We start from the raw sequence: 54,808 nt of genomic DNA on the forward strand, positions 1-54,808 counted from the left end.
GCCCGTAGTCGGGTGGGTGCGTCGCGGGCGCCTCGTCATGTGCCGCGTGCTTGGCGGGAGCTCCAGAAGGCCGAGTGTGCGGCGCGGATGCGCGCGGTTTGGCGCTGGGGGTCGCGGGCGCGGACGAGTGCGCTGTGCAGGGTCTCAGGATCGGCCACGTGGCCGTTGCCGTCGGGGGCGGTGCGCCAGAGCAGGTTGTGGTGCTGGACGCCGTCGATGGCGTCGGCCGCGGGGGAGGGGACGGCGAGTTCGTCGCCACGGGCGAGCACGATGGCGTCCGTTGCTGGTGGCCAGGTGGTGAGGTGTCCGGTCCGGGTGAGGAAGCAGAACGCCGGCCGGGGCGGGGTGTGGTCTTCGAGGACGGGTATCTTCTCGGCGTCCTGGCCCAGCTCCCACAGCAGTGTCAGGCCGAGTGGCTGCGACACGCGCAGGACATCGAAACGGATACCCACCGGGATCAGTGCGGTGAAGGTGTCCTGCTCCCACTGTTCGTGGACCCGGCCTGGCTTGGGGTGGCAGTGGGCCAGCCATTGAGCTCCGGGACAGACCAGCGAGCCGGTCACACGTCTGATCCTCCATCGTCCGGTGTGGGCGTGCTGTGTGCAGGCAGGTGCATCAACTGCCCTGTCAGGCAAGGCGCAGGCACCGTCGCTGCCGCAAGGGAGCGGCGGCGACCTGCGGCAGGAATTCTGGCATATGCGCCGCGAACTGGCGCCGATCTTGTCGCAATCGGCCACCGCACCAACCGAGTTGCGGGTCGAGTAGCACCAGGTCCGTCCTGCGCCGACCGTGGCCGGAGAACGGGGCCATGGGCAGGGTGTGCGCCGGGGGCTGGTGGCTTGGTGCCCGGGAGACGAATCGGCAGACGCAGCAAGGGGAACCGTCCCGGTGCGGACCCTTCGGCTCGGCCAAATCACGGCACTAGGACGCCGATGCCATTGGAGCCCGTCGCGCCGTCCCATCATGCCCGGCCGCTGTGCATGCCGCGCAGCCGACAGGGCATCCGCGTGCCCAGGAGGTTCACTCATGCAGCAGCCGCGGGAGCACGAAGTTCCGTCCTGGAGCGAGCCAGGCGCCACCTGGGTCCCCAAGGTGTGCTGGCCGATGCTCATCCTCAGCATCGGCCTCCTGGTACTGCGCATCGTCGACGGCGATGGCGCCGTGAAGATCACCTTCTCGGCTTTCATGGTCGTGGTCCTCGCCTGTGTCCTGACCGCGAACCGGGTGAAACGGACGCCGCCGAGGAACGAGGGCCGTCCACCCCGCTAGGGCCTGTCTGGAGTCGTATCGACGTGGCGGGAAAAGGGTTGATGGGTGATCATCGGGCTGGTAGCTTTCAGTCGACCGTGACACCGCCTGAGGAGGTGAGACCCATGAACGCTGTATCAACGTGGGTGCTCCCCCTTCCCATCACGGCCGGCGATTGACGTAGGTGTCGCCGGGAGCGCCTCGACAACAAGGCACTCCTGAAAGGCAACACCTATGCACTCTCTGCAGTTCACCGCCGAGTCGTCGTCGAACGGCGTGGTCGAACGCGACTTCGTCGTGGGCGGCGTCCCCGGCGTTCTCTGGTCGCCGGTTTCCGGCGCAGCTGATCGCGCACCCCTGGTCCTGATGGCCCACGGCGGCGGAAACCACAAGAAGCATCCGGCGATGTCCGGCCGTGCCCGTCTCCTCGTGACCGGCTGTGGCTTGCGCGTCGCTGTCATCGACGCGCCCGGTCACGGCGACCGGCCGCGCACGACGCACGACGAGGCGGAGATCGCCGAGCTGTTCCGGGCGCGGGCGGCGGGCGAGCCGGAAGGCCCGATCGTCGTGCGCTACAACGCCCACCTGGCGGAGCTTGCCGTGCCCGAGTATCAGGCGACCCTGGACGCCCTCCAGGAACTCCCGGAGATCGGCACCGACGGGCCGGTCGGCTTCTGGGGCATCAACATGGGCACCGCGATCGGCATACCGTTCGTGGCGAACGAGCCCAGGATCACCGCCGCGGTCTTCGGCCAGCACTGGCCCGATGTCCTGGCCGAGAAGGCGAAGCAGATCACCATCCCGATCGAGTTCGACCTGCAGTGGGACGACGAGCACATCTCGCGCGAGGAGGGTCTCGCGCTGTTCGACGCCTTCGCTTCAAAGGAGAAGTCGTTGCACGTGAACTCGGGTAAGCACAAGGAGCTGCCCCGGTTCGAGGCCGACAGCGCGGTCCGGTTCTTCGCCCGGCACTTCGGCCGGCCGATCACCTCGCCGGCCTGACGTGCGCGGTTGCGGCGTCCGGCTTGCCAGCCGGGCGCCGCGACCGCGGCCCCGGGGTGAGGCTGCGTATCCAGATGATGGATCCGCGTAGTTGGAGCCCCGCCATGTAGCTCGCGGGCGTCTTGTCGTAGCGCGTGGCCAGGCCCCGCCATGCCCGAATCTTGTTGATGCAGCGTTCCACCGTGTTGCGCTCCTTGTACTGCTCAGCGTCATGTGACACCGGTCGACCGCCGTCCCTGCCTCGCTTCTTACGATTCGCAGCCTGATCGGCCTTCTCCGGGATGACCGCCTTGATCCCGCGTCTGCGCAGGTAGGCGCGGTTCGCCCGCGAGGAGTACGCCTTATCGGCAGCAACCGCGTCCGGTCGGGTGCGCGGACGGCCCACCGGCCCGCGCACCTTGACCTTCTCCAATACCGCGACGAACCGGGGGCTGTCGGCGGCCTGCCCAGGCGTGAGCACGAACGCCAGCGGGCGGCATCGCCGGTCTGCCGCGAGGTGGACCTTGCTGGTCAGCCCACCGCGCGAGCGGCCCAGCGCCGCCGCCTTGAGCCGGGCCCGGCGGCGCCGACGCAGCCGTCGGCGCTCGGCCCGCTCGGACTCACAGGTCGGCGAGTCGACGGTCGCCGGGGCGGTTTGCCCGGTTTCCGTGGCCCCTTTTCCCGCGCCGCGGCCTCTTCCAGGGCCGCCAGGACCTCCGGTTCCACCACCATCCCAGCCGCGTCGTGATGGGCGCGGGCCACCGTGGAGTCCACGCTGACCAGGGACATGTCGGCCTGGCGGCGCCGCGCGGCCTCGGCGATCATCCCCTCCATCAGCGCGGCGAACATGCCGACGTCGCGCCACCGGGTGAAGCGGCCGTAGACCGTCTGCCAGGCCCCGAACTCCTCTGGCACCTCTCGCCATTGGCTGCCAGTGCGGAACCGCCAGATGACGCCCTCGAACTGCTCTCGCAGGCGCTGCGGCTGGTAGGCCGGGCCCAGGCCGAGGGCCTGCAGCTGACCGGCGAGGGCGGGCTGCTGCAGCAACTGACCAAGCGACTGCTGGAGTCCGCCCTGGAAGGCGAGATCACCGACCACCTCGGCTACGACAAGCACGACGCGGCCGGCAAGAACGGCGGCAACTCCCGCAACGGCAAACGCTCCAAGACCGTGCTGACCGACGTCGGCCCGGTGGAGATAACCGTGCCCCGCGACCGCGACGGCTCCTTCGAACCGAAGATCGTCAAGAAGCGGCAGAAGCGCCTGACCGGCGTCGACGAGATGGTCATCTCACTGGCCGCGAAGGGCCTGACCACCGGCGAGGTCCAGGCCCACCTGGCCGAGGTCCATGGCGCCGAGGTCTCCCGCCAGACCATCTCCACCATCACCGACAAGGTCCTCCAGGGCATGGCCGAATGGCAGAGCCGGCCGCTCGACGCCGTCTATCCGGTGCTTTTCATCGACGCCATCCACGTGAAGATCCGCGACGGTGCGGTCGCGAACCGACCCGTCTACGTGGCCCTGGCAGTCACCGCCGAGGGCCGGCGGGAAATCCTGGGGCTGTGGGCCGGCGACGGCGGCGAGGGTGCCAAGCACTGGATGCATCTCCTCACCGAGATCAAGAACCGCGGCGTCGGCGATGTGCTCATGCTGGTCTGCGACGGGCTCAAGGGGCTGCCCGAGGCGGTGGAGACGGTTTGGCCCCGCACGATCGTGCAGACTTGCGTGGTGCACCTGCTGCGGAACTCCTTCCGCTATGCCGCCCGCCAGGACTGGGACAAGATCGCTCGCCTGCTCAAGCCCGTCTACACCGCCGCCACCGAGGAGGCAGCCCTGGACCGGTTCGCGGAGTTCGCCGATGCCTGGGGCCGGAAGTATCCCGCGATCGTGAAGCTGTGGGAGAACGCCTGGGAGGAGTTCACTCCGTTCCTGCGGTTCGACACCGAGATCCGCCGCATCGTCTGCACGACGAACGCGATCGAGTCCGTGAACGCCCGCATCCGTCGGGCGGTCAAGGCCCGCGGACACTTCCCCGACGAGCAAGCCGCCCTGAAATGTGTCTACATGGCAATTATGTCCCTCGATCCCACCGGCAAGGGACAGGCCCGCTGGACCATGCGCTGGAAGACCGCGCTGAACGCCTTCGACATCACCTTCGACGGCCGCCTGACGGCAGCTCGTCAGTAAGTACAACAGCCCCAGTTACACCGCTCGTTTGACAATCCCGTTGTTCGCTGACTGGGCAGGGGGCAGCGGGATCCGACGAAGCGCGAGCGGTCGCTTCCGGAGCCACAACAGCCGCTGTCGGCCGGTCGAGGTGGTAGGTGGCTCCACTGATGGCAACCTTTGAATCTCCCCAGGTGGCGCTCTCTCAGGGGCCAGACCTGCTCAGTTGATCTCCCCAAGGGCGGGGACGTGTTTTCTGCGTCCTGACGCGGACCAGAACATCGCATCCAGGGAGCCGGTCTGACGCTGTCGAGCTTGGTGCGCGTGGCCTACGCTCGGTACTCGATCGCAAGGGGGCTGAGTGGGTTTCTGGGTGGGCTTTGCGCTGATCATCTTCGTCGTTCCGTTGGGCGCGTTCGTTGCCCGCTGGTTGGAGGACGCCGGCAAGAAGTCTCGGGCCAGGACGGCGGTCGTCGTCGGGTACTGGTCGGTGCTGGCGGTCGCGGTGGGGTTGGTCGTCAGAGGCTGGGGCGCATGACACCGCCCCCCGCCGCTTCGAAACAGGCGGCGGTGACGATGGTGCACTGGACAGGGGCAGCCCCGGCTGTCGTTGCCGACAGCAACCGATTGGGGAACGAAGAGCATCACTGGCCGGTTTCACGGATTCTCATCACCACCACCGGACAGTGATCAGCGGGAACCTGTTCCGCGTCCGCACGGCTCGTTGAGAACCGCCCGAACATGGTCTCCCTGTGGGTCGAGCAATGGCGAACCGATCACTTAACGCGGCGATTGTCGTCGCCCAACAACCTTCGCCAGACGGAGCTCTCCCCGTTCCCAACCTACGTGGCCAGCGTCTTGGCTCGACGGCGGGTGTCGTCGGCGTCGTCCCCGTTCACGGGCTTCCGAAGCGCCCAGATCGCGCCCATACCTCCGACCGAGCCCACCGGAATCCTCAACGCCGAGTACGGCCTTGGCCCTTGAGGCTGCGGTTGGAGTGCCGACAGCCTCGGCACTTGACTGCGCAGTGTCGGCGAGTGTCGTTGCAGGCGAGATTCGATGTCGTTCTGGAGTGGGTGACGGACATTTGGAGGCGTGATCGGGTTGTCGTGATCGTCAGGCTCCTGTGATGCTCGCCGCATGTGGCGCGAACAGATCCTCGACGTGATGGCAGAGGCGGAGCTTGCTGGGCCGGCGACCGGTGAGGCGTTGGCTGAGGTCGAGCGTGTGCTGGAGCAGCCGCTCCCCGCGGCTCTCTCGTCCCTGCTACGTGAATGCAATGGAGTGCGCGGGCCTTACGGCACCGACGTGGTGTGGAGTGCCGAGCGGATTGCGAAAGAGAACACGTCGTTCCGCGCGTCCGCGGACTTCGCCACGCTCTACATGCCCTTTGAGCCGCTGATGTTCTTCGGTGACAACAGTGGCGGAGATCAGTTCGCCTTTGTCAGGGTCCCGCTGCGTGACGACGTGTTCGTCTGGGATCACGAGACGGACGGGCGTGCCATGGTGGCGAACGGACTGGACGACTACCTGCGTCGAGCGTTGGAGGACTCCGGCGACTGGTGGAGGGACTGAGCGCTCAGGCTTCGGGGTTTCGTCCATGCGGGCTTGAGCGTGAGCAAGGCGGTAGGACTTGCTTCCGGTCTCGATGATGCTGCCGCCCAAGGTGAGACGGTCGACGGTGGCGCACGGATGCCTACCGCCTCGTCGCCACCCGCGCCCGCGCAGAACAAGAGGTGTGCCATGCGTAGCCACAGGGCTGTTCGGGGCAGGTGAGGCCGGGGTGCCGTTCCGTTGTCAGTGACGGATGGCAGCATGGGGAGCTTGATCAGTTCCCGCTCCCTGGCGGAGTGGGGTGTCCCACGCTTGATTCGGAGTAATGCTATGACTCGTAGTGAATTGGTGGCCGCGCTGGCCGAGCGCGCCGAGGTGACCCAGAAGGATGCCGACGCGATTTTGACGGCTTTCGCCGTGACGGTCGGCGACGTGGTCGCCAAGGGCGATGAGAAGGTCACGATCCCTGGCTTCCTGTCCTTCGAGCGCACGCACCGTGCCGCGCGTGAGGGCCGCAACCCTGCCACGGGTGAGGCGATGACGATCCCCGCCGGCTACAGCGTGAAGGTGTCCGCGGGTTCCAAGCTCAAGGAAGCGGCCAAGGGCAAGTAAGTCCACCGGCTTGCAGGGGCGGTTGCTCGGGTCTCCGAGTAGCCGCCCTTCACCGTGGCGACGAAGAATCTCGCGACTCGTATGACTGAGGTGTGGCGATCGGACGGTTCAGTGCGTGGTCTAGGTGTATTGACCTGTGAGGTTGGGGACGCGGCTGGCGGGTGGTTGGCCTGCGAGCGCGGTGTGTCCGCGGTGGTGATTGTAGGAGTGCAGCCAGTGCGGGAAGGCGTCGCGTCGTTCCTGCTCTGAGCGGTAGGGGCGGGCGTAGGCCCATTCGTCGAGCAGGGTGCGGTTGAGGTGTTCGACCTTGCCGTTGGTCTGGGGCCGGTAGGGCCGGGTTCGCTTGTGGGTGATCCCGGCCGCTGCCAGGGCATCGCGCCAGGTGCGGGAGCGATAGCAGCTGCCGTTGTCCGTCAGGACGCGTTCGATGGTGATGCCCGCGCCGGTGAAGTAGGCGTGGGCCCGCTGCCAGAAGCCGGTCGCGGTGTCCTTCTTCTCGTCCGTGTGGATCTCGCTGTAGGCGAGGCGGGAGTGGTCGTCGACGGCGGTGTGGATGTAGCTGTAGCCGGCGTTGTTGCGGGTCTTGCGGCCCGCCTGGCGGCCCAGGGTCTTGTGTCCGCCGCCGTGGGGGATGTTGCCGAGTTTCTTGATGTCCACATGCACGAGTTCGCCGGGCCGTTCGCGTTCGTAGCGGCGTATGACCCGGCCGGTGGCGCGGTCCAGGTGGGTGAGGCGGGCCAGCCGGTAGCGGGTCAGCACCCGGTGGACGGTGGAGGGCACCAGGCCGAGCAGGTGTGCGATGCGGGCCGGTCCCCATCTGCGCAGGAGCCTGACCTTGATGATCCGGCGTTCGGTGCGGGTCGGTGTCCGGCGCGGGCTTGTGCGCGGGCGGGAGGAACGGTCGGACATCCCGGCTTCGCCGAACTGCCGGTAGCGCTCGGCCCATCGCCGGGCCGTGGTGGGTGAGACCTGGAAGCGTTCGGCGGCCCGCCGCAGCGGCCAGCGGTCCTCGACCACGCAGCGGGCCAGACGCAGCCGTCCGGTCTCGGTCAGGGGCGCATCACGGTGGACCACGAGGGCCTTTCTGTTGGTGTAGATGTCGCAATCCACACCGAACCGGAAGGCCCTCACCCGTTCAAGATCCCTCAGCCGAGACCTGCCTCACCCGTCCACAACCTCCCCGGACAGAACAGCTAGGGCTCCACCGCGCACTGGTTCCCACGAACCGGCCGGCCGCTCTCCTGTCGGTGGGAGGCGAGGATCGCGGCCGACGGGCATGACGGCTGGGGGTCTGCAGCACGAGCGGGGCAGCGGCCTGTCAGCCATGGCTGGGGCGGTGGCAGACACAACGGCCAGGGCCCTGGACCGTGCGGCCTGTGCGCCCGGCCCTGTGCCCAAGCCGTATGTCCTGGTGTACGACCCGCCCTGGGGCGGGATCGCACTGCTGGTGTTGTTTCCGGGCGCTGGGGGCGACGACGTCCGACCCGAAGCGGTGCTGGAGCTTCAGGCCTCAGACTCAGGCTTCGCTCCCGTTCCCGGGAGCGAGCAAGCTCCCGGCCGAACTGCCCGTGGAGTTCGTCGGGAACCTCGAACTCCGTGGCCGAACTGATGGGTCGCCGACTGGCGGCCCATGGATTGATGGGCGGGCTTGCTGGCCGGAGCGCTCCTACGGCCCCGCGGTATCCCAGTGCCGGGTGTCGTCGCTGGCGGTTGTAGAAGATTTCGATGAACTCGGAGGTGCCGTTGGCCAGTTCGACACGGGTCTTGCACCGCTGGCGATTGAGCAGCTCGATCTGCATCGAGGACCAGAACGGTTCCATCACCGCGTTGTCCAGGCGCCCCCGCCCGCGAAGCCCAGGAGCTCCGTCGTCCGGCTTCGGTGCGCCATCTCGCGCCGCGGCGCCTCGCTGTGGCATGCCCAACTGCCCAGTGCTGTCGAAGTGGTGGCGTGCCGACAAGCGTCGGATGTAACCTCACCTCCAATCCAGAGAGAAAGAGTCATCATGGCGACGCGGATTGACTTCACCTTCGGCGACGACGGAAGCCGGGAGCACGTCGTGCTCTCGTCCGACCAGCTCGCCCGAGTGCTGGCCGGCGTACTGCGGGGTGAGGTGCTGCTGTCCGACCAGGTCGGGCCCGGTGAACTGTGGCGGGACATCGCAGCCGTGACCGAGCTGCTGGAGCGCCTGGAGGACTGGCGGGAGAGAGCCGTCGTGGCGGTGGACGAGACCGGCGCCGTGGACCGGGACGCCCTGGGCATCGCCGCGAAGATGGGCGCGGCCAGGCTGTACGAGCTGCTGGAACGGCACGGCCGTCCGCGCAACCAGACGCGGCTGACGCAGGTGGAGGCGTTGGAGAGCCGGGTGACCAGTGAGGACGGAGAGTGGGACCCGGTCCGCGTCGTCGACACCATGAGCAGCTACGGCTGGGACATCGACGACAAGCGGGCCCGCGCGCTGCTGCGCACGCTGAGCGAGCAAGAGGTGCTGGAGAAGATTCCGGGCCGAGGCGGACGCGCCGTCTACCGGATCCCCGGCGCTCGGGACTGGCTGTACTGCCTGGACCCGGAGCTCAACTCGATCGATGGCGGTCCCGCCACTCCGGCGCGAGTGGCGAGGATGGCGCGTGAGAAGTCCGGTCCGACCTGGTGGTGGCTCGGGAGGCCGCTGACCAAGATGAGGGACGGCGACCGGCTGTGGTTCTACTTCGGCGGGGTCGAAGCAAAGGTCGCGGCGATGGCGCACGTGAAGTCGTCGCCGCGCCCGGCGTCGGCCGATACGGGCAAGCCGTACGAGGTCGAGGCAACCCTGGACCCGGAGGCGACCGCGGCTCTGCGCAAGTCGCCAGTACGGCTGGAGGAGATGGAGCAGCAGCACCCGCAGGGATGCGGGCAGATGCGCGCGTCGGACGCGAAGTTGGCCTCCACGCGTGCCGGCCTCTGACCGCTGCTTGCCGGGCGAGCACCGCACCGCGGTGTGCGCGCTCAGCTCTGGAGCGCGTGCTCGATCCGCTCGAAGTCCTCGGGGCTGAAGTTGCCCCGGCTGATCACCGCGTTCCGCGGTGACTTCGGCGTCACCACGTTCGGATACGACGCCAGCTCCGGCACGGCAATCCTCCAGGTGTCCGCGATGCGCCCGAGAACGATCACCGCGTTGCGGGCGATGGCGCGGCGCACCAGGTGGAAGGCGAAGGACTGGGAGGGCAGCGTGTACGGGATCGGCCGCCACGCCCGCGAGTGGTAGCCGTGGAACTGCACGGCGAGGAGCTTCCTGGAGAGCTCGTCGACGCTGTACCCCTGCTTCGTCAGATCGTTCAGGATTCGGGACCACCACAGGCGGCCCGGATGCTCCTTGTCGGCGTCCGTCAGGAAGTGGTTGGGCGTCCCGCCGGCGTTGGCGATGTTCTGCAGGGTCCGCTCGGTCACGCCGGGCCGGGCGTAGGCGGCCGGATCCCCGTCGCGCACACCTGGGTTGGCCAGCAGCATGACCAGGGGCGCGTGGTGGAGGCCGGAGAACGGTTCCGGCGGGAGCGTCAGGTCGAGCCGGTACGTCGCGCGCGAGCCGCCCTCGGTCTCGGCGAGGGCCTGCAAGTGAGGCAGGTCTTCAGGGACGGCGTACGGTGCGCTCCTCGTCGCGCGCGCCCACGGGTTGAGCACCTGATCCACCGCCATCCGCGTCGTTGTGGCATGTAAGCCTACGAGTTTCCCGGGAGTAATCGACCGGTTGACGGGCGCCGCCCGAACGCGGCGGGGTCTCGGGCGCGCCAGGCGTGAGAAGAAGACCGGGAGGGCATCCTCTGGAGTCACTGAGCCCTTTCCAACCTCGCTTTGATGCCGCTGCCGAGGCTGCAGGGGTTTCCGCAACGGGTGCTGGCCAGGGAAGACCTACTCATGGAGGACTGTGCGTCCGGGCCGGCCAAGGCGGAACGAGATCTCGAGTGCCAGATCTACGTGGCGGCTCCCAGCCGTGATCGACTTCCTGGACCGGCACTCACTCCTTGTATGCCAACCGCACCTCGGCACCTCACCAACTGCTGCCGTGTCCGACACGGCAACGGTCCTCAAGGCGATCCGAAGGGCTGGCTACCGGGCCGTCCGCGTCTGCGACTACGAAGAGCTTCTGCTCGAGCCGGGTGTTGATCCGTTCCCAACCTGAGCCTGCCGTCCGCCAGTTGCGCGTCCATACGACACGGTGAAGGTCCTGGTATGAGGTGTTACGGCCAAGATCTACCGCGTCCTGCCAGCAGCCTTGCGTGCTTGTCCACCCGTCGGTGATCAGTCTGCCCATCGCGCACGTGCGTCACCTGAGCCGAAGACTGCAGACCCGACGCCGAGAAGTCGGCACCGGGTGGCGGCGGCTGACTGCAGGACGCCAAGCCCTGCCGGCGCTGGCTCACCTGCGGTGCGGTGACACCTAAGCTCAGCTCGCAGCCGGGTTCGGCAGCGGAATCGCCACGGTCTTCCGCTACGTGCGTGAGGCGATCGAGGTACTTGCCGCGCAGGCTCCGACGCTCAACGAAGAGATGGTGACAGCTCGAACGAAGGCGTACGTGATCCTGGACGGCACCGTGCTCGTTATCGACCGTATCGCCGCCGATCGGCCCTACTGCTCCGGCAAATACATGCCGGATGCCGTACGGCGGCCGGGCGGGCTACGAGACCTCCAAGCCGGTACAAAAGAAGTTGGCGCGCCACGGGAACCTTCGGCCGGGTGCCGGACACGTAGAGAGCATGGAACTGAACGACGCCGGCCACACCGCCCCGGGCGGAGGGGCTTCTGATCGAGAGCTGTGGGCGCGCGCCGTCGACGGCGACCGGGAGGCGTTCGGCCGGATCTTCGACCGCCACGGCAAGGCCGTCTACAACTACCTGTTTCGCCGGACGGCCGACTGGTCCGAGGCCGAGGACCTCACATCGACTGTGTTCCTGCACGCCTGGCGACGCCGGTCGGAAACGGTCCTCGACCGCGATTCCGCGTTGCCGTGGCTGCTGGGCATCGCCGACCGCCTGCTGTCGAACACCAGACGGCGACTGAGACGGGCCGAAGCGTTGCTGCACCGGCTCATCTCGCACGACGAGCCGGTGGCCGACCACGCGGACCGGGTCGTCGGCCGGGTCGACGACGAGCGCCGCATGTCGGAGATCCACCGCGCGATGGCCCGGCTGCCGCGCCACGAACGCGAGGTCGTCGAACTCTGCGTCTGGTCGGGCCTGGACCAGCAGGCCGCCGCGACTGTGCTGAAGGTGGCGGTCGGAACCGTGAAATCCCGACTGCACCGGGCCAGGCAGAGGCTGGGGGCCGACCTCTTGAGCGCGGCCGCGGTTCCGGCGCCGTTCAGTCCAGGACACCCCGTCAACACGAAGGAGGTCGCACGATGAGCGATGAGCAGGGCTTTCCAGCGCCTCCTTCGGATCGTGATCTGCCGGACGCCCGGCGGACCCGAGAGGAGCTGCTGATGAAGATCGGTCCTGAGAACAACGATGTTTCACTACGACGCAAGTGGGGCGTGCCGCTGAGCGTGGCCGCCGGTGTCACGGCGGTGAGCGCTACGGCCGTGGTCGCCTTCGGCGGCCTCGGGGACGCCGGGCCGGGCGGCGCCGACCCCGCTCTCCGCGACGAGGGCCCGGCGAACGCCGCGGCGTCACCTCGTCCGGGCCCCACGCCCGCTTCCACGGGCGGGGCCGGCAGACCGTCCTCAGCTCCCGTGAAGACCGACCCGAACGGCTTCACCTTCATCAACGGGACGACGAAGCCGATCGACACCGGGTCCGTCACCAACATCCTCTCCTCCTGCCTGGGACAGGACGCGTCGCGCTTCCACGCCGTCATCGCGGTCCGTACGCCCATCGCCTCGAAGGCAGCGGACGGAGTGGTCGTCGCCGCGAACTCCGCGGGCAAGTACGTGCAGTGCGAGGCGAAGGGCGACAAGGGCAGCAGCCCGGACTCCCCGCCCACCTTCATCAACGACCGTCTGTGGGGCGCTGGTCATCTGATCGAGTACTTCGACGCCTCTCTCTCGCCCGCAGGCAGGGGGAAGTACGTCATGGTGGGGGCTGGGCACTACACGTCGGACGTCGCCAAGGTCACCGTCAGCTACGGCGACAAGCCGAAGCAGTACCCGACCGTCATGGCCGGCGGCGCGTTCGTCTACACGGCTGCGATCGCCGCCGACGATCCGTCCGACAAGCACTTCCCGGGCCCGACTGCTTACGTCCATGCCTACGACGCGTCGGGCAAGGAGATCTACAACCAGGCCAAGGACCCAGAGTTCAGCGCCGATCAGTGACCTTCCCCGACCGCGGCCCCCGGCCCCGTGAAGTTGCAGCACCTTTCGATGTCCGCTGACGAACGCCCCGAACCTTGGCACGGCCCAGACCGCGGCATGTGAGAGGTCACCGCTCTAATCACATCAGCAACCAAAGGAGATCACTTCTAAGTGCCTCAGCAGCACCATCGTCGGCGACGTGAGCGGGCCGCCTCCGTCGACGCTCGCGTTCTCTGCTTCTTCCACCCGCGGCTGCCTCCGCCACCTTGAAGGCGCAGGTCAATAGGCTGGTGTGACGGTCGTTCGGGGTACTCGTGCTGGTGAGGGGCGGCAGTCCGTGCAGTAGATCATCCGTCACTCCGCACTCCAGCGTGACGGATGATCGGGGGCTGTGGAGCGGCTGCTGCCAAGGGCTGGAGGGCTTGGTACATCAGCCGCGTCGGTATCGGGCTGCCATCGTGTGGAATACCGTCTTAGGTTCCCAGCGCCTCTCGTCGAGCATCCGGACGACGCCGTAGGAGCCAAGGTCGTGCTGCCCGGGTCTGCTGTAGCCGGCGAAGGTGAACCAGAGCGCGGTGTCCACGCCTTCTTCCTCGAAGATGTCCAGCAATTCGGTGAGGTAGCGCGCCTGCTCGTCTTCGTCAGGGACCGCGCCGTGCGGCACCTGCCAGGCCATGCCGCCACGTTCTCCCGCGCCCCGGTACGCACAGGTTCCGTACTCGGTCACCGCGACGGGCTTGCCGTGGGCGAGGTGCCCACGCAGCTCGTCACGGAAGCTGTCGGCGTTGTAGGCGGCCCGGTAGGCATCGATGCCGACGAGGTCGAATGCACCCCAGTCGACGAACTCCCAGGGAGCCGAGGCGTAGGTGACCTGCCCGCCGAAGTGCGTACGGACGGTCGCGACGATCTGGGAGAGGAAGTCGTTGAGGCGTTCTTGCACCGGTTCGAGTGAGGACCACCACTCCATGTCGGCGCCGGCCATGGCCCGCATACGGTCGCCGTAGGTGTCGCCCGGGAGGAAACCGCCGCAGAACGCGCTGATCTCGCAGCCGGCGACGAACACCACATCGGCGCCGGCCTCCCGTGTGGCTTCGGCCCGAGCGGCGCAGTCGGCGAAGAACGGGAGCAGCTGGTCGCGGGGAAGGTCCACGGGAAAGGGGGCGAACCAGACCTCAAGGCCCGCGTCCGCGGCGTGCCTTGCAGCGATGCTCAACCGTTCAGGTTCGCGTCCCGAGATGCGAACGGCGTCACAGTGGAGATCTCCGGAGATCACCGCCATGTCGCGCCGGACCGTCTCAGGCGTGAAGCTCTTGCGGGAGAGTTCTTCCCCTGGGAGGAACCCTGTGTCGTAGTTGATGCCCCGTGCGCGCACGCCCGTGTCCCTTCACTCCCGTTGCCGTGTTCGAGCAAGTCAAAGCCGCGCTCGGGGTTCTTGGCCAGAGGGCGGAACGACTGCCGAAGGTGATGTCGCCGGGAACTGCATGCGTTGTTGTCTGAGCGGTTGACTTCCAGATGCGTCAGAACGAGCAGTGCACGCAGGAGCTGAGCGGCGTGTGCGGGATCGGTACGGAGCTTGGTCAGGATCCGCCAGTTCTTGTGGTGGGCGAAGCTGTGCTCGACCGGTGCACGCCCGACGGCGAGGACACGGTTGGCTTCCTTCTGGCCCGGGGTGAGCTTGTGGGTGCGGGTGGCGGCGAAGCCGGTGACGACCACGGGGGTCATTGTCCAGCCCGCGGAAACCGAGGTCGGCCAGCGCCCTGAGTCCGGCGGCGCGCAGGTGGGCCAGGATGTGGTCGTGGCGGGCGGCGGTGATGTCGTGGGTGGTGCCGGGGCGGGCCGCGGAGATCCGGATCAGGCGGCCGTTCTCGTCGGTGAGGGCGAGGAAGCGCGGGCCGTGACGGCGGTGTTTGCCGGAGTAGTTGGGCCGGTTCGCGGCGCCGGTGCGGCGGACGGTGGGGATGAGGGTGCCGTCGATGAGGACGACCTCGCCGCCCCGTTTCGCGATCCTCTTCAGGGTGCGGCCCAGGCAAAGTGCGCGGGTGGCGCGCAGGGACCGCGAGCCTGCGAACCCGTACGCCTCCGCGACCTGGAAACGAACAGACCGCCGTTGTTCGCCGCCCGCCGATCAACAGCGCAGCCTGCCGCCCACGACCAGCGCGAGCCTCCTCGCCAACGATCACACCACCCTGATGACCTGCGACTTCAAGATGGCGGACTTCTCTGTCCATCGTCATGGTGCGGCTGTGTCGCAGTGGGCAACTCTTGAGCGCCCCGGCAACCATTCCGGCTCGGCGGGAGTCCTCCATGCCGGGCTCCGCTCGGGGCCATCGACGCGAGGGGGAGGAGCGCCGTGGGGGTCCGCAGGACAGCGAGAGGCGTCGGCGACTTCCTGGTCGAGACACTGGGAGAAGCCGTCGCCGAGGTGATCCTCAGCGTGCTCGCCTGCGCCCTGCTCGGCTGTCTGGCTCTGATCGCCTACCTGAGCTGGTCCGTCAGCCCACGCTTCACGATCGTGGTGGCCGGGCTGTTCACCCTCTTCCTCGCCCACGGCGCCTGGCGAACTTTCCGCACTCCCGGGAAGGGGCACCGTCGGGGCCTCGCGGCCTTGACCGCTGTCGGTTTCACCGTGACCGCCACGACGGCCCTCTTCCTGCTGCTCTACACCACAGGATGCGACTGTCTGTGAGGCCGTCTGGTCCAGTCACGACGCCCGAGGCCGGTCATGCGGTGGCTCGTCCGGGGCGCGTGACGTGGCGACGGCGAAGAGGAACATGGAGCGGTTGAGCTGTCGGTTTCCGCCTCGCCGCCGTTACCCAGACCGTCGTCCGTCCGGTCCCTGACCCTCTGGCGTGCGCGGCGGGCGGTGTCGGCGCGGCCAATGGGTACGTATCGCTCACCCTGATGACGCGTCCCTGACCTGCGCCCGGCCGTCCACTCCCGGTTCAGGCGGCGACGGGGCGCTCGTGATTGCCGCAGGCCGCGGACGCGAGAGCGTCGGCGAGGTCGGTCGTGAGCTGACCGTTGCCAGCATGCCGGAACCAGGACGCGGCGCCCCCAGCGCGAACCGGCAGCCCGCTGGAGGTCACCGTTGAGCGGATCATCACGGAAACCGGCCTTGACCAGCTTCCGCCCCTGGACACCTGAGTCGCCGAGGCTGCTGCCCCGCGGAACCGGGGCGGCAGCCGATCTCTGGGCAGGGGGGCAGGAGTGGTAGCGAAGACGACTCCGAATCCCGGCTGACCGAGGGCGTGTGGCGGTCTCAGGTGAGGGTGAGGGTGAGTTGGCCGGTTTGCTGGGTGATGGTGGAGTTGAGGCAGTCGAGGATGCTGAGGCTGGGGTAGACGGCGACGCGTTCGGACAGGGCGCCCAGGGCGTAGCCGGCGGTGACGGTGCCGGTGGAGGTGACGATCTCCTGGTTCGCGGCGTGGACGACGGTGGTGAGCGGGTAGGTGATGGTGCTGGTCTGCCCGCCTTGCCAGTGGTAGGTCACCACGTTCTGGACGAGGGTGTCGCCCAGTCCTTGGGCGAGGCAGCTCACCTGCTGGTCGAAGACGGTCGTGGCGGTGCCTGTGGTGAACGGCCCCGTGCAGCTGCCGCCCCCGTCCGTCCCGAGTTTCTCCGTCACGCTCTGCCGGGTCTGGCGGGGGAGTGGGCCGAGCGGTGGCGAGTAGTCCACGGTGGCTGTGCCGGTGCAAACGGTCAGCGGGGTGTCGCTCTGGGCTGGAGCAGCCGCGATGAGGAGGGCTGCGAGGAGAGTGAGGACGCCTGAGACAGCGGCGGTGGCCTTACGCATGATCTTCTCCTTGACCGGGATGTCGATGGTGCGGTGCTGCGCTTCCAGGGCCAGATCGCCGTACGAGTGACGCCGTCGGTGAGGCGCGGCAGGTGTGTCTGCGCTCGCCGGGGCACTGGTGCTCGGCCTGGTGCAAGGGGCAGAGGCCGATAGAGGCAGAGTGTGGGCCCGGCCAGCCGGTGGCAAGTCGACCGGGCCGAACCGGTACAGCTCGCGGCGCGCGCGGGCGCCGAGGTCATCGGCGTGGTCGGCCGTCCGGCGAAGCTGGAGCACGTGCCCGGCGTCGCCAAGGCGCTGCTCGCCCCCGACCTCTCAGAGGAAGCCGTCGGCGGCAAGGCCGACGTTCTGATCGACACGGTCGGCGGCGGGATCCTGCGCGACGCCCTCACTCTGGTCCGCCCACGCGGCCGGGCCGCACTCCTCGGCTACACGGGCGGCCGCGAACTCACCCTCGACCTCGCGGACTTCTTCCTCGCCGACGTCTCCCTCCTCCCCGTGAACATGATCAGCCGCGGCGAGGAGGTCGCCCCGGAGGTACTCCGCCTCCTCCCCGACCTCGCGTCGGGCGCACTGTCGCTGCCGTACGAGCGGTACGGGATGGACGCGCTCGGCGAGGCGGTGGAGCGGCTGCGTACGGGGGCAGCGGTCGGGAAGATCGTGCTCGACATGGAGAACACCGGCGACTGAACCCTCTCTCGCAAGCCGGTGGGCCCCCTCCAGCTGGAGGGGGCCCACCGGCTTGTCGGGGTCAGGACTGCGAAACGCCTGCCTGCGCGGCGAGTTGATCCGGGTCGACGGGGAGCCAGTCGTAGTCGATCGAGTTCCAGAAGGTGCACTGGTGCTGTGCGGAATACGCCTTGGACGTGAGGGCCTTGCTCTCACCACCCGGCAGTAGGGACATGTACTTCCCGGCCCGGTACGACGGCCAGGCGGCGACCCCCGCCGTCGCGGGGTTCCCGTGCTTCACGAACGAGCCCCAGTAGCGCACCATCTCGTCGGACAGCCGCTGCTGCCCGGGAGACAACAGTCGAGGCTTCCGACGGCATCAGGTACGGCATCTCGGCGCCGTGCGAGGCGCCCGGGTCGAAACCGGCCGGCAGGCCGCCCTTGACGGGCGGGTGCGGGTCGTCGAACTCGTAGAAGTACGTGCGCGGTTGCCGACTCGCCGCCTGACCGGTGAGGTCGTGATACTGGCAGCCTCCGAGCCCGTAGAAGGCGCTGCTGTCGCCCCACAGATCACTGAAGGCGTACGTCCCGGTGTACGAGTCGCCGTACTCGCTGAACGGTAGTGAGCGAGCACTGTGCCGGCCTGCGCCCCGAACTCGATGCGGACGGCCCGCTCGTACTGCGTCTTCGTCGCGCGCGCGAACGGCAGCGACCACGACCGCACTTCGTCGCGGGTGTGGCCGATGAGCAGGGGGACGTTCGCGGCCTTGCCGGTGCGGACTGCCTCGCTCGGCGGGAGCGGCAGCTCGGGGCCGCCGGAGACGGGGAGCGGGCCGCTCAGGACGCCGCCGACGAAGCCGCCGCTGGTGGCCAGCAACTCATTGGCCGGCTTGGCCCGCAGGCAGGACGTGTCGGAACAGCTCGCGGCCGTCGCGTACTTCTTGCCGCGGGCGACCGCCTGCTCGGCCGTGTGGCTGGGGCATCCACCGCTCTGGATGATCGCGCCGGAGAAGAGACCGCGTGCCGGGGGCGAGGCCAGGAGCGCGCAGACGGAGTGACCGCCCGCCGACTGACCGCCGACGGTCACGCGGCTCGCGTCCCCGCCGAACGCGCCGATGTTGCGTTGGGTCCAGCGCAGTGCCGCCTCCAGGTCGAGGAGGCCGTAGTCGCCCGCGCCCTGCTTGCTCAGCCCGGGCAGGTCGAGGAAGCCGAACACGCCGAGGCGGTAGTTGATCGTGACGACCACGACGTCGTTGGCCTCGGCGATCCGCGAGGCGTCCGCCGTCTCGCCCGCGCCGGAGGAGAAGCCGCCGCCGTGGATCCAGAACATCACCGGCAGCGGCCGGTTCGTACGGTGGGACGGGGCGTAGACGTTCAGGTACAGGCAGTCCTCGCTCATCCCCGCGCCGGTGTCGCCGCGGAACTGCAGACAGTGCGGGCTGGGGGATGTCGCCTGGCGGGTGGCGGTCCAGGCGCCGGCGGGCGCCGGAGGCTGCCAGCGCCTGGAGCCGACGGGCGGGGCCGCGTACGGGATGCCGAAGAACCGGTCGACCCCGTCCGCCGAGGCTCCCGTGACGCGCCCCTTGTCGGTGGTGACCGTCAGGGGACTGGGGGCCGCGGACGCGGGAGCGACGGACATGACGGTCAACAGGACGAGCAGGCCGGCCAGGCCTGCAAGTCCCTGTCGGACGAGGGGTCTCACTGAACCTCCAGGAGGTCGGAGCGATGGGGGAGCCATGCTCCGTCTCGTACGACAGCCGCGCGACGATTCCGGTCCGCTCCGCGGACCTCTTGACCGCCTCAACTTCGCCCGCGTGAGGTGCAGTTGAGCGCCAGGTCAGTCTCCCTCACCCCAAGGCTTCATCAGCTCCGCCTGCGCAGCGGCCCACGCCCGTTCGTCACGGCCGTGACCCGGACCTCCGCCTCGCCCCCGCCGTCGAACACCACCTGATCCCCCCCCGTCGCGCAGCGGGGGCGTGCCGGCGCCGGCCACGGGATGACCGGGGTCCGGGCGCTCAGCTCGTGTCCCGTGCCCAGCCCGCCGGGTCGGCGATGACCTCGTCCGCGGTCTCCGGCAACGAGCCACCCGTACCGAAAGCGCGGGCGCGCATGCGGGCCAGCGCCTCCTCGGGCGTGATGTCCAGCTCCACGACGAGAATGCCGACGGCGGCGTGCGTCGCGCCCCCATAGGTGTCGAGGATGTCCTCCGGCTCCCATGGCGGCAGCCCGTTCTCGCGGAGCGAGACCTGGTAGCTGTCCAGGAGGGCGCGGCCCGCGGTCCGGGCCGCGAGGACACCCCGCGCGACGACGTCGGGGGCCGGGGCCAGCGGTTGGTCGCAGAGCAGGTCGATGGCGCCGAGCGTGCGGCCGATCTCGGCCCGCAGCGGGAAGGCGTAGATCGCGCCGACGTCCGGGAGTTGCTCCCGGGGCGCACGAGCCGAACACGGGCCAGCGTGTCAGAGCGTGGTGGACGTCGCCGACGATCACTTCCGCCTCCTTGCGCGCGGCCGTGACACACGGCCCCTCTCCCAGGCCGAACTGCAGCTTCTCCACGCGCAGCGCGGCGTCGTCGGTCGCCCACAGCATCTGGCGGTGTGGGGTGTCGGAGAACAGTGAGAGGGTGCCCCCGCCCATCGACAGGCTGCCCCGCACCGCCTCGCACAGTCGCTGGGGCAGATGCGCCGGATCGCCCTCGGCGGCTGCCCGGACCCTTCGTTCCACTGCGAATCCCTCCACCACGGCTGCTCCTCAGGCTCTCGACGCACTTCCCGGCGCCCGGGTCTCCGCCGGTCCCTCGCGCAAACCGCGCCCGTGACGTCCCCTTGGTGACGAGGTCGGCGAATCTCATGCGATTCAGGTGGACTCGTTCTGTTTGGGGGCGGGTCGCTCGGATAGTCGGGTGGGGTCGCCGGACAGGACGCACGGTGCATCCCTGCACCGCCCGACCGGCAACGACTGGTACGGAGGTACCACCGTGACCGAGAACATGTGGAACTACCCGGCCGACGCGGGACACGTCCCGAACGCCGACCTGACGGGTTACAAGGTCGAGGCGACCGACGGACACATCGGGAAGGTGGACAAGCACTCCAACGACGTCGATGCGCAGTACATCGTGGTCGACACCGGCGTGTGGATCTTCGGCAAGGAGGTACTGCTGCCCGCCGGCACCATCACCGGTATCGACGCCGCAGCGAAGACGATCCGGGTGGCGCGTACGAAGGACGAGATCAAGAGCGCGCCCGAGTTCGACAAGGACAAGCACCTGGGCGACACCGGCTATCACGAGCAACTCGGCTCGTACTACGGCCGCGGTACCCAGGGCACGCAGGGCAAGGGATCGACGCCGCCCGAGCGCCCCCTGATCTGACGGGGCACGGGCACACCCACCGTGAGACGGGAACGCCACCGTGAACGGTGTACGTCGACGGCGCCGCGGATCCCGCGAGGAATCTCCGCGGCGCCTCTCCCGTGCCGGGCTCGCCCGCCGGCGGCAGCGGGGCACGGTGACAGGAGCCGACTGTGGCCCAGAGCCCGATCTTCCGCCACAGCGGCCGGGCCGTCACCGTCGCCGAACTGATCATGACGTTCGTCTTCGCCGAGTTCATCGGCGCCGACGAAGCCATGATCAAGGCGCTCGGCTCCGGACTCGCCGCGCCGGTGCTCCTCGACGCGTTCGTCGTCCGCATGACGCTCGTCCCCGCCGTCCCGCCCTCCTCGGCCGGCGCGCGTGGAACCGGCCGCGGTGGATCGACAAGAACCGTCCGCACGTCGACATCGAAGGCGAGAAACGCGACCGCCGCGCCCGTCCCACGGACGAGCGGGAGACGAAGGATCCCGCCCTCAGCGCTCACCACCGACCCGGCTCCGCGGAGCCCCCGCGGCCGGGTGAAGCAGACGCGGGGGACTCGCTCGGCCGGGGCGGTGACCACGGTGTATCCAGGTGGCAGACATGAGAGGACCGATCCCGGTTAACCGATCACACATGTTGCGTTTCGGGGCCGTGGGCCTGCTCGTCCTGTGTGCCGCCACGGCGGTCACCTCGGCTTTCGCCGTTTCCGCCTGGTGGTGGTTCGCGGCCGCCCCGCTGGGCGTCGCCGCGCTGGTCGCCTGCTACGACCTGGTGCAGCGGCGCCACTCGGTGCTGCGCAACTACCCCCTGCTCGGGCACGCCCGTTTCCTCTTGGAGGCGGTCCGCCCCGAGCTTCAGCAGTACTTCGTGGAGCGGAACTACGACGGGCGCCCCTACGACCGCGACACCCGCAGCATCGTCTACGAGCGGGCCAAGGGCGTCGACGCCGAGGAGCCCTTCGGCAGCGAACGCGACATGTACGGCCGCGGCTACGAGTTCCTGGTGCCGTCGATGCACCCGGTCGACGTGCCGAAGGAGGCACCCCGGGTCCGCGTGGGCGGCCCGGACTGCACCCGCCCGTACGACATGTCCCTCCTCAACGTCTCCGCGATGAGTTTCGGCTCGCTCTCCGCCAACGCCGTCCTCGCCCTCAACACCGGCGCCGCCCGCGGCGGCTTCGCGCACGACACCGGCGAGGGCGGCCTGTCCGAGTACCACCTGCGCCCCGGCGGCGACATCATCTGGGAGATCGGCACCGGATACTTCGGCTGCCGCACGCAGGACGGCGACTTCGACCCCGCGCAGTTCCGCGAGAAGGCCGCCCACCCGGCCGTCAAATGCGTCTCCCTCAAACTGTCCCAGGGCGCCAAGCCCGGCATCGGCGGGGTGCTGCCCGGCAGCAAGGTCAACGCCGAGATCGCCCAGGTGCGCGGCGTCCCCGAGGGCGAGACGGTCGTCTCGCCGCCGTACCACCGGGTGTTCTCCACCCCGCGCGAGCTGGTGCGCTTCCTGGCCCGGATGCGGGAGCTCGCCGACGGCAAACCGGTCGGCTTCAAACTGTGCCCTGGCTCCCGCACGCAGTTCCTCGCCGTCTGCAAGGCGATGCTGGCCGAGGACATCACCCCCGACTTCATCGTCGTCGACGGCGCCGAGGGCGGCACCGGCGCCGCCCCGCTGGAGTTCGCCGACCACCTCGGCATGCCGCTCACCGAAGGACTGATCACCGTCCACAACGCGCTGGTGGGCGCCGGCCTTCGCGACCGCGTCCGGATCGGCGCCAGTGGCAAGGTCGCCACCGGCTCCGACCTCGTCAAGCGCCTGGCCATGGGCGCCGACTGGACCAACGCGGCCCGCGCCATGATGTTCGCCGTCGGCTGCATCCAGGCCCAGCGCTGCCACACCAACCGCTGCCCCACCGGCGTCACCACCCAGGACCCGCGCCGGGCGCGCGCCCTCGACGTCGCCGACAAGTCCGAGCGGGTCCACCGCTTCCAGGAGGCGACCGTCACCAGCGCCCTGCGGATCATGGCCGCGATGGGCGTCTCCCGCCTCGACGACCTCGGCCCCCGCCTGCTGCGCCGACGCGCCACGGACGCCGACGACTTCCGTTCCTACGCCGAGCTGTACGACTGGCTGGAGCCCGGCGCGCTGACCGGCGCCGCCGCGGACCCGCCGGCCGGCTGGGCCGCCGACTGGAAGGCCGCCGACCCGGACAGCTTCACCGGCTGACCAGCAGATCCCCGTCCAGAACATTCTCTCCCCGGTACCTCAGCAATCAGTACTCGGCATTCAGCACTCTGAAAGGACACACCCCTATGTCCCGCACCGTCGCCCGCCTCTTCACCGACACGCTGGAGGAACTCGGCGTGCGGCATGTCTTCGGTGTCGTCGGCGACGCGCTCAACCCGCTCACCGACGCCATCCGCTCCTCCGAGACCCTCTCGTGGGTCGGCTGTCGCCACGAGGAGGCAGCCGCGTTCGCGGCCGGCGCCCAGTCGCAGCTCACCGACACCCTCGGCGTCTGCATGGGCACCGTCGGCCCCGGCTCGGTCCACCTGCTCAACGGCCTGTACGACGCCGCCAAGAGCGGCACCCCGGTCCTCGCCGTCACCGGACAGGTGCCGCTGTCCGAAGTGGGCACCGACTACTTCCAGGAGGTCGACAACGACCTCCTCTTCAAGGACGTGGCCGTCTTCCGCGCCACCATCACCTCCCCCGAACAGCTCCCCGGCCTCCTGGAGGTCGCCGTACGCACCGCCATCGGCCGCCGGGGCGTCGCCGTCCTCACCGTGCCCGGTGACATCGGCGACAAGGAACTGCCCGCCGACCGGCCCGCCCGGCTCTCCGTCGCGCGCTCCGAGAACCGGCCCGACGACCCCGACCTCGACGAGGCGGCCCGCCTGATCGACGACGGCGGCGACGTCACCCTGCTCGTCGGCCGCGGCGCCCGTACCTCCCGCGAGGATGTCCTCGCCCTCGCCGACCGGCTCGCCGCGCCCATGGTCCTCACCCTGAAGGCCAAGGAGGGCTTCGAGGGCGACAACCCCTTCCAGGTCGGCCAGACCGGCCTGATCGGCAACCCGGCCGCCGCCCGCGCCATGGACAAGGCCGACACCCTCGTCCTGCTCGGCACCGACTTCCCGTACCGCGAGTGGTATCCCGAGGGCAAGAAGGTCGTCCAGGTCGACCGGGTCGCCGAGCACATCGGACGGCGCGTCCCCGTCGACGTGGCACTCGCCGCCGACGTCGGCCCCACCGTGCGCGGACTGCTCCAGCGGGTCGCGGCCCGCGAAGACCGCAAGCACCTGGACTCCGCGCGCGAGAAGTTCACCCAGTGGCAGGACGGACAGCGCAGGCTCGCCGAGCCCGGCCACGACAAGGGACTGATCGGCAAGGTCCGCTCCGCCTTCGACAACCGCGACCACCTGGTCCGCCCCGAGGCGCTCGCCGCCGCCGTGGACGCCGCGGCCGACGACGACGCCGTCTTCACCTCCGACACCGGCATGGCCACCGTCTGGCTGTCCCGGTTCGTCGAGATGCGCGGCACCCGGCGGCTGATCGGCTCCTACAACCTCGGCTCCATGGCCAACGCGATGCCGCAGGCCATCGGCGCCCAACTGCTCGACCGCGACCGGCAGACGGTCGCCTTCTGCGGCGACGGCGGACTGTCGATGCTGCTGGGTGACCTCATGACGATCCGCACCGAACAACTGCCGGTCAAGCTCGTCGTCTTCGACAACCAGCGCCTGGGCATGGTCAAGCTCGAACAGGAACAGGCCGGGCTGCCCGAGTTCGGCACCGTCCTGGACAATCCGGACTTCGCCGCCGTCGCCCAGGCCCTGGGGATCAAGGGCATCCGCGTCGAGCGCCCCGAGGACCTCGCCGACGCCGTCGCGCGGGCCTTCGCCGAACCCGGTCCTGTCCTGCTCGACGTGCTCACCAACCCCGACGAGATCGCGGTACCCGCCAAGCCCACCGTCCAGCAAGGGTGGGGCTTCGCCATCGCCAAGGTGCGGGAGAACCTGCGCAGCACGGGAAGCTGACAAGATCGTTTCATGGACTACAGGCAGGCCGAGGTCAGTGACGCTCCGGCGATGGCCGCTCTCTTCGCCGCCCATCACCACGACGCGCTCTCGGAGCGGGAGCGCGCCGAGCAAGGATTCGTGCAGGGCGGCCTCGACGCCGCCGCCCTGCGGTCGATGGCGGAGGCGGGCAGCCTGCTCGTGGCGGACGACGAGGGCGACCTCGCCGGGCTGCTCGGCCTCGCCGCGCCGCGGAGCATCCCGGATCCACCGCCGCCGGTCAGGGCCCTGGTGGCCGCCCAGGACTCGCTGCACTGGCAGGGGCGCCCGCTCCGGTCGATGCCGTGGATGCTGTACGGGCCGGTGGTGGTCGACCGCGCCTACCGCGGTCAAGGCGTGGCCCGCGGGCTCTTCGACGCGGCACGTGCGGCGGCCGCGCGCCGGGCCGACGTGATGGTCGCCTTCATCGAACGCGCCAACGAGCGGTCCTGGAAGGTCCACGTCGAGGGATTCGGCATGACGCCGCTGGGCGAGTTCATCCTGGGCGATCGTCCCTACGACGTCGTCGGCGCCGCCACCAGGACGTGAGCGTAGCCCGCACACCGGCTGGACGGGCACACGGACGGTCCGCGACGTACCGCGTCCCGGACCGTCCGCGTGCTGTGCCGCAACTGTGCGCGGCAGGGGCCTACTTGGCGCGGTGGGCGTCGATGATCTCCGGCGTCACCGTGTTGCCCAGCTTGTCGGTGGACACCGCCTTCAGCCAGCCCCCCTTGCCGGGCGCCGGGCTCAGGACGAGTGCGTGCCGGGACAGCACCGCCGCCCTGATCCAGGGCTCACCCTTGTCGTACGAGGCATAGACCTTCAGCGAGGCGAGGTTGCCGTCGGCCGCCGCGCCGGTGACGGACACCGGCACGCTCAACAGGTGGTGCGCCGGGGTGGGGGAGTCGAGGGGCGTCCTTGCTCGCGACCGACTCACCGTCGCGGGACAGACTGGTCGGTGAGGAGTCGACGAAGGACGCCCCGCTGTGACCGGCGCTCTCGGAGAGCAGCGACAACGCCGCGGTGAGGGGTGTCGCCGGTGCGGGCAGCGCCGGTCGTCCTTGCCGGGTCTCCACGAGCGGACCGGAGGAGTCCCGCTGCTGGAAGCTGATGTTCCATTGCTGGCGCCCTTCTTGTCCGGTGCGGGGGAACCGACACGGACGTCGGCCGAGACGAAGGCGCTTTGGCCGGGGCGCCGGGTGAAGTGGCCCTGGACCCGGTCGCCGACGGTTCAGATGTCAGCCCGTCGCCTCCAACAGGCCCAGCTCGCGCAGGCTTTCGACGGTCTCGATCAAGGTCGTCTCCATCGGGCGGGGACGCCAGCCGAGGACGTCACGGGCCCGGTCGTTGTGGATGATCGGGTGCGGCAGGTCGTCGCCCGCGGCCTCCTCGGTGGGTACGCGCTCGGCCAGGGCGCCGAAGCGGCGGCGCAGCAGGCCCGCGACCTCCAGGAAGCTGGTGGTCGGACCGTCCGCGACGGCGAGGAACCGGCGGCCGGCGGCCTCGGGCTCGGCCATCGCCCGCACGTGCAGGTCGGCCAGGTCGCGGACGTCGACGACACCGAAGCGGTGCCGCGGCGCGACCTTCATCGTGCCGTCCAGCATCGCCTTGACCAACTGGGTCGAGGAGCGCAGTTCGGTGGTGAGCGTGGGGCCGAACACGCCGGTCGGATTGAGGACGACGAGCTCGGTGCCGCCGCCCTCGCGCTCCATCAGATCCCAGGCGGCACGCTCGGCGACGGTCTTGGACCGCGGGTAGGGCGCGAGCCCCGGCGCGTCGGGGTCGGTCCAGTCGTCCTCGGTGTACCCGGCGGACGCGGCGTCCGGCTTGGGCGTGTAGCCGACCGCCGCGAACGACGAGGTGAGCACGGTACGCCGAACCCCCGCGTCCCGGGCGGCCCGCAGCACCCGCAGGGTTCCCTCGCGGGCGGGGACGATCAGCTCGTCGGGATCCTCCGGCTGGACCGAGGGGATCGGGGAGGCCACGTGGTGGACCTCGGCGCAGCCGGCAAGCGCGGCAGGCCAGCCGTCGTCCGCCATCAGATCCGCCGGAACGACCTCAAGACCCGCGTCGTCCGCGCCCCCGCGCCGCACCGCCGCGCGCAGCGCCTCCTCGCGTGCCGTCGACCGCACGGTGGTGCGCACCGGGCGGCCCTGCCGCAGCAGGGCGGCGATCAAGTGGGTCGCCACGTAACCGGACCCGCCGGTGACCAGAACGGGATTCATCTCAGTACCTCCAAACGACCGACCGTCTCCACGAGACGTTCGGTGATGTCCTTCTCCGCGGCGCTGTCACCGCGGTCGCGGGCGTCCCACAGGGCGGCCTTCTCCCGGAGATAGGCCAGCCGCGCCCGCTGGGCGGCCAGCTCGGCCTCGACGCGCTCGGCGTGCCGCAGCAGCAGGTCGCGCTGCTCGGCCGCCGCGGACCGGCCCCGGGCCCGGTTGGCCAGGTAGGAGCGCATGTCCTCGATGCCCACACCCACGGCCCGCAGGCAGGCCAGGATCTCGATCGCGTCGAGATCCCGGTCGCCGTACCGGCGGTGGCCACTGCGTTCGTCGCGCGCGACGGGGCCGATCAACCCGACGTCCTCGTAGTAGCGCAGGGTCGGCTCACTGAGCCCACTGCGCCGGGACATCTCCTGGACGGTGAAAGTCGCCATGCGCTCACCAGAACACACTTCAAGCGCTTGAAGGCAAACGATCCGCGGCCCCTGCGGGGCTGTCGTGGACATCTAGTGCCGAGTGGTCCACTGGCTCTGCCGTGGTGGCCGATCCCTCGCCTTACGAGCCGAGCCATTGGCCCAGGGAGGTGATTGAGCAGCCCTAAAACAGGGGGAGAGTGCCTGGCCGTGCCCGGTCCTTGCGGCCGCCATACGCGCGGACGGCTTCTGTGTCACGTACTCCTGGGCTAACTCGCCGACCTGCTGCGCACCTTTAAGGCGCAGGGCGTGGACGTCATGCAGCTCCGTCCCGAGTACGCGGCGGGCCAGTTGGAAGTCTCGGTGGCCCCGGCCGATCCGGTGACCACTGCGGATCTCGCCGTGCTCGTCCGCGAGACCCTCCGGGCGGAGAGCCTGCGGCACGGCATGCCCCCGGTGTTCGCGCCGGTCGCTGCGGCCGGCGCGGTGGGCAACGGTCGCCATCTGCACACCAGCCTCCGGCACGAAGGCCGCAACCTGTGCCGGAACGGAGACGACGCGGCCGGAATGACGCCCACCGGGGAAGCGTTCTTCGCCGGGGTGCTGCCCGCCCTCATGGCCATCGGCGCGCCCTGCGCCGCGCGCTTTGACCCCGCCGCCAACCCGTACCTGCTCACCGGGTGCGTCATCGCGGCGGGGCTCGCCGGGGTGCATGACGCCCTGACCCTGCCGGCGCCGGTGGCGCGGGCGATCCGCCACGACAGCACGGGACGGATCGGCTGCCGTCCTCGCTGACCGAGGCCCTCAAGCACTTCCAGGACTCCACCGTGCTGCGCGCCGCTCTGGGCGACCCGCTCTTCGAGGCCGGCGCCGCCGTGCACCGGGCCGAGGCCGAACTGTTCGCCGAGACCACCCCGCAGGGCCTGGCGGCCGCCGTGCGCCACGTGTACTGAACGCCCCCCGTTACCTTTTTCGTGGCTCCGCAATGGGGCCTCCGGCCTTCGGGTCCGGCATGACTTCCCCCCTTGTTGTTCATGATCCGGGGGGTGGTGTCACCGGGTCCGGAGGCATCGACGGACCGCTGATGAGGGGCTTGAGCACCGGCTTCACCCGAGCCGGAAGAGCTCTCCGTAACGTGGATGTGGCAGCTCGGTGCCGAGGCAAGGCCGGACGAAAGCGTGATGGAGGGGCCTGCACGTGATCGACACCGGCGGCATCGACGTCTTCCTCGGCCTGGACGTCGGCAAGGGCGAACACCACGCCACCGCCGTCACCCCGGCCGGCAAGAAAGCCTTCGACAAGCGGCTGCCCAACACCGAGCCCAAGCTCCGCGAGCTGTTCACGAAACTCCAGGCCAAGCAGAGCACCCGCCCGCCCAACTGCTCACCCTGGACGACATGCGCGGCAAGGAGGTCCCGGTGGACTTTGAGCAGGTAGGCAAGACGGGCGTGTGACCGCCGATGTCGGCGATGACGCCGACGCAGGCGTCGCCACGCCTCGCGCCGACCCCTACTTCCAGAACTGTGCAAGCACCCCCTGCTGATACGGCTCGGGCGACACCGCCAGGTCACCCGAGAACGGACGGTCCAGGGTCACCGCGAGCAGCAGCGCCAATCCGATCAGCGCCGTGGAGCAGCCCACGAACATCAGTTGGGCCCTGCGGTCGCGGATTCCGAGGAGCAGGGTCAACGGGATCATCACGATCGCGCCTCCGTAAACGAGGATCTTCAGCAGCGTCGGCAGTCCGGACCTCGCGATGGCCAGGCGACTCCGCCGGTCGGCCGCCATGGCGTTCACATGCCCGGCAGCCGTCTCGTAGTACGCCTTCTGGCTCTCGGTCTTCGGCTCGTACGACTGCAGGGATTGGAAAAGGGAGCTCATCGCGTTCTCGGTGGATGCGCTGTCCGGAACACCCTGCCGCATCTTCGGCCACTGATTGTCCACCACCGCGTGCACGTACTGACCGACCGCGTCCACTACCTGGCGCTCGTCCTTCTCGGGGAAGACCGCGACGTCGCGGACGATCGAGGCGGCGTTGGCGGACTCCGCGGCGACGACCTGCTCGGCCACCCCGAGTCCCTCCCACTCCGCGACCACCACGAACGCGAGGAAGATTCCGTAGATCGCCCCGTACATCCCGAGCAGCACACCCACCATCTCGTTCTGCTCACCGTTCACCGATCGAGGGAATCTGCGGCGTACATGAACCGCGCCGAGGAGAGCGAGCGCGACGAGACCGCCGATGAGGAGAAGGGCCAGACCGAAGGTGTCCAGGTGGTTGAGCAGCCAGAGTTCCATGATCATGAGTGTCGCCGGAGTGCCCGCACCAGTCCGGTGACCAGGCCTCGCGATCATTCGTACGGAGCAGCGCCCATCCGGCGACCGCCGCGGCGTCGGTCGGCCGGATTACGTCGTGTCGAGCCCGCGGCGCTCGGGCACGGACCCGGCGGCGCACTGTTCGGCGTCGGCGGCGTGGAGGACTTCGCGAATCAGCAGGTCAAGGTCGTCCGTGGTGGTGCGGTAGTTACACAGACAGGCACGCAGGACGGTGCGTTCGTGGACGGCGACGGTGGCGAGGTAGACGTGTCCGTTGTCCTGGACTCGGCGCGCAATACGGGTGTGTAGGGAATCCGGGTCGCCCTCGTTCGGGTCGGTGATCCGGAAACAGGCGACCGGCCACGGGCCGCCTGCCAGCAGGTGAAGCCGGGGTTCAGCGGTGATTCGCTCGCGCAGCCGCTGAGCGAGGGTCAGGTAGTGCTCCATCAGATCGGTGACGCCGTCGCGGCCCAGGTGGTGGAGGGTGGCCCACAGGCCGAGGGCCCGGGTGCCGGGACGAGTCAGTTCGATCGTGGCATGGGACAGCCACGGCAACGCATCCGGTTCATCGGCGGTGAGGTACGAAGCCTGGTGGGCGAAGGCCGTGTGCAGGTGCTCGGGGTCCGGGACGAGCAATGCCCCGCACCCCACCGGCACGCTCAGGGTCTTGTGCGGGTCGACAGTCAACGAATCGACGCCGCCGAGGCCCACGTACTGGGGCGCCAGGGCAGGCACAACGGCGCCAAGTCCGCCCCAGGCCCCATCCGCGTGGTGCCACATCCCCACGCTCCGGCACAGGGCTGTGACCGGTTCGAGCGGATCGATGGCGCCAGTGGCGGTGGTGCCCAGCGTGGTGACGGTGCAAAAGGGCAGCAGGCCCGCGTCCAGATCAGCAGTGACCGCGGCGCGCAGCGCGGCGGGGTCCATCTGGTCGTGCGCGTCGGTGGCGATGGGGCGCAGCCTGTGGGCGGGCAGACCGATGCAGGCTGCTGCCTTGGAGACGGACATGTGCGCCTGGGCGCTGTAGTAGAGGGTGAGGCGGGCGTGGTCGCGGTCGAAGGCGAGGCCGTCACCGGCGCCGCGCCGGGTGAGGAACCAGGTGCGGGCCGTGGCCAGGGCGAGCAGGTTGGCCATGGAGCCGCCGCTGGTCAATACCCCGCCCGCGCCGTCCGGCAGGCCGGCCAGGTCTGCGAGCATGCGTACGGTGCCACGTTCCAGGTCCATCAGGGCGCTCTCGCCCATCCCGCAGGTCGCGTTGATGGCGCAGGCCAGCAGGTCGGCGACGATTCCGGCCGGTGCGGGCGGCGAGTTGATCCAGGCGAAGAACGCGGGGTGCCCGTTCCCGGTCGGGTACGGTGCGATCTCGTTGCGCACGAAGTCCAGTACCCCGCCGAGTTCTCCGCCCCGTTGCTGGAGCCGCCCCTCACGCAACAAGGACCGTACGTGCGCGGGCAGCGGACGGCCCACCGGGTCCTGAGGCAGTTCGCTCAGGTACCGGGCGGCCCACTCGGCCGCCGATACGAGTTCGTCCCGCAACACCTTCGTATGCACCGCGGGGGGCACCGGGAACAGGCGGGATCCGTCGAACTGAGCCGAGACATCGTTGTACAAGCGGCGAGCCATGGTGAGGCGTGGAACCTTTCGTTCTCACAAGGCCCCCTGGTCAGTGAAGCGAAGGCCATGATCGTAACGAGCCACTGCCTCGACCGACACGCGTGCCCGCACAACTCAGCGCGGCCCCCTCCGCGCGGGTCCGCAGCCATCTGTCGGCGTACTGGGCAAGAAGTCCTTGCTGGTGACGATGGCCATGCGTCCGGACAGTCGCGTTCCTGGACGTCCGCTCACGAACAGAGCGATATCGGTGAGCTGAGCGGTGAGAGCGTTCGTGCGGCGTGGGTGTCGGCGGGGCAGGGCCGGGACTTGCTCGGCGAACGTCCTTCGGCCGCAACGGCCGTTGTTGCACACGAGACGACGTGCCCGCGGATCGATCAGCGCTCTCCGGGCGGCGGCAGGTAGGTCTGCGAGCGACCGCTGGTGGGAGCAGTGCACCCGTGAAGATCTCCGCCGTACTCCGGGCAGGCGGCCGAGCCTGCCGGAGACCGCGCGACGAGCCGGACCTCGGCATCTCCAACAGGTGAGGCCCCCCGGCCGCGATCGGGTGCACCCCCAAATCAGCGACAGAGCGAATAAGTTGTGCTCGACCCCAAACTCGTGAACAGAGCCAGAGTTGGGAGACGCCGTCGAGGATCATCTCCCGTCGTCCTTCGCCAGTTCCTTCGTCACCAGCAGTCACTGCTGCATCGAGTTCTCGACGCGAGATGGGCCTGCCTACGTCTCATGGGCCTCCTGGTCGTTGGCTTCGTTGGCGCGGTCGATCTCGGCCATGTGCTCCTCCGCCCAGGTCCGAAGCCCCGCCAACGCGGCTTCCAGGGACAGCCCGAGTTCGGTGAGCCGGTAGAAGACCCGTGGCGGCACGGTCGGTTCGACCCGGCGCGACACCAACCCGTCGCGGGTCAGGCTTCGGAGCGTCACGGACAGCATCTTCTGCGAGACGCCGGGCATCCGGCGTCTCAGCTCCGCGAAGCGCACCTCCTGCGGTGCGGCGTCGGCGAGCGTCTTGACGGCCATGGACGTCCACTTCGTACCGATGCGGTCCAGCAACTGCCGCGTCGGGCACCGGGGATCGAACAGATCGCCGCGTACGCCACGACCGGCGGCCCGGGCCCCTCGGGTGGTCACCTGTGGCTCACCACCTTCCCTGAAAGTGCCGTCTGGGAGACGGTCGCAAAGTTACCTATCGTTTGGTGGTCACCAATGGTAACCACCAGGAGATGTCGTCATGCCCATCACCACCGCACACCGCATGCGCCGCATCGCGACGAACGGCGTCCAGCTCAATGTCGCGATCGCCGGGGACGGACCCGCGGTTCTCCTGCTGCACGGCTTCCCGCACACCTGGCGACTCTGGAGCGGCATCATGGGCCGGCTGGCCGGGCAGTACCGGGTCATCGCTCCGGACCTTCGAGGGTTCGGGGCCAGTGCACGTGCTGTCGAGGGGTACGACGCAGGCACCCTCGCCGCCGACGCGGAAGGGCTGCTGGACGCACTCGGTGAGTCCTCGGCTGCGGTGGTCGGCATCGATGCGGGCACCGCCCCCGCCGTCCTGCTCGCGCTGCGCCGGCCCGGCCTCGTCCGGCGCCTGGTCGTGATGGAAGCACTGCTAGGCCGCCTGCCCGGAGCAGAACACGTCGTCACGGGCGGCACCCCGTGGTGGTTCGGCTTCCACTCCGTCCCCGGCCTCGCCGAGACCGTCCTGGCCGGCAACGAGGCCCCGTACATCGACTTCTTCCTCGACTCAGGAACGCTCGGGCGGGGAGTGTCCGACGACATCCGGGCGGCCTTCGTCCACGCGTACACCGGGAGTGAAGCCCTGCACTGCGCGTTCTCCTACTACCGGGCCCTGCCCACCAGCGCGCAGCAGATCCAGGACGCCGTCGCGACGGCCCGGCTGGCCATGCCCACCATGGCCGTCGGCTCTCACCCCGTCGGCACCGCGCTCGAACGCCAACTCCGTCCCATCGCCGATGACCTGATCGGACACCATCTCCAGGAATGCGGCCACATCATCCCCCTCGACCGCCCCGACGCACTGTTCGCGCTCCTTGCTCCCTTCCTCGCCGCCGATCTGCCGAAGTGACCGGAGCGGGCCGAAGGCTTACGGCCTGCGGTTCGGACGCGTGTAGTCGCACACGCGCACTGGGCGATCACCGCGCGGAGACTGCTTGGGCGAGGGTGGCGCCGCGGGGGTCAGGTGTCGTTGGCGGACCGGCCGGTGTCGGGCTCGGTGTTGGCAGTGGCAGGAGAGGTATTGGCGGAGCTCGGTGAGCAGGGCCCTGTCCGTGGCGATGATGGTGGACTGCATCTGCAGGGCGTTCGGTTTGTCGTGGGTGAGGTTTCCGGCCCACGCGACCGCCCGCCTGTGCCGGGCTCCTACTTCGTCTCGGAGCGGCTGGTCGTAAGAAGCGTCAAGTTCGGGCTCGGTGGCGCGCCCGGGCCGGGCCGTCTCCGTGTCCTGGAGGTGTTCGTCGGCGCGGTCGGCGATGGCGCAGGGGTAGACGACCGGCGGGCGGAGTGCCCCACACCCGCAGCGGACCGCTGATGTTGTGGGAGGCGGCGAGTTGGGCGGCCATGGCGAGCATGGTCACCTGGTCGGCACCGTCGATGACGATGCTGACGTAGCCGGGCGTGGTGCTGGCATACCCGATCGCATTCATGACCGGTACGACACCGCCGGCCACGACCGGGTTCGCCGTCGCGGAGTTTGTCACCCGATCCGGGGCCTCTGGCAGCGCGTAGGAGAGCACCGGCATCGGCATGGGAGCAGGTCGCGGTACGGGCCGGAAATGCGTTCGTCGACGGCCCGCACAGCCGCCCCGCCTATACCTCGTTGAAGCCTCGCGCGGCGTCGTAGATGTCAGCCTCGAGGATCACAATCGACCTGCTCGTCACGACGAAGAGCACCATGACGCGGCCGTGCCAGGCGGACCGGGTGACACTGTCGTTCGTGTACGCGAGGTGGCTGCTGTCGGCTTCAGGGTCGGCGGCAATCCTGTCGACGAGCTGGAGCAGCTTCTGCCGGTCGGCTGGAGGTATGACGTCGCGGAATCGACCGGCCCGCTCCGTGAAATGCACGTATCTCTTCATCGCCGAGCAGCGTATGCGCCCGCTGGGGCTACCTCGCCTGGTTCAACGACCCCGAGCAGCTGGAGGTCGAGCAGCGCCAGGCCGCACATCTCCGCGCCCAAGAGCGCGACCCGCTTCAGCTCGGCGGCCGCCCCGCCCCGTTGCGGCTGCACATCCTCGACACGAAGCACGCCGTCGAGACCGCGCTCACCGCCTGCGCCGACGACATCGCCAGCCAGGCCCAGCGTGCGCTGCTCAAACCTGGGCCGGTGCGGCCCGCCAGGTCAGGGTTGGTTGACAGGGGTTACGGGGAGGGGACCCCACCAGATGGCGGCGCTCGCGTGAATGCGTGCCTCCGTAAAATCCAGGGGACCTGCTGTCAGCGTCGCGTCGCGGAAGTTGGCCTCGCCGCCGAGGAACCTCGCGCGGCGGAAGTCCACGTGGCCTCCGGTGAACCTCGAGTTGCGGAAGTCGAGCCTGTCGCCGGAGAACGCCATGCTGCGGAAGGTGACTTCCCCGCCGGCGAACGTCGCCCGGTGGAAGTCGACGTCGCCTGCGAAGAACGTCGCGTCGCGGAAGTCAACTTGGCCGCCAAGGATCCGCGAGCCGCGGAAGTGGATTCGGCCGCCCGAGTTCGTCAAGTGGCTGAAGTCGAGCATGCCGCCGGACAACTGGAGGCTGCTGAAGAGGACGAGGCCGTCGGAGATCGTTGCGTTGCTGAGGTGGACCGTTCCCCCGGAGATGGACGAGTCTCCGAAGTCGATCTCGCCCCCGGATACGGTCGAATCGCGGAAGTCGATCTCTCCGTCGAAGACCGTCACGTTACGGAGGTGGACCGTGCCTCCGCAGATGGTCGAGTCTGCGAAGTTGATTCGGCCTCCGGAAACGGTCGAGTCGCGGAAGTCGATCCCGCCGTCGGAGATGCTTGAGTCGCAGAAGCAGATGGTGCCGTTGGAGAGGGTCGCGTGTCGGAAGCTGATCTGGCCGCCGCAGATGCTGGATGCGTGGAAGTGGACTGCACTGCGATGTGTCGATCCATTGAACGAGACAGTGCCGCCGGAGAACATTGCTTCGGAGAAGTCGACGTAGGCCCCGGAGAAAGTGGAGTTAAGGAAGTAGACGTTGCCGCTGGAGAACGTTGCGCCGTTGAAGTTGAGGGTGCCGCCGCTGTACATCGAGCCGCTGAAGTTGATGAGGCTTCCGGAGAAGGTCGCGTTGCTGAAGTCGATAAGGCCGCCCAGGAACTTCGCTCTCGTGAAGTCGCCACCGTCGAAGTGGGCCCCTGAGAAGTTGAGGCTGTGCCCGCACCATGTTGTAGCTGAGTCGGGGTCTTGGAGATGGCTGCTGATGGTTCCGATGATGGCCAGTCGAACGTCTCGCTCGCCTTTCAGAAACCCCGTCGCGCTGGGGTCGGGCTCGTAGGGCATCCGCAGGTAGGCGCACAGTACGTCGATGCAGACCTTCCGCTGCTCTGGCCAGTCGTCGGCCAGACGCGCCATCGCATAGACGCCGGCGAGGCGGACCGCAGCCTGATCGTGGCCCAGTTGCTCGGCGGCCCTTTGGTAGCGCTCGGCGAGCTGTGACGCGTCCGCGCGGCGGGAGGCGCCCTCGTCAAGGAGCTGTTTCCGGTAGGCGTAGAGGGCTGCCAGGACCGCACCGACGAGCGTCAGGACGGTCACGGTGGTTTTGATGACGTCCTGCGCCTTGACAGGCTTCGTACCTGTGGAGGCGAGGAGTGCCTCGGTGCCCAAGTAGAGGCCGTAGGCGAGCGCGCCCACGCTCACCAGCGCGAGGGGGGCCACGACCCACACGGGCCACAGATTCGGTGTATAGCGGCCCTGCGGTTCCGGCCGACGGCTGAAGAGGGGCACGTTCGATCCTGGCGCGCATGGCGCGGCGAGACAAGACCGGCTGTTTCGTGCGGTGTGTGGACACGGCGGAGCCGGTGCTGGTCGCGATATGCGGGTGGTGTCATTGGTGGCGGCTATGGTTTCGCGGGTGATGGTGGGAAGCGACGAGACGCGGCTCGTGGTGGTGCGGGGGAACAGTGCGTCGGGCAAGTCGTCGGTGGCGGCCGGGATTCGCGACAGATTCGGCCGCGGCCTGGCTTTGGTCGGGCAGGACAATTTGCGCCGGGTCGTGCTGCGGGAGCGGGATGTGCCGGGCGGGAGGAACATCGGGCTCATCGACACGGTGGCCCGTTACGCGCTGGAGGCCGGCTACCACGTGGTGGTCGAGGGCATCTTGTACGCCGACCGGTACGGCGACATGCTCGCGCGCCTGGCCGCCGACCACCGTGGCGTAACCCGCTGCTACTACCTGGACGTTCCGATCGAGGAGACACTGCGCCGGCACGCTTCGAAAGGTGACGCCGAGTATCTCGCCCAGGTGAACGAGCACCATCTGCGTGAGTGGTACCGCGAGGGAGATCTGCTGCCCGACGGCCTGGAGACAGTGATCGGGGCCGACAGTTCGCTGGATGACATGGTCGAGCGGATCCTGTACGAGAGTGGGCTCGCCCGCCTCTCGGCCATGGACGCGTGACCGACGTGCCGTCCAGCGAACTAGTAGGGCTTCGTTAGATCTGTTCATCAGGGCTGATCAGGAGCATGTTGGGTGTGTGGACGCACATGAGGTGGACTGTCTGCGGGCGGCGTTGGGGTTGTTCGTCGCGGATGTGTTTGCCTCGGTGCCGCGCAAGGATCAGCGGGGCTGGGGCGAGTGTTATCTGCGGGGTCTGATGCTGGACGGGCGGCGTAAGTCGATTCAGCCGATGGCCGCCCGTCTGCCGGACGGGAGCATGCAGGCCCTGCAGCAGTTCGTCAGCCAGTCGCCGTGGGAGTGGACGCCGGTGCGGCGCCGGATCGCCGAGCGGCTGTGCGAGGTGATCCGGCCTGAGGTGTGGGTGGTTGACGACGTGTCGTTCCCCAAGTGCGGGAAGGCGTCGGTGGGAGTGGCCCGCCAGTACTGCGGCGCGCTGGGCAAGCGGGCCAGCTGCCAGGTCGCGGTCAGCGTGTACGCCGCCACCGACACCGCGTCGTGCCCGCTGGAGTGGGCGCTGTTCCTGCCCGAACAATGGGCGGACGATGCCCGGCGGCGCCGGGCCGCCGCCGTGTCCGACGACGTCGGACATGTGCCCAAGTCCCAGCTGGCGCTGGGCTTGCTGGACCGGCTGGCGGGATCCGGAGGGGCGGACTGCACCCTCGAAGATCGCCAGGCGAGAGTTGAGCTCACCGCGTCCCACATCACCAATGCGCCCGAGGAGCTCCTGACCGCGGTGGCCCAGCTCGTCGCGGGCGAGACGGAGACCCGTGCCCAGTTCGAGGCCGAACCGAGACCGCCTACCGGTGGATCTTCTACCGCGAAGGCGTGGACACCTGGGCCCGCGTGCTGGAGCTGTGTCACGGCAGCGATCACGACAACAAGGGAACCGAGATCTGGCCCAGCCAGCTTGGCCTCGACCAGCTCGCCCGCGCCGTGATCCGCCGCTTCGACGAGGTCGCGCAGACCTACGGCGAGAGCGGCTATCGAGGCAAGTGGGGCGAAGACTTCCCACGTACCGAGCTCGAAGCCCTCAGACGCCTCTGGCACGCCCACCACCGTAGCGATGACGCATACCGACAGCGGCCCGCTGCTCAGGTTGAGTGAGACAGCCCAGCCATTCCCGTCTCACTCAACTCGGACCACCCCAGGTCACCGCCTCGCGATGGTCCACGTCTACTGAGACGGGACAGCAACCTGCAAGAATCGGGCTGTGAGCATGCCTGAGCTGTCCGATGTCGAGTTCGCCTTCGTGCTCAATGCGAGTGAGATCGACATTCTTCCTGGAGTCCGGGGCGACCTGGAGGAGCCCTTGGCGTCCGGGTCGGCGGCGGACTTGGCACCCATCCTCCTATCCCTCGTTGATCGCGGAATGGTTGAGGTCTGCCGCTACATCCCGTGGACCGCACCAGATAGGGCGGTCGGCTACCAGCCAGGTCCTCCGATCCTGCGCGCGGACCTCCCTGCTGTGCTTGCCGTAGCTGAGGAGTGGGAGTACCCGGACGACTTCGAGTGGCTGGGCAAGCTCACACTGGTACGCACCGAAAGCTACCGACCGGGCCGCTGAGCACTCACTTGGCCAGATGGGTCAACTGACGCGCTCAGTCACGCTGCGTGTGACTGAGCGCGCACCAGATCTGACCGGGGCCGGTCAGATCTGGTGGGACGGGCGACAGGGCGGGTAGTCCGGGAGGTCGATCGCGTCCGCGGGAGGCGTGAACCATCGTGAGGCGAGCCCGCCCAGCCGTGCGGCGGCGGGGCTGCCGGCGATCTTCAGGGCGGAGTTCATCAGAGCGAGGCCGGCGCGGCTGCGCGGGTTGGCGATGCGCGGTGTGCCGGGGGGAAGTTTCTGAGCCTGGACCACGTAAGGGCGCATGAGCTTTTCGTAGCGGGCGAAAGCCGTCCCGAACGGATGTGTGGCGAGCTCACCGGCGAGAACGTAGGCGCCGGTGAGGGCCAGGCTCGTGCTCATACCGCTGATCGGCGATGAGCAGTAGGCCGCGTCGCCGACCAGGGCTACTCGTCCGCTGGACCAGGAACGCATGCGGGTCTGGCCGACCGCGTCGAAGTAGAGCGGGGCGTCGTCGAGCGCGGTGAGAACCCGGGGCGCTGCCCAGCCGACGTCGGCGAAGGTGCGGCGCAGGACGGTGACGAGGCTGTCGCGGTCGAGCTGTTCGAGACCTCGTACGTCGGACAGGAAGGAAAGGGTGGCCCGGAGGGTGCCGAGATTGTCCGGGCGCAGGGTGATGCTGCGCCCCCGGCCGGCACTGTGCCAGCGCCACAGGTCGGTGTCCTCGTTCGCCCGGGGGATGGTCAGGTAAGCGACGTAGAAGTCGAGTTCGCGAACGGCGTTCGCATCGCGGAAGACCATGGACCGGGTGCGGGAGCGCAGGCCCTCGGCCACGATCACCAGATCGAACGTGCGGGTCGTACCGCTCGCGAAACGGACGGTGACCCTGTCTCCCTTCTCGTCCGGTTTCTCGTCCAGCGCGACGATCCGATCGCCGAAGACGTACTCGGTGTCGTCGCGGGTGCGGTCGACGATGATCCTGGACAGCTGGCCGCGCAGGATCTCCAGTTCGGCTGTGGCGCCGGCCGAGTCGGACGTACCGGCGGCGAAACGGGCGAGAGGCCTGCCAGCGGCATCGACGAACTCCGTGCCCGTCTCGCCCGTCGTCGCCGCGCGGATCGCGTCTTCGATGCCCATGCGGCGGGTGACCTCGCGGCCCGCGCCGCGGACGTCGATGTTCTGGCCGTCCTCGCGCAGCTCGTCGAAGCGCTCGACGACGGTGGTCTGCCATCCCTGGACATTGAGCCAGTAGGCCACGGCAGGGCCGGCGATGCTTGCTCCGGAGATCAGGACGGTGGGGGTGCGCATGGACGAAGACCCTTCGATTCGAAGTAGTGCTCTGCGTGCGGCGAACGGCCTCGGTTGACCGCCGACGCTGGCAGGGTGGGCCGGTCGCCGGTCGTGTCGGCCCGCCGGGACCCGGGCCTCCACAGGGTGCGCGGGCGGTGAGCTCAATGCATGCTGTCGACACGCTGGAGTCCGATGGTGACTTGGTCCAGTACCGCGTCGGGGGACAGGTCGTAGGCCTGCGCGGCTACGCCCACACTCAGCTCCGCGGCGTGCGTCATGGCCCACAGGAGCGCGCACCGGGCTGCCTTGTCGTCGCCGAGCATGTCTCTCAAGTGAATGATGGCTGCGTCGAGTTGGGTGTCGGATGCGGGCGCGTATCCATTCCGCAGGGCGCCGCGAAGAAGTGTCAAGGCCTCCAGTGCGGCCGGTGAATGGGACTGACTCTCCAGATGCATACGAGTTCCTTTCCTCACTGCCAGACCACTGCCGCCGCGGGTGCTGGGCACCGGCTGTCCTGCTCCGTTGCCCCTGTCCCGTGCTGGTCACGCGTCGAATCACCCGTGAGGTGGACGGCGCTGAGGGGCGAGTCGAATGCCAGTGCAGTGCGGGTGCGTTCGCGAAGAGTCGGCCCCCCCGGGGTGAACTGCGGGAGCACGATGCGCGCGCTGTCATCTCGTATCGACGGTGAGATCCGCAAAGTCTCAGGGAGCTCTTTCAGAGTTGCCGCTCCAGGGTGAGGACGGCCTTGGCGACTGACGTCCTTCGACTCGGGCTGCACCGGTGCCTGCGGAAGATGCGCCACAGCTTGAGTCGGGCCATGCCTTGCTCGACGGGCGCTCGTGCCGCCGGGAGTGTCTGGTTGACGGCCCGCTGGGTTGGTGTCAGCCCGCGTCCGGGCGGACGCCTGAGTGGTGTCGGCGTACTCCTGTGAGTGCCCCAGAGGTGCGGTGGCACCGCTGCCACCGCACCCCCGCCTCCACTCCTTCCGTAGAGTCCGAGGAGTCCCCGTGATCGAAATCGCCCCCGACCAACTCCCGCCGAGAGCCTGGAGGCTCCATACCGTGCATGCGTTGACCGGTTGTTGACCCCGACGACGACACCGTGGGCGAAGCCTCTCCAGGCGGCCTGCTCCCCGCGCACACCCTCGACGACATCGACGAGTTGATGGACGTACTCGCCGACGTCCACGAGCCGGACGCCGAACCCGACCGGTACCTGGCGAACCCCGCCGAGCGGGTGCCGTCGCGCGACTGCCCAACGCCTTGCCCTCGTCGTGATGGGCTTCTTGTGGTTCGCCGGCGTGGCGAGGTGGATCAAGGGGAGCAGGAGCAGACGCAGGTGTACTGGTGGCTGGTCATGGCGATACTCGTGGTGTCACCTCACCGAGGACAGCAAGATGTGACGCGCGTTCAGCGCGCTCGCCCTCGCCTCCTGGTCCTGGCGGATCGCCTGTCTGCCTGACGCATCCGGTCAGCCGAAGCCGCGACGGGGGCAAGCCGCCGCGTAGTGGTGCGCCCGCCCCGCCGCTTCACTCACGCGGGGGGCATAGAGCAGCCCCTCCGCGTCCTCCAGCCCGGCACGGCGCAGGAACTCGACGACGTCGTTGTCGTGGTGGGCGAGGTATTCGTGGTCTGTGGCACTTCACGCAGTACATGCCGTGCCAGGAAGCGCGCGGCCCTGTTCTCGCCGAGGTTCAGGTCGATGTACAGAGGGCGCCCATGGCTGGGAGTTGGTCGTAGCCGAGGTCGGGGTGGTGCAGGTAGTGATCAAGGTGGGCGGTCAAATGATCGGCATCGTCCGGCGTGCCGAAGGAGGCCAGGGTCACCCAGTACGCCAAGCCTGTGCAGCAGACCTCGCTGGCCGGCGGGAGCTCGCCGAGGCGTTCGTCCTCGAGAAGAGTGACGAGTTCATGCGCCGCGATGAGCTCGGCGTCCTCGGCGAGATGTCGCGCGAATCGGTCTTACTCGGGTTCGTCCAGGCGCAACAAACTGCCGCCGAGTTTCAGATAGCGGCGGCCGGGCGGCGCGTAGCGGCGGAGCAAGTCCAGCAGTTCGGCGTCCTCGTAGGCATGGCGCACCACAGGATCCTGACTCGCCGAGGGCCATCGGGCCGGCCCTTTTGGTGGCCGCTTACTGGTGTTCCTGCCTCATGCTGCGGTGGCGTACGAGCGGCTGGCCCCAGGGTGGCGTCCTTGCTGTGGAGGGCACTCTGGTCCCTGCTCGTGACCACTCAGTCGTTGAGTGGTTCGAGACCTGTTGTTTTGCTGTGTGTGCTCATCCACCTGTGTTTTGCGAGGCCGTCAGGAGGCTGCTGTGGTGGCTGGGGTATTGGATCGGTCGGCTGCATCGCGACCGGGCTTTCGGCGAGGTCCGTGATGGCGGTGGTCCGCTGCGTGTGGTGTGGTTGTTCGGGATGTGCTTGCGTACCGTCATGGCCTGTCTCTATGCCGTGCACCCGGGACGTTTTCGGCGTGATGTCATCGCGCCTTGAGGGTTGCTGTCGCACTGTGTCCGGGCGGTTATCGGCCAAGGCGGGCGAGTGCCGCGCGGAGTGTGGTTTGGACGTCGAAAAGTTCGCTGGTCCCGGTCGTGTGCATGTGGTGGCGCAGGGTGGGGCTGAGGGGGCCGACCAGGATCAGGGTGTGGTCGGCTTTCGCGTCGAAGAGCAGGCGTAGGAAGTCCATGTCGGAGTAGGTGAGTGCGCCGACATCGATGATGAGACCGCCTTTTGCGGGCAGGGCTTTGAGTGCCTGGTCCATCCGGTCGTCGGGGTCGTGCCAGCGGGAACACATGCCGGTGAGATGAATGAGGGGGACCGGGGGGTCACCGATCCTGGTCGCGATCACTTCGAGGGTGTGCCACGGGTTGGTCACTGGGGCGCCAAGCGGCCCGGAGGGCGCCGGCGGGAACGGGGCGGTGTTCGCAAGGCGCGGCCTGTGTTCACGTCGGCTCCTGGTGCGGGACATTCCTGGTGGGGGACGAAGGCCCAGGGGCGTCCGGCAACGTTGGGGCCGAGCGTCGATGGCGAAAACCGGGGCCGCCGCGTCGCGTTGCTGTACACGGCGTTCCGGTGCGGTACCTCTGTATGCGGGGGCTCGGCCACAGGGTGCGCAGTCGTGTGTGACCTCACTCTCCCACAACCCCGCCATTTCGTGCTTCCTGCCTGAAACCGAGCGGTTCGCAGCCGCCCTTCACATGGAATGGTCACAAGTTCCCCACACACTGTTAAGTGTTCTCGGGAATGGGGTGGGTAGAGATTTTCGGCTGGTTGCAGAACATGCAGTCAGCGTGATTAGCATCGGCCAGTGGGTGATGCAGGCGCCCCGGGCAGGCCGTTGGGCCCGCTGGTTCTCAGTAGTCGAGTGGAAGGTGGTGGAGGCCGCTTTGGTGGCCTCACGTGATGGTTTCCTCCCCGGAGCCTTTGAGCTCCCGTGGCGTAGGAGTGGCCCGCTCGCCCGCGCATGACGCGTACCCTCAGGTGACTGTGGACGCGGCGGGTCTCGTCGTGTCCTGCAGTGACAGTGCGACCACTCTGCTGGTCGGGCTGCGGCCCGGCGTGCCGCTGGCGGACTCGGCTCCCGGTTGGCTCACCGACGCGCACATGGCCATGATCGCCTGCCTCTCGGCCACGCCTGAAGAGGGCGATCTGCTGAAGGCCGCGCGTGGCCCGCTCGGCGAGCGCAGTGTGCGGGCTTTCCCTGGTCTCGTCGGTGGCGGGTCGGTGCGGTGGTGGCTGGTCGATGACGGTGATCTGTGCTTTGTGCAGGCCGAGTTGGACGGTGAGCGGGCTCGGGTCCGTTTGCTGCAGGGCATTTCCAGTGAGTTGTTGTCCTCGTTGAACATCGAGCGGTGTATGGAGGTGACCGCGCAGATGGCGGCGCAGTACCTGGCTGATGCCGCCGTGATCGTGGGGGTCGGCAGCGGGCGTATCCTTCCGGTGACCTGGGCGACCACGGGCGGCCCCGTGCGGCAGAGGCAGATCGCTGTGGACGCCCAGCAGTTGCCCGGTCTGGCGGAGGCGCTCGCGGGCTTTCCCCCAGTGCCGTCGCGCTGGATCGACCCGCGGCTGGTGCCCAGTTGGGCGATCCCCGAAGAATTCGGGGACGGGCCCTCGCGTATCGGGTCGGTCGTGGTGGTTCCGTTGCCGGGTCACGGGCTGCCCGCGGGTGCGATCGTGCTGCTGCGGCGCAGCGAGGAGGCCGCGTTCACGCCGGCGGAGGAGACCTTCGCCCGGCTGTTCGCGGCCCGTGCCGGTGCCGCGTTGTCGGCGGCCAGGATATACGCCGAGCAGTCGCACATCACTGAGGTGCTGATGCGGGACCTGCTGCCGCCGCAGTTGGAGCGGGTAGGCGGCATCGACTTCTCCGGCCGCTACAAGGCGTCCACCAGTACGGACCGCATCGGTGGCGACTTCTACGACGTGCATCCCTGCGACAGGGAGGACGGTGAGATCTTCGCCGTGCTGGGCGATGTGTCCGGCAAGGGACTTGAGGCCGCCGTACTGACCGGGAAGATCCGTAACACCCTCGCGGCGCTGTTGCCGTTCGCCGCCGACCACGAGCGGGTCCTGACCCTGCTCAACAGTGCGTTGATGTCTTCGCACCACACGCGGTTCGCCACCATGGCCCTCGCTTCCGCCTCCCGGGTGGGCAGCCAGGTGCGGCTGCGGCTGACCAGTGCCGGACATCCCGCGCCGTTGATCGTCCGCACGGACGGCCGGGTGGAGAAGGCCGACACCAGCGGCACCTTGATCGGCGCGCTGCCCGACGTCAGGGCCTCGACTGCGACTGTTGAGCTGGAGCCGGGCGACACGTGCCTGCTGTACTCCGACGGCATCACCGAGGCCCACGGCGGCCCGCTGGGCGACCGCATGTTCGGCGAGCAACGGCTGCAGGACGTGCTCGCCGGATGCGCGGGCCTCCCCGCGCAGGCACTTACCGAACGTGTGCAGATGGTGGCCACCGAGTGGGTGGGCAGGGGTCCCAAGGACGATATGGCCCTGCTGGCGATTACCGCACCACGCTCCGCGCACCTGACGGCGGTCGACGGGCACACCCGAGGCAGGTTCACGGCATGACATCGCCCAGTGCGACCGAAGGCACCGGCATGCCCTCGTTCAGCGAGCTGCGTGGTCAGTTGTGGCAGGCGGTGAGCGACGTCGATGAGACCCACGCCGTTGCTCTCGTGCGCTGCGCGGTGGAAGCTCACGCGGCAGGATCGTCACCGCAGAAGGCCGCGGAGCGTGTTCTGTTGGAACTCGTCGCCCCGGCCCAGGAGCGGGTCGGGGTGGAGTGGGCGGCGAACACCGTCAGCATCGCGCAGGAGCACGCCGCCACCGCGATCGACGAACGCTGCATCTCTGCCGTCGCCGACGCCTGCCCCGCCGGCCTGGAGCCGGAAAGGGGCCGGGTGACCGTGGCCTGTGTGGACGGCGAGTGGCATGCGCTGCCGGCCCGTCTGGTCGCGGAGGTCCTGCGGCTGCGCGGCTGGCACGTGGACTACCTCGGCGCGCAGGTGCCAGCCGAGCATCTGGTCATGTACCTGCACCGGCGTTTCTCCGACGCCGTGCTGCTCTCGTCCTCGATCCCCACGTATCTGCCGGTCGCGCACACCGCGATCAGCTCCTGCCAGACCGCGGGCATCCCCGTCCTGGCCGGCGGCGCCGCCTTCGGACCTGACGGTTGTTACGCCCGGCTCATGCAGGCCCACTGGGCTGCGGATGCCGTTGACGCGGACGCTGTACTGACGCGGGGACTTGAGGGTCCCGCCGCGCGGGCGGCGCGGCTGGTGGATGCGGACCTGCCGCACCTGGGCGACCAGGAGTACACGATGGTGCGCCGGACCCGGCGCCAGCTGGTGAAACAGACCCTCGCGGACGTCGAAGAGGGCTTTCCCGCGATGCGCGAGTACAGCGAGTACCAGCGCGAGCGGACCGCCGAGGACATCGACCACATCGTCAACCACCTGGCCACCGCGCTCTACGTCGACGATCCGGCCCTCTTCACCCGGTTCATCGTCTGGACCGCCGACGTTCTCACCGCTCGCGGCGTTCCCGCGTACAGCCTGCTGCCCGCCCTCGGGTCCCTGCATCGCCAGCTGAACGACTTCCCCCGCTCGACCGGCATCCTCACCACGGCTCGAGGTGCCCTGACCGCTGGACGGCACGCATGACCCCCGACCTTCTGCTGATCACCTCCAGCTGTCAGGACGGGGTGCTCACTTTCCACATCAGCGGGCAGCTCGACTACGACAGCAGCGGGCAGTTCACGCGGTACGTCGAAGGGGCGCTGGCCGTGAACCGGTGCGCCAAGACAGTCACCGTGGACTGCACGAATCTGACCGGGGTGGACTCCGCGGGACTGTCCGCGCTTCTCAGCCTGCGCCGTCGCACAGACACGGCAGGAGCTGTGCTCGTACTGGAAAGACGCCCTCGGCGTCTGAACCGGATGCTGGAGATCACCGGCACGCTGGACTACCTCACCCGCGGCAATGAGTACACAGCTGCGGCCCGAGGCGGCGACGAAGGGAACGAGGCTGGGCACACGAGCGAGCAGCTCCACACGACGGCCGCCGCCCGCACGGTATCTGAAACCGAGCACTGACACTGGAGGCTTCGCACGCCCGTCACGGGCGTACGGAGCTCAACCGGGCGTAATTCGGGCGTGCTTACTCAGCGACATGAGGCCCATTCGAAGCGTGCGAACAGGCGGCATAGGCGTAGCCATCGCCCGCACAATCGGGTTCGTCGTCTTCCTGTTCCTCCCCGTCCCCGTGTACCCCACCATGGCCAGCTGCATCGCCCTATGGCGCGCGGACGACGGTCCGCCGTGGTGGGCCATGGTGCTGGTAACGGTCCCCTACGCCTTCGTGCTCGTGGTCGGTTGGGCGATCTTGGTCGGCTTCGCCGCGCTCTGCAGCGGAATCGATGACTGCGGCGACGAGGGTCCGATGTCCGCTGGGAACTGATGAACCCCGTGCTTGCGGTCTGGTGCTTCGAGCGCCGGCCGTGTCCTGCGCGCCCCTGGAAGCCGGGGTTTCACGCCGGTCCCGAAACGCTGGGCTGCCGCGCGCACCTACGGCTGGCTGGCTCTGTTCACGAGAACCGACAGCCGTTGTTCATGAGTTTGGGAGGCGCCTGTCGGGCTCGATGTTCGATGGCTCGGCGCTGGGCGGCACTGCTGCCTGATGCAGGCATCGGCAGCTGGGATCGGGCGGGCGTTGGTCGGCGGCTTGGGGCATGTTCAGTGCGAGCCGGCCTGTCGGGCCTGGCGTGTGGCGGTGCGGGGGTCGCCGGTGACGGGTTGGCCGTGGCCGGGCAGGAGCAGGGTTGCGTCGGTGAGTTCGTCGATTCGGTCGAGGGAGGTCAGGGCGGTGTGGCTGTCGTGGGTGAAGCCTCGGCAGACCAGAGTGGGGCCGGTGTGTCCGGTCAGGCCGTCGTGGGTGACCAGGGCGTCGCCGGTGAAGAGCAGTCCGCGGTCGGGGAAGAGGTAGCCGGTGCTGGCCGGGGTGTGGCCGGGCAGCAGGACGGCCTGCGGTGCGCCGGGGACCTCGTCGAGCTGCTGGTCGGTGCCGAAGACGCGCACCCCAGGGGTGGCGGGGGCGGTGAAGGCACCCGCACGGGCAAGGTGCAGCGGGGTGGTGATCGCGGCGGGCCGGTGCAGGAGGTAGGGCAGCATGGAGCGTTCCGGCTTGGCGTGGCGCAGGGCACTGCGCGGGCCGTCGCGCAGGATCGCGGCGTCGCCCTCGTGGACCCAGACGTCGGCGCCGGCCTGCTGGAGGGTGTGGGCCAGTCCGGTGTGGTCGGGATGTCCGTGGGTCAGGAGCACGGTTCGGATGTCGCGCAGGGAGCGGCCGGAACCGGCCAGGTGCGCGCGCAGCTGCTTCAGGTGGGCCGGCAGTCCGGCGTCGACGAGGACCAGGCCGCCCGTCTCCTCGACCAGGTAGAAGTTGACGACGTCGTCACCGAGGCGGTCCACGCCGGGGGGCGACGCGCCGGTCTGAGCGGGTGGAGCGGGGCATGCGTTCCTCCGGGAAGCGGGGCGGGCATATTTAGATACAGTCGACTGTAATGGATGAGAGGGAGAACGAGATGCCCAGCGGGACTCCGCGCAGGCCGTACGACTCGGGGCGCCGGCAGGAGGCCGCGCGCCGCAACCGCGCCGCGATCCTTGCGGCCGGCCGGGAGCTGCTGTTCCGTGACGGCTATCAGGCCACTACCGTCCGTGCGGTGGCCGAGCGTGCCGGCGTCTCCCCCGAGACCCTCTACAAGGCATTCGGCGGCAAGCCGGGGCTGGTCAAGGCGCTGTGGGACATCACCCTGGCCGGGGACGACGAGCCCCTGGCCATGGCCGAGCGGCCTCAGCTCCAGGCCGTCCTGGCCACCCGCGACGCCCACGCCAAGCTCCGCCTGTACGCCGCGTTCGTCCGCGGCGTCCACGAACGCCTCGCCGCCCTGTCCGCCCTTCTCGCCCAGGCCGGCCCCGAGGTCGGCCAGGTCCTCGCCCTCAGCGAAGAGGAGCGGATGACCGGCGTGAGCGCCTTCGTCGCCCACCTCGCCGAGACGGGCGTCCTGCCCCTGGACACCGACACGGCTCGCCTGGCGGACTCCTGGTGGGCCTTGACCGGCCCCCACCTGTACACCCAGCTCACCGGCCGTGGCTGGGACACCGATACCTACGAGGACTGGCTGACGGGCATGCTCGTCTCGGCCCTTCCGGGCGCGACCTGAGCGCGGATTCATCACCGCCCGGTCGACCGCGGCCCACTGGGCCGTACGCCCCCCACAGCTTCGGTGACCTTCGCTGAACGACTCCGAGGCCAACCCGGTGGCACCTTGCGGTGAGGCCGGACCCGACGGATGTCGAGCCGCAGCCGTCATCCAAGGGCGTGTTCGATTCTCATGCGCAATCGACTGCTGCTCAATCTCATGAACAAGTGCTGTCGGTTCTCGTGAACAGAACCAGCTGGCTGATGCTCCACCGCCGCCCGACCCGCGACCACGAAATCCTCCCGCCGCGCTCCGAAGCCATGAGCCGCCTCGCCATGGCCGACCTCATGGCCCGCCGCCTCACCGGTGAGAACACTCTCTCCTGGCGCGATGCGACATCAGCACACCAAAGGAGCGTTCAGGGATGAAACAACAGGATGAAACGACCTCTCAGCGCGACGCTTCGCCCTGCGCGACCTCGACCTGATGGTGGAAGGTGAGCGAGCCGACTGTGCCAGCGGTGACGGAGAGGACCGCGCAGCAGGCGAGCAGGATGGCGATCGGCCGCGTGGCGCGTTGCGGGCGGGGGACGGGGTCGAGCAGGGCGGCGACCCGTTGCGGGACGGGGCCGGTGGTGGCTGCGGAGGCGAAGTCCGGGCGGGGGAAGGCCGCGGCGGGTGCCGCGTGTCCGGCGAGGGCGGCGCGGGCGATGGCCCGGGCGGTCAGGCGCCGGTCGCCGGTGGCGCGTGCGGCGGATTCGTCGGCGGCGCGTTCGACGGCGAGGCGGATCGCGGTGCGGGTGGTGCGCAGGGCGGGGTGGCAGTGGGCGGCGAGTTCGGCCGCGGCGAGGAGGTAGTGGTGGCGGCCCTGGTTGTGGGCGCGTTCGTGGGCGAGGAGGGCGTCGCGTTCGGCGGCGTCCAGGCTGCGCAGCATCGCGGTGGTGACGACGATCCGGTGGGGGCGGCCGGGCAGGGCGTAGGCGTCGGGGTGGGGGGATTCGACGACGCAGAGGTCGCCGGTGGTGGGGCGGTGGTCGGCTTCGCGGGTCGCTGCACGGAAGGCGTGCAGTTGGCGCAGGGCCCAGCGGGTCAGTGTCCAGGCGCTGAGGGCGAGCGCGCCCAGGGCCGCGGCGGACACCGGCAGGACGAGTAGTCCCGAGGGCGTGGGCAGGGGGTGGATGAGTTCGGCGAGTGCGGCCAGGCCGGGCAGGGTGAGCAGTCCGGTCAGCACGAGGGTGCCGAGCGCGATGACCGAGGTGCCGGCCAGGACGAGGGCGCTCGTGGTGAGGACGTACAGCGCCGGGGCCGGGGCCAGGCGCTGCACAGCGTGCCGGGCCAGCGGCCGGGTCGCGAACGGGAGCCCGAGCGGTACCAGAAGCAGAACGAGCGGGGTCACGAGTCCTCGCCTTCGAGGAGTTGGCGCAGCAGCTGCTCGTCGTGCGGCGTGAGCTGGGCGACGAAGCGGGCAAGCACCGATGCGCGGTCGTCGTCGCGGTCGAGTTCGGTGTGCATGCGTCGTGCGGTCAGCCCCGGTGCGTCCTGCACCGGGAAGTACGCGAAGCCGCGCCCCTGGCGCTCGCGTCCCACGACGTCTTTCTCGTGCAGCCGCGTGAGGATCGTCGTCACCGTGGTCCGTGCGAGCCCGCGCGCGAGGTCGCTCTGCACCTGGCCCGGGGTGAGCGGGCCGTCGGCGGCCCACAGGGCGGCCATGACGGCGGCCTCGAGTTCACCCGCCGGGCGGCGTTCGTCGTTGTTCTCGGTGCCCGCCATGGAACTTTCCCCACCTCGCCATCGTCTACAGTCCAGTAGACCGTCTACAGGATTGTAGTCGGCCGCCGGACGCTGCTGCGCGGCCTTCGGCCGATCATGACCAGAATGCGAGGGCTCACGGCGATGACCACAGCCAACCACCTATCGTCGCAGCTCGCTGTCAATGTGCTGGACGCCCGGTCTCTGCTGTCCGCCTTCGGCGTGCTGGGTGTGGCGGCGGTACTGTTCGCGGAGACCGGCCTGCTGATCGGGTTCTTCCTGCCCGGCGACTCCCTGCTGTTCACGGCCGGACTGCTCGCCACCGGCAGCAACGGCGGACTGCACCTTCCGCTCGGCCCCCTCCTGGCGGCGGCTGCCGCGGGCGCGCTGATCGGCGCACAGACCGGCTATCTGCTCGGCCGCAGAGGCGGCGGAGCACTGCTGGCCCGCAGCCGCTCGCGACGACTGCACGAGGGGGCACGACGCGCCGAAGAACTCCTGCAGCGCTACGGGTACGGCAAGGCGGTGGTCCTGGCCCGGTTCGTACCGGTGGTGCGCACCGTCCTCAATCCCATGGCCGGCGCGCTGGGCGTACCGCTGCGCACGTTCACCCTGTGGCAGATGGTCGGCGGCCTCGGCTGGTCGCTGGGGCTGACGCTGGCCGGGTACGCCCTCGGCTCGTCCGTGCCGAACGTGGACCACTATCTGCTGCCGCTGGTCGCACTGATCGTGCTGGTATCACTGCTGCCTCTCGCCGCGGAGCTGTACCACGCGCGCCGGGCCGCGAAAGCCGCCGCCGTGAGGGGGGTTCAGGGATGATCGCCGCCTTTGGCGGGGCGTCGGTAGACGGCTCCGTGTACATCGATGTGGTGCATCTCGCCGGGCGTGCGCCGGGCTGGCTGGACACGGCGGCCACGCTCTGGTCGGCGTACGGGCTCGGACTGTTCGCCGTTCTCATGGTCTGGGGGTGGTGGCGGGCACGCCGGGCGGGCACCGAGACCGCGCTGACGGCGCTGGCCGTGCCGGTCCTCGTGCTCGTGGCCTGTGCCGTGGACCTGCTGGTGAAGTCGGCGGTGCGCGAGGCGCGGCCCTGCCAGAGCCTGCGTCTGGCGACCCTGGAGGCGTGCCCGGCACCAGGTGACTGGTCCTTCCCGAGCAATCACACGGCCATCGCCACAGCCGCCGCGGTGGCACTGTGGTGCGTCTCCCGGCGCCTCGGCACCCTCGCCGGCGTCGCGGCGCTGGTCATGGCCGCGTCCCGGGTATGGGTGGGGGCGCACTACCCGCACGACGTCGCGGCGGGCGCCGCCGTCGGCGCCGCGGTCGCCCGGGCGGGCATGCTCCTCCTGCGGCGCCGTCCGCTGCTGGCGCGGCGCCTTGCCGCCTCCCGGCTGCGCCCGCTCCTGCTGGCGGCGCCATGAACCGGCGGGACGCCGCGGATCTGGCGGGCAGTGTCGGGCTCGGCGCCTGGGCCGCCTTCGGCCTGCTGACCATGCTCGTGATCGGCCACGACGGCGCCCCGCTGGCCCAGGACGACCAGGTACTGGCCTGGTCCCTGCACCACCGCCCCGACCATCTGGTGGCACTCGCGCGCGGGGTGACCGCGACCGGGACCGGCGTCATCCCCTACGTCCTGGTCATCCTGGCGGGCCTTTGGGCCGGGCGCTCGGTGCGGCAGCGGCTGGCCGCCGTCGCGCTCGGCGTGTTCTGCCTCGCCACGGGACAGGCCCTGCGCTACGGCCTGATGCTGCTCATCCAGCGGCCACGCCCGCCGCACGCCGACTGGGCGACGCACGCCTCCGGGTGGTCCTTCCCCTCCGGTCACACCACCACGGCCGCCCTGGCCGCGATCGCGGTCAGCGTCGCGCTACGCGTCCGCGCGCCGCGGGGCCACGCGCCGCTGACGGGCGCGGTCGCGCTGTGGGGGCTCGCGGTCGGGCTGACACGGACCGAGCTGGCGGTGCACTGGTCGACCGATGTGCTCGGCGGCTGGCTGTTCGCGATCGGCTGGAGCGGGCTGTGCCTGTGCGCCGCATCTTGGTGGCTGCCCGAGCAGTTCATCCCCCGCACGACGCGCACGGCAGCCGAACCGGTGGAGGGCCATGCGGCACAAGATCCTGGTTGTTGAGGACGATCACGCGCTGCGCGATGTGTTGCTGCGCGGTCTGCGGGAGGAGGAGTTCGAACCGCTGCCCGCCCCGGACGGGGCCACCGCGCTGCGCCTGGCCTCCACGGACATCGCCGCCGCCGTGCTCGATGTCGGGCTGCCCGACGCGGACGGCCGCGACGTATGCCAGGCGATGCGGGCGAACGGACTCGCCTTCCCCGTCCTCTTCCTGACCGCCCACCACCGTTTGCCCGACCGGCTGTCCGGGTTCTCGGCGGGCGGCGACGACTATCTGCCCAAGCCGTTCCACCTCGCCGAACTCATCGCCCGACTGCGGGCGACGCTGCGCCGCACCACCCCGGCACAGGCCGCAACCGCCGGCGATCCGACGCTGGACGCCGTGCGGCACCGGTGCACCGTCGCGGGCAGCGAACTCGCCCTGACCCCAACCGAGTTCCGCCTTCTGGCCGCGCTGATGGCCGCGTCGGGGGACGTGGTGACACGCCGCGACCTGATCCGGGCCGCCTGGCCGGACGGCGCCCAGGTCAGCGACAACACCCTCGACCAGTACCTGACCCGGCTGCGCCGCAAGCTGCGCCAGGCGGGCAGCGTGCGCACCGTCGGGACGGCCCGCGGGATCGGCCACCGCCTGTCATGACAGCGCTGCCGCGGCTCGTACCCCGTACCTTGCGCGGGCGCCTGTCCCTGGTGGCAGTCACCAGCGCCACCCTCCTGATCACGGTGCTCACCGTCGTGTTCAACGCGGTGGCGCGACAGCACCTTGAGCACCAGGCCGACAACGACCTGCGCACCCGAGCCGCCGCCGTGGCCACCACCATCGACACGAGCGGGCCCGTCGTACGGATCCACGAAGGCGCCCACGACGACCTCCTCGACAGCAACGTATGGATCTACGCGGGTACTCGCCTCATCGAGCAGCCCCCGAACGCCACCGCGGTCAACCGCGTCGGCCGCGCCGCCCGCACCCTGGCCACCGCGGGTGGACAGGGCTGTGCCACCACCGGCGGACCGCGCCCGGTGCGCCTGTGCACACTGCGCCTACCGGGCCGCGCGGGCGGCGCGGGCATCGTCACGGCCATCGATCTGACGCCGTATCAGAGTTCGGCCAACACCCTGCTGTACGGCTCACTCGCCCTGGACGCCGTGATGCTCGCCTGCACCTACGCCCTGACCCGCCTCGCTGTTGGCCGGGCGCTGCGCCCCGTGGGCGCCATGACCGACCAGGCCACCCAGTGGGGCGCCGTCACCACCGGGCAGCGCTTCGGCGAGGCCCACCTGCCGGCCGAACTCGCCTGTCTGGGTACGTCGTTGGACGCACTGCTCGACCGCATCCGCGCGCTGCTGCGCCACGAGCGGCAGCTCACCGCGGAGCTCTCCCACGAACTGCGCACCCCCCTCAGCCGGATCATCGCCGAACTGGACTGGTGGCAGCCCCGCCCCCGCACAACGGACGACACCCGGGCCACCCACCTGGTGATCTCCCAAGCGGCCGCGTCCATGCACACGATCTGCGACACCCTGCTGCGGGACGCCCGCGAGGGCCTGCCCACAGCCCCCGGCACCGCTCTGATGCTGCCCACACTGCGCCGGACCGTCCAGCAGCTGAACCTCCCGGATCACGTGACACTCACCGCGACCAGCCAGGACCCACACGTCCAAGCCGGTGTCGGCGCCGCCCTGCTCGAACGCATCGTCAGTCCCCTGCTGGCCAACTCCCTGCGCCACGCCCGCTCCCAGGTAGCAATGCACGCCCGACATGACACGGACGGCGTGCACATCGACGTCACCGACGACGGCCCAGGCGTCCCTCCCGCCTTCACCGGGGACCTCTTCGTGCCCGGCCGCCGCGCCGAACCCACCGACGGACACGACGGAGCGGGCCTCGGCCTGCCGCTCGCGCGGCGCCTAGCCCGCTCCGTGGGCGGCGACGTGCACTACGACGAACAGCACACACCCGGAGCCCGGTTCACCGTGCGACTGCCGCCCGCATGACCCGCCTGTTCGAACCGGCCCTACGCGCACGGGAATCAGGGGTCACGCGGCCCGGGGTGAACGCCGCTCCGGCTCGGTGACATCCTTGTGGGTGAACGCGAGGAAGACGACGAGGGCAAGGATCACCGCCAGGAACAGGACACTGGTCACCACCGTTCCCAGGCCCAGCCCTCCGTCCCCCGCCGACTGGGAGAGGTAGTCGCCCATCGAGGCACCCAGCGGGCGAGTCAGCACGTAGGCGATCCAAAAGCTCCACACCGCGTTCAGGCCGAGCGCGAAGTGCACGACGGCGACGGCGGCGATGGCCAGGGCGAACAGCACCGCGGAGAGCCAGTAACCCACCGCCAACCGCTCGGCGACCAGGTCACCGGCGGCGGTGCCGAGCGCGAACGTGAACAGCACCGCGAGCCAGTAGAAGCCCTCGCGGCGCACCGTGTCGACGCTGTGGATGGACAGGGTCCGCTCACTGCGGTACCAGAGAACGAAGACCACGGCC

Annotated in this window: 58 protein-coding genes and 8 pseudogenes (1 of these 66 cut by a window edge); 35 read left to right on the top strand and 31 right to left on the bottom strand. The window is 69.4% G+C overall.

Features of this window, described 5'->3' with window-relative positions:
* Nucleotides 1-35: 35 nt before the first annotated feature.
* Nucleotides 36-563 (bottom strand): hypothetical protein, encoded by a 528-nt coding sequence (locus B072_RS0106465; protein WP_018529125.1) that lies wholly within the window; start codon nt 561-563, stop codon nt 36-38.
* A gap of 463 nt (nt 564-1,026) precedes the next feature.
* Between B072_RS0106465 and B072_RS42585 the strand changes: the two genes are divergently transcribed.
* Nucleotides 1,027-1,269 carry a hypothetical protein gene (locus B072_RS42585; protein ID WP_018529126.1) on the top strand — a complete coding sequence of 81 codons (243 nt, stop codon included), beginning with the start codon at nt 1,027-1,029 and terminating at the stop codon, nt 1,267-1,269.
* A 213-nt stretch (nt 1,270-1,482) separates the two neighbouring features.
* Complete coding sequence (locus B072_RS0106475; protein WP_018529127.1) at nt 1,483-2,250, top strand: alpha/beta hydrolase; 768 nt, start codon at nt 1,483-1,485, stop codon at nt 2,248-2,250.
* A gap of 58 nt (nt 2,251-2,308) precedes the next feature.
* Here the strand turns inward: B072_RS0106475 and B072_RS49925 are convergent.
* Together B072_RS49925 and B072_RS49930 are read right to left on the bottom strand one after the other, a co-directional pair.
* Nucleotides 2,309-2,839: pseudogene (locus tag B072_RS49925) on the bottom strand (IS5 family transposase); the annotation flags it as partial.
* Between the two features lie 64 nt (nt 2,840-2,903).
* Nucleotides 2,904-3,213, bottom strand: a pseudogene (locus tag B072_RS49930) (transposase); the annotation flags it as partial.
* Between B072_RS49930 and B072_RS0106485 the strand changes: the two are divergent.
* From B072_RS0106485 to B072_RS0106505, 4 genes are all read left to right on the top strand, one after another.
* Nucleotides 3,154-4,416: an IS256 family transposase gene (locus B072_RS0106485; RefSeq protein WP_018529129.1), complete on the top strand. Its 1,263-nt coding sequence runs from the start codon at nt 3,154-3,156 to the stop codon at nt 4,414-4,416. The pseudogene B072_RS49930 and the gene B072_RS0106485 overlap by 60 nt on opposite strands.
* A 340-nt stretch (nt 4,417-4,756) precedes the next feature.
* Complete coding sequence (locus B072_RS48060) at nt 4,757-4,933, top strand: hypothetical protein (protein WP_158689161.1); 177 nt, start codon at nt 4,757-4,759, stop codon at nt 4,931-4,933.
* Nucleotides 4,934-5,535: 602 nt separating this feature from the next.
* Entirely contained in the window at nt 5,536-5,970 is a 435-nt protein-coding gene (locus B072_RS0106500; protein ID WP_018529131.1) for an SMI1/KNR4 family protein, read from the top strand.
* A gap of 309 nt (nt 5,971-6,279) precedes the next feature.
* Nucleotides 6,280-6,561: an HU family DNA-binding protein gene (locus B072_RS0106505; protein WP_018529132.1), complete on the top strand. Its 282-nt coding sequence runs from the start codon at nt 6,280-6,282 to the stop codon at nt 6,559-6,561.
* A 120-nt stretch (nt 6,562-6,681) separates the two neighbouring features.
* On the opposite strand, the gene B072_RS0106510 is transcribed toward B072_RS0106505, so the two are convergent.
* Nucleotides 6,682-7,635, bottom strand: a complete 954-nt coding sequence (locus B072_RS0106510) for an IS481 family transposase (protein WP_026245514.1) — start codon at nt 7,633-7,635, stop codon at nt 6,682-6,684.
* A gap of 605 nt (nt 7,636-8,240) precedes the next feature.
* A pseudogene (locus B072_RS49000) lies at nt 8,241-8,396 on the bottom strand (integrase core domain-containing protein); the annotation flags it as partial.
* 168 nt (nt 8,397-8,564) lie between these two features.
* On the opposite strand from B072_RS49000, the gene B072_RS0106515 reads away from it, so the two are divergent.
* Nucleotides 8,565-9,503, top strand: coding sequence for a hypothetical protein (locus tag B072_RS0106515; protein ID WP_018529134.1), 939 nt, complete (start codon nt 8,565-8,567; stop codon nt 9,501-9,503).
* Between the two features lie 41 nt (nt 9,504-9,544).
* Here the strand turns inward: B072_RS0106515 and B072_RS0106520 are convergent, their stop codons facing one another.
* A complete protein-coding gene (locus B072_RS0106520; RefSeq protein WP_018529135.1) occupies nt 9,545-10,231 on the bottom strand; it encodes a hypothetical protein in 687 nt (228 codons plus the stop codon).
* Between the two features lie 1,059 nt (nt 10,232-11,290).
* Here B072_RS0106520 and B072_RS0106525 point away from each other — a divergent pair.
* Nucleotides 11,291-11,938, top strand: coding sequence for an RNA polymerase sigma factor (locus B072_RS0106525; RefSeq protein ID WP_018529136.1), 648 nt, complete (start codon nt 11,291-11,293; stop codon nt 11,936-11,938).
* 77 nt (nt 11,939-12,015) lie between these two features.
* Nucleotides 12,016-12,846 carry a hypothetical protein gene (locus B072_RS0106530; RefSeq protein WP_018529137.1) on the top strand — a complete coding sequence of 277 codons (831 nt, stop codon included), beginning with the start codon at nt 12,016-12,018 and terminating at the stop codon, nt 12,844-12,846.
* 409 nt (nt 12,847-13,255) lie between these two features.
* On the opposite strand, the gene B072_RS0106535 is transcribed toward B072_RS0106530, so the two are convergent.
* From B072_RS0106535 to B072_RS49585, 3 genes and pseudogenes are all read right to left on the bottom strand, one after another.
* Nucleotides 13,256-14,197, bottom strand: coding sequence for a hypothetical protein (locus tag B072_RS0106535; protein WP_026245515.1), 942 nt, complete (start codon nt 14,195-14,197; stop codon nt 13,256-13,258).
* The gene (locus tag B072_RS49580) at nt 14,095-14,538 is read right to left on the bottom strand and encodes a transposase family protein (protein ID WP_267880622.1); all 444 of its coding nucleotides are present in this window, start codon (nt 14,536-14,538) and stop codon (nt 14,095-14,097) included. The genes B072_RS0106535 and B072_RS49580 overlap by 103 nt, the downstream gene beginning before the upstream one ends.
* Before the next feature lie 70 nt (nt 14,539-14,608).
* Nucleotides 14,609-14,875, bottom strand: a pseudogene (locus B072_RS49585) (transposase family protein); the annotation flags it as partial.
* A gap of 300 nt (nt 14,876-15,175) precedes the next feature.
* Here B072_RS49585 and B072_RS0106540 point away from each other — a divergent pair.
* The gene (locus B072_RS0106540) at nt 15,176-15,511 is read left to right on the top strand and encodes a hypothetical protein (RefSeq protein ID WP_018529140.1); all 336 of its coding nucleotides are present in this window, start codon (nt 15,176-15,178) and stop codon (nt 15,509-15,511) included.
* Between the two features lie 573 nt (nt 15,512-16,084).
* Here B072_RS0106540 and B072_RS0106545 read toward each other — a convergent pair.
* Complete coding sequence (locus B072_RS0106545; protein ID WP_018529141.1) at nt 16,085-16,618, bottom strand: hypothetical protein; 534 nt, start codon at nt 16,616-16,618, stop codon at nt 16,085-16,087.
* Nucleotides 16,619-16,780: 162 nt separating this feature from the next.
* Here B072_RS0106545 and B072_RS0106550 point away from each other — a divergent pair, with 162 nt between their 5' ends.
* A complete protein-coding gene (locus tag B072_RS0106550; protein ID WP_018529142.1) occupies nt 16,781-17,305 on the top strand; it encodes a zinc-binding dehydrogenase in 525 nt (174 codons plus the stop codon).
* Between the two features lie 61 nt (nt 17,306-17,366).
* On the opposite strand, the gene B072_RS45435 is transcribed toward B072_RS0106550, so the two are convergent.
* The 3 genes from B072_RS45435 to B072_RS49590 all read right to left on the bottom strand — a co-directional run bounded on the left by B072_RS45435 (nt 17,367) and on the right by B072_RS49590 (nt 19,434).
* Nucleotides 17,367-17,642, bottom strand: coding sequence for a carboxylesterase family protein (locus B072_RS45435; RefSeq protein WP_018529143.1), 276 nt, complete (start codon nt 17,640-17,642; stop codon nt 17,367-17,369).
* 21 nt (nt 17,643-17,663) lie between these two features.
* Nucleotides 17,664-18,986, bottom strand: a complete 1,323-nt coding sequence (locus B072_RS42595; RefSeq protein ID WP_051127099.1) for a carboxylesterase/lipase family protein — start codon at nt 18,984-18,986, stop codon at nt 17,664-17,666.
* Nucleotides 18,987-19,299: 313 nt separating this feature from the next.
* On the bottom strand, nt 19,300-19,434 hold the full coding sequence (locus tag B072_RS49590; RefSeq protein WP_018529144.1) for a hypothetical protein: 135 nt from the start codon (nt 19,432-19,434) through the stop codon (nt 19,300-19,302).
* Between the two features lie 824 nt (nt 19,435-20,258).
* Here B072_RS49590 and B072_RS42600 point away from each other — a divergent pair.
* The 5 genes from B072_RS42600 to B072_RS0106590 all read left to right on the top strand — a co-directional run bounded on the left by B072_RS42600 (nt 20,259) and on the right by B072_RS0106590 (nt 25,246).
* Nucleotides 20,259-20,654: a PRC-barrel domain-containing protein gene (locus tag B072_RS42600; RefSeq protein ID WP_051127111.1), complete on the top strand. Its 396-nt coding sequence runs from the start codon at nt 20,259-20,261 to the stop codon at nt 20,652-20,654.
* A gap of 152 nt (nt 20,655-20,806) precedes the next feature.
* Nucleotides 20,807-21,259, top strand: a complete 453-nt coding sequence (locus B072_RS0106575) for a hypothetical protein (RefSeq protein WP_026245516.1) — start codon at nt 20,807-20,809, stop codon at nt 21,257-21,259.
* 10 nt (nt 21,260-21,269) lie between these two features.
* A complete protein-coding gene (locus B072_RS0106580) occupies nt 21,270-22,865 on the top strand; it encodes an FMN-binding glutamate synthase family protein (protein ID WP_018529147.1) in 1,596 nt (531 codons plus the stop codon).
* 86 nt (nt 22,866-22,951) lie between these two features.
* Entirely contained in the window at nt 22,952-24,679 is a 1,728-nt protein-coding gene (locus tag B072_RS0106585) for a thiamine pyrophosphate-dependent enzyme (RefSeq protein ID WP_018529148.1), read from the top strand.
* A gap of 12 nt (nt 24,680-24,691) precedes the next feature.
* A complete protein-coding gene (locus tag B072_RS0106590; RefSeq protein WP_018529149.1) occupies nt 24,692-25,246 on the top strand; it encodes a GNAT family N-acetyltransferase in 555 nt (184 codons plus the stop codon).
* A 100-nt stretch (nt 25,247-25,346) separates the two neighbouring features.
* Here the strand turns inward: B072_RS0106590 and B072_RS0106595 are convergent, their stop codons facing one another.
* The 3 genes from B072_RS0106595 to B072_RS0106605 all read right to left on the bottom strand — a co-directional run bounded on the left by B072_RS0106595 (nt 25,347) and on the right by B072_RS0106605 (nt 27,359).
* Nucleotides 25,347-25,574 carry a hypothetical protein gene (locus B072_RS0106595; protein WP_158689162.1) on the bottom strand — a complete coding sequence of 76 codons (228 nt, stop codon included), beginning with the start codon at nt 25,572-25,574 and terminating at the stop codon, nt 25,347-25,349.
* Between the two features lie 364 nt (nt 25,575-25,938).
* Entirely contained in the window at nt 25,939-26,925 is a 987-nt protein-coding gene (locus B072_RS0106600; RefSeq protein ID WP_018529151.1) for an SDR family oxidoreductase, read from the bottom strand.
* Nucleotides 26,922-27,359: a MerR family transcriptional regulator gene (locus B072_RS0106605; RefSeq protein ID WP_018529152.1), complete on the bottom strand. Its 438-nt coding sequence runs from the start codon at nt 27,357-27,359 to the stop codon at nt 26,922-26,924. Before B072_RS0106605 ends, B072_RS0106600 begins: the two co-directional genes overlap by 4 nt.
* Before the next feature lie 297 nt (nt 27,360-27,656).
* Here B072_RS0106605 and B072_RS42605 point away from each other — a divergent pair, with 297 nt between their 5' ends.
* The 3 genes and pseudogenes from B072_RS42605 to B072_RS42610 all read left to right on the top strand — a co-directional run.
* Entirely contained in the window at nt 27,657-28,133 is a 477-nt protein-coding gene (locus B072_RS42605; protein ID WP_234018808.1) for a hypothetical protein, read from the top strand.
* Nucleotides 28,130-28,291 (top strand): glutamine synthetase, encoded by a 162-nt coding sequence (locus B072_RS49010; RefSeq protein WP_234018809.1) that lies wholly within the window; start codon nt 28,130-28,132, stop codon nt 28,289-28,291. The genes B072_RS42605 and B072_RS49010 overlap by 4 nt, the downstream gene beginning before the upstream one ends.
* 244 nt (nt 28,292-28,535) lie before the next feature.
* Nucleotides 28,536-28,706, top strand: a pseudogene (locus B072_RS42610) (IS110 family transposase); the annotation flags it as partial.
* A gap of 141 nt (nt 28,707-28,847) precedes the next feature.
* Here the strand turns inward: B072_RS42610 and B072_RS0106625 are convergent.
* From B072_RS0106625 to B072_RS0106635, 3 genes are all read right to left on the bottom strand, one after another.
* A complete protein-coding gene (locus B072_RS0106625) occupies nt 28,848-29,636 on the bottom strand; it encodes a DUF4239 domain-containing protein (protein WP_026245518.1) in 789 nt (262 codons plus the stop codon).
* Nucleotides 29,637-29,744: 108 nt separating this feature from the next.
* Entirely contained in the window at nt 29,745-31,277 is a 1,533-nt protein-coding gene (locus B072_RS0106630; RefSeq protein WP_106432816.1) for a pyridoxal phosphate-dependent decarboxylase family protein, read from the bottom strand.
* Nucleotides 31,278-31,982: 705 nt separating this feature from the next.
* Nucleotides 31,983-32,393, bottom strand: coding sequence for a winged helix-turn-helix transcriptional regulator (locus tag B072_RS0106635; RefSeq protein WP_018529156.1), 411 nt, complete (start codon nt 32,391-32,393; stop codon nt 31,983-31,985).
* 100 nt (nt 32,394-32,493) lie between these two features.
* On the opposite strand from B072_RS0106635, the gene B072_RS0106640 reads away from it, so the two are divergent.
* Nucleotides 32,494-33,351: an alpha/beta fold hydrolase gene (locus B072_RS0106640; protein ID WP_018529157.1), complete on the top strand. Its 858-nt coding sequence runs from the start codon at nt 32,494-32,496 to the stop codon at nt 33,349-33,351.
* Nucleotides 33,352-33,679: 328 nt separating this feature from the next.
* Here B072_RS0106640 and B072_RS48065 read toward each other — a convergent pair whose 3' ends face one another.
* The 3 genes from B072_RS48065 to B072_RS45440 all read right to left on the bottom strand — a co-directional run bounded on the left by B072_RS48065 (nt 33,680) and on the right by B072_RS45440 (nt 36,208).
* Nucleotides 33,680-33,928, bottom strand: a complete 249-nt coding sequence (locus tag B072_RS48065) for a hypothetical protein (RefSeq protein ID WP_158689163.1) — start codon at nt 33,926-33,928, stop codon at nt 33,680-33,682.
* A 163-nt stretch (nt 33,929-34,091) separates the two neighbouring features.
* Nucleotides 34,092-34,358, bottom strand: a complete 267-nt coding sequence (locus B072_RS0106650; protein ID WP_202539644.1) for a hypothetical protein — start codon at nt 34,356-34,358, stop codon at nt 34,092-34,094.
* Nucleotides 34,359-34,621: 263 nt separating this feature from the next.
* The gene (locus B072_RS45440) at nt 34,622-36,208 is read right to left on the bottom strand and encodes a pentapeptide repeat-containing protein (protein WP_158689164.1); all 1,587 of its coding nucleotides are present in this window, start codon (nt 36,206-36,208) and stop codon (nt 34,622-34,624) included.
* A 115-nt stretch (nt 36,209-36,323) separates the two neighbouring features.
* On the opposite strand from B072_RS45440, the gene B072_RS0106665 reads away from it, so the two are divergent.
* From B072_RS0106665 to B072_RS0106675, 3 genes and pseudogenes are all read left to right on the top strand, one after another.
* Nucleotides 36,324-36,881 (top strand): AAA family ATPase, encoded by a 558-nt coding sequence (locus B072_RS0106665; RefSeq protein ID WP_043243453.1) that lies wholly within the window; start codon nt 36,324-36,326, stop codon nt 36,879-36,881.
* Nucleotides 36,882-36,957: 76 nt separating this feature from the next.
* A pseudogene (locus tag B072_RS48615) lies at nt 36,958-37,524 on the top strand (IS701 family transposase); the annotation flags it as partial.
* A gap of 573 nt (nt 37,525-38,097) precedes the next feature.
* Complete coding sequence (locus B072_RS0106675; RefSeq protein ID WP_158689165.1) at nt 38,098-38,445, top strand: hypothetical protein; 348 nt, start codon at nt 38,098-38,100, stop codon at nt 38,443-38,445.
* Nucleotides 38,446-38,529: 84 nt separating this feature from the next.
* Here B072_RS0106675 and B072_RS0106680 read toward each other — a convergent pair whose 3' ends face one another.
* The 3 genes and pseudogenes from B072_RS0106680 to B072_RS49015 form a co-directional block, all read right to left on the bottom strand.
* A complete protein-coding gene (locus B072_RS0106680) occupies nt 38,530-39,756 on the bottom strand; it encodes an FAD-dependent monooxygenase (RefSeq protein ID WP_018529163.1) in 1,227 nt (408 codons plus the stop codon).
* A 143-nt stretch (nt 39,757-39,899) separates the two neighbouring features.
* Nucleotides 39,900-40,193, bottom strand: coding sequence for a hypothetical protein (locus B072_RS0106685; protein ID WP_018529164.1), 294 nt, complete (start codon nt 40,191-40,193; stop codon nt 39,900-39,902).
* A gap of 259 nt (nt 40,194-40,452) precedes the next feature.
* A pseudogene (locus B072_RS49015) lies at nt 40,453-40,653 on the bottom strand (transposase family protein); the annotation flags it as partial.
* Between the two features lie 186 nt (nt 40,654-40,839).
* Between B072_RS49015 and B072_RS0106690 the strand changes: the two are divergent.
* Nucleotides 40,840-41,199: a hypothetical protein gene (locus tag B072_RS0106690; RefSeq protein WP_018529165.1), complete on the top strand. Its 360-nt coding sequence runs from the start codon at nt 40,840-40,842 to the stop codon at nt 41,197-41,199.
* 232 nt (nt 41,200-41,431) lie between these two features.
* Here B072_RS0106690 and B072_RS49020 read toward each other — a convergent pair whose 3' ends face one another.
* Entirely contained in the window at nt 41,432-41,563 is a 132-nt protein-coding gene (locus B072_RS49020; RefSeq protein WP_234018802.1) for a DUF6000 family protein, read from the bottom strand.
* Between the two features lie 693 nt (nt 41,564-42,256).
* Complete coding sequence (locus B072_RS0106705; RefSeq protein ID WP_158689166.1) at nt 42,257-42,610, bottom strand: hypothetical protein; 354 nt, start codon at nt 42,608-42,610, stop codon at nt 42,257-42,259.
* A gap of 527 nt (nt 42,611-43,137) precedes the next feature.
* Here B072_RS0106705 and B072_RS0106710 point away from each other — a divergent pair.
* From B072_RS0106710 to B072_RS49935, 5 genes and pseudogenes are all read left to right on the top strand, one after another.
* Nucleotides 43,138-44,814 carry a PP2C family protein-serine/threonine phosphatase gene (locus tag B072_RS0106710; protein WP_078506313.1) on the top strand — a complete coding sequence of 559 codons (1,677 nt, stop codon included), beginning with the start codon at nt 43,138-43,140 and terminating at the stop codon, nt 44,812-44,814.
* Entirely contained in the window at nt 44,811-45,908 is a 1,098-nt protein-coding gene (locus B072_RS0106715) for a cobalamin B12-binding domain-containing protein (protein ID WP_043243348.1), read from the top strand. The genes B072_RS0106710 and B072_RS0106715 overlap by 4 nt, the downstream gene beginning before the upstream one ends.
* Nucleotides 45,905-46,339, top strand: coding sequence for an STAS domain-containing protein (locus tag B072_RS42630; RefSeq protein WP_018529171.1), 435 nt, complete (start codon nt 45,905-45,907; stop codon nt 46,337-46,339). Before B072_RS0106715 ends, B072_RS42630 begins: the two co-directional genes overlap by 4 nt.
* Before the next feature lie 76 nt (nt 46,340-46,415).
* Nucleotides 46,416-46,703, top strand: coding sequence for a hypothetical protein (locus B072_RS0106725; protein ID WP_158689167.1), 288 nt, complete (start codon nt 46,416-46,418; stop codon nt 46,701-46,703).
* 48 nt (nt 46,704-46,751) lie between these two features.
* Nucleotides 46,752-46,838: pseudogene (locus tag B072_RS49935) on the top strand (IS5/IS1182 family transposase); the annotation flags it as partial.
* A gap of 140 nt (nt 46,839-46,978) precedes the next feature.
* On the opposite strand, the gene B072_RS0106730 reads toward B072_RS49935, so the two are convergent.
* Nucleotides 46,979-47,713, bottom strand: a complete 735-nt coding sequence (locus B072_RS0106730) for an MBL fold metallo-hydrolase (RefSeq protein ID WP_018529173.1) — start codon at nt 47,711-47,713, stop codon at nt 46,979-46,981.
* A gap of 113 nt (nt 47,714-47,826) precedes the next feature.
* Here B072_RS0106730 and B072_RS0106735 point away from each other — a divergent pair, with 113 nt between their 5' ends.
* Nucleotides 47,827-48,465, top strand: coding sequence for a TetR/AcrR family transcriptional regulator (locus B072_RS0106735; RefSeq protein WP_026245520.1), 639 nt, complete (start codon nt 47,827-47,829; stop codon nt 48,463-48,465).
* Nucleotides 48,466-48,894: 429 nt separating this feature from the next.
* On the opposite strand, the gene B072_RS0106745 is transcribed toward B072_RS0106735, so the two are convergent.
* Both B072_RS0106745 and B072_RS0106750 read right to left on the bottom strand, forming a co-directional pair.
* On the bottom strand, nt 48,895-49,839 hold the full coding sequence (locus B072_RS0106745) for a M56 family metallopeptidase (protein ID WP_018529176.1): 945 nt from the start codon (nt 49,837-49,839) through the stop codon (nt 48,895-48,897).
* Nucleotides 49,836-50,213: a BlaI/MecI/CopY family transcriptional regulator gene (locus B072_RS0106750; RefSeq protein ID WP_018529177.1), complete on the bottom strand. Its 378-nt coding sequence runs from the start codon at nt 50,211-50,213 to the stop codon at nt 49,836-49,838. Before B072_RS0106750 ends, B072_RS0106745 begins: the two co-directional genes overlap by 4 nt.
* Nucleotides 50,214-50,336: 123 nt before the next feature.
* On the opposite strand from B072_RS0106750, the gene B072_RS0106755 reads away from it, so the two are divergent.
* From B072_RS0106755 to B072_RS0106775, 5 genes are read left to right on the top strand one after another with little or no spacing between them, the layout of a single operon-like run.
* On the top strand, nt 50,337-51,011 hold the full coding sequence (locus B072_RS0106755; RefSeq protein WP_018529178.1) for a DedA family protein: 675 nt from the start codon (nt 50,337-50,339) through the stop codon (nt 51,009-51,011).
* Nucleotides 51,008-51,613 carry a phosphatase PAP2 family protein gene (locus B072_RS0106760; RefSeq protein WP_018529179.1) on the top strand — a complete coding sequence of 202 codons (606 nt, stop codon included), beginning with the start codon at nt 51,008-51,010 and terminating at the stop codon, nt 51,611-51,613. The genes B072_RS0106755 and B072_RS0106760 overlap by 4 nt, the downstream gene beginning before the upstream one ends.
* Nucleotides 51,610-52,320, top strand: a complete 711-nt coding sequence (locus B072_RS0106765) for a phosphatase PAP2 family protein (protein ID WP_018529180.1) — start codon at nt 51,610-51,612, stop codon at nt 52,318-52,320. The genes B072_RS0106760 and B072_RS0106765 overlap by 4 nt, the downstream gene beginning before the upstream one ends.
* Entirely contained in the window at nt 52,295-52,957 is a 663-nt protein-coding gene (locus B072_RS0106770; protein WP_018529181.1) for a response regulator transcription factor, read from the top strand. The genes B072_RS0106765 and B072_RS0106770 overlap by 26 nt, the downstream gene beginning before the upstream one ends.
* On the top strand, nt 52,954-54,312 hold the full coding sequence (locus B072_RS0106775; RefSeq protein ID WP_018529182.1) for a sensor histidine kinase: 1,359 nt from the start codon (nt 52,954-52,956) through the stop codon (nt 54,310-54,312). The genes B072_RS0106770 and B072_RS0106775 overlap by 4 nt, the downstream gene beginning before the upstream one ends.
* A gap of 42 nt (nt 54,313-54,354) precedes the next feature.
* On the opposite strand, the gene B072_RS0106780 is transcribed toward B072_RS0106775, so the two are convergent.
* On the bottom strand, nt 54,355-54,808 hold the 3' portion of the coding sequence (locus B072_RS0106780; protein WP_026245522.1) for a membrane protein. 377 nt of this gene lie beyond the right edge of the window; 454 of the gene's 831 nt are visible here — the last part of the coding sequence; the start codon falls outside the window, past its right edge — the gene reads right to left on this strand; it ends in the stop codon at nt 54,355-54,357.

The sequence above is a fragment of the Streptomyces sp. HmicA12 genome, assembly GCF_000373565.1.
In the GTDB taxonomy this organism is placed as follows: Bacteria; Actinomycetota; Actinomycetes; order Streptomycetales; family Streptomycetaceae; genus Streptomyces.

Excerpts from the sequence above, each read along its gene's own strand:
- B072_RS42585 (WP_018529126.1), top strand. The coding sequence starts at position 1,027 with ATGCAGCAGCCGCGGGAGCACGAAGTTCCGTCCTGGAGCGAGCCAGGC.
- B072_RS0106475 (WP_018529127.1), top strand. The coding sequence starts at position 1,483 with ATGCACTCTCTGCAGTTCACCGCCGAGTCGTCGTCGAACGGCGTGGTC.
- B072_RS0106500 (WP_018529131.1), top strand. The coding sequence starts at position 5,536 with ATGTGGCGCGAACAGATCCTCGACGTGATGGCAGAGGCGGAGCTTGCT.
- B072_RS0106505 (WP_018529132.1), top strand. The coding sequence starts at position 6,280 with ATGACTCGTAGTGAATTGGTGGCCGCGCTGGCCGAGCGCGCCGAGGTG.
- B072_RS0106515 (WP_018529134.1), top strand. The coding sequence starts at position 8,565 with ATGGCGACGCGGATTGACTTCACCTTCGGCGACGACGGAAGCCGGGAG.
- B072_RS0106520 (WP_018529135.1), bottom strand. The coding sequence starts at position 10,231 with ATGGCGGTGGATCAGGTGCTCAACCCGTGGGCGCGCGCGACGAGGAGC.
- B072_RS0106525 (WP_018529136.1), top strand. The coding sequence starts at position 11,291 with ATGGAACTGAACGACGCCGGCCACACCGCCCCGGGCGGAGGGGCTTCT.
- B072_RS0106530 (WP_018529137.1), top strand. The coding sequence starts at position 12,016 with ATGAAGATCGGTCCTGAGAACAACGATGTTTCACTACGACGCAAGTGG.
- B072_RS0106545 (WP_018529141.1), bottom strand. The coding sequence starts at position 16,618 with ATGCGTAAGGCCACCGCCGCTGTCTCAGGCGTCCTCACTCTCCTCGCA.
- B072_RS0106580 (WP_018529147.1), top strand. The coding sequence starts at position 21,270 with ATGTTGCGTTTCGGGGCCGTGGGCCTGCTCGTCCTGTGTGCCGCCACG.
- B072_RS0106585 (WP_018529148.1), top strand. The coding sequence starts at position 22,952 with ATGTCCCGCACCGTCGCCCGCCTCTTCACCGACACGCTGGAGGAACTC.
- B072_RS0106590 (WP_018529149.1), top strand. The coding sequence starts at position 24,692 with ATGGACTACAGGCAGGCCGAGGTCAGTGACGCTCCGGCGATGGCCGCT.
- B072_RS0106600 (WP_018529151.1), bottom strand. The coding sequence starts at position 26,925 with ATGAATCCCGTTCTGGTCACCGGCGGGTCCGGTTACGTGGCGACCCAC.
- B072_RS0106605 (WP_018529152.1), bottom strand. The coding sequence starts at position 27,359 with ATGGCGACTTTCACCGTCCAGGAGATGTCCCGGCGCAGTGGGCTCAGT.
- B072_RS42605 (WP_234018808.1), top strand. The coding sequence starts at position 27,657 with ATGCAGCTCCGTCCCGAGTACGCGGCGGGCCAGTTGGAAGTCTCGGTG.
- B072_RS0106625 (WP_026245518.1), bottom strand. The coding sequence starts at position 29,636 with ATGGAACTCTGGCTGCTCAACCACCTGGACACCTTCGGTCTGGCCCTT.
- B072_RS0106630 (WP_106432816.1), bottom strand. The coding sequence starts at position 31,277 with ATGGCTCGCCGCTTGTACAACGATGTCTCGGCTCAGTTCGACGGATCC.
- B072_RS0106640 (WP_018529157.1), top strand. The coding sequence starts at position 32,494 with ATGCCCATCACCACCGCACACCGCATGCGCCGCATCGCGACGAACGGC.
- B072_RS48065 (WP_158689163.1), bottom strand. The coding sequence starts at position 33,928 with ATGAATGCGATCGGGTATGCCAGCACCACGCCCGGCTACGTCAGCATC.
- B072_RS0106650 (WP_202539644.1), bottom strand. The coding sequence starts at position 34,358 with ATGAAGAGATACGTGCATTTCACGGAGCGGGCCGGTCGATTCCGCGAC.
- B072_RS0106665 (WP_043243453.1), top strand. The coding sequence starts at position 36,324 with ATGGTTTCGCGGGTGATGGTGGGAAGCGACGAGACGCGGCTCGTGGTG.
- B072_RS0106675 (WP_158689165.1), top strand. The coding sequence starts at position 38,098 with ATGCCTGAGCTGTCCGATGTCGAGTTCGCCTTCGTGCTCAATGCGAGT.
- B072_RS0106680 (WP_018529163.1), bottom strand. The coding sequence starts at position 39,756 with ATGCGCACCCCCACCGTCCTGATCTCCGGAGCAAGCATCGCCGGCCCT.
- B072_RS0106685 (WP_018529164.1), bottom strand. The coding sequence starts at position 40,193 with ATGCATCTGGAGAGTCAGTCCCATTCACCGGCCGCACTGGAGGCCTTG.
- B072_RS0106710 (WP_078506313.1), top strand. The coding sequence starts at position 43,138 with ATGGTTTCCTCCCCGGAGCCTTTGAGCTCCCGTGGCGTAGGAGTGGCC.
- B072_RS0106715 (WP_043243348.1), top strand. The coding sequence starts at position 44,811 with ATGACATCGCCCAGTGCGACCGAAGGCACCGGCATGCCCTCGTTCAGC.
- B072_RS42630 (WP_018529171.1), top strand. The coding sequence starts at position 45,905 with ATGACCCCCGACCTTCTGCTGATCACCTCCAGCTGTCAGGACGGGGTG.
- B072_RS0106725 (WP_158689167.1), top strand. The coding sequence starts at position 46,416 with ATGAGGCCCATTCGAAGCGTGCGAACAGGCGGCATAGGCGTAGCCATC.
- B072_RS0106735 (WP_026245520.1), top strand. The coding sequence starts at position 47,827 with ATGCCCAGCGGGACTCCGCGCAGGCCGTACGACTCGGGGCGCCGGCAG.
- B072_RS0106750 (WP_018529177.1), bottom strand. The coding sequence starts at position 50,213 with ATGGCGGGCACCGAGAACAACGACGAACGCCGCCCGGCGGGTGAACTC.
- B072_RS0106755 (WP_018529178.1), top strand. The coding sequence starts at position 50,337 with ATGACCACAGCCAACCACCTATCGTCGCAGCTCGCTGTCAATGTGCTG.
- B072_RS0106760 (WP_018529179.1), top strand. The coding sequence starts at position 51,008 with ATGATCGCCGCCTTTGGCGGGGCGTCGGTAGACGGCTCCGTGTACATC.
- B072_RS0106765 (WP_018529180.1), top strand. The coding sequence starts at position 51,610 with ATGAACCGGCGGGACGCCGCGGATCTGGCGGGCAGTGTCGGGCTCGGC.
- B072_RS0106770 (WP_018529181.1), top strand. The coding sequence starts at position 52,295 with ATGCGGCACAAGATCCTGGTTGTTGAGGACGATCACGCGCTGCGCGAT.
- B072_RS0106775 (WP_018529182.1), top strand. The coding sequence starts at position 52,954 with ATGACAGCGCTGCCGCGGCTCGTACCCCGTACCTTGCGCGGGCGCCTG.